The 57671-nt window shown below is 52.7% G+C and carries 38 protein-coding genes, 1 pseudogene and 1 riboswitch (2 of these 40 only partly in view); of the genes and pseudogenes, 35 read left to right on the top strand and 4 right to left on the bottom strand.

Going from position 1 to position 57671, the window contains the following annotated elements:
* The 6 genes from DQG23_RS06375 to aroF form a co-directional block, all read left to right on the top strand.
* Positions 1-414 carry the 3' end of a S1C family serine protease gene (locus tag DQG23_RS06375; RefSeq protein ID WP_113029964.1) on the top strand. The gene continues 1191 nt to the left of window position 1, outside the view, so only the last 414 of its 1605 coding nucleotides appear in the window; the start codon falls outside the window, past its left edge; the stop codon is at positions 412-414.
* 141 nt (positions 415-555) lie between these two features.
* Complete coding sequence (locus DQG23_RS06370; RefSeq protein WP_113029963.1) at positions 556-1245, top strand: response regulator transcription factor; 690 nt, start codon at positions 556-558, stop codon at positions 1243-1245.
* A 4-nt stretch (positions 1246-1249) separates the two neighbouring features.
* Positions 1250-2737, top strand: a complete 1488-nt coding sequence (locus DQG23_RS06365; RefSeq protein ID WP_113029962.1) for a sensor histidine kinase — start codon at positions 1250-1252, stop codon at positions 2735-2737.
* A gap of 81 nt (positions 2738-2818) precedes the next feature.
* Positions 2819-3763, top strand: coding sequence for a 4-hydroxy-3-methylbut-2-enyl diphosphate reductase (locus DQG23_RS06360; RefSeq protein WP_113029961.1), 945 nt, complete (start codon positions 2819-2821; stop codon positions 3761-3763).
* 89 nt (positions 3764-3852) lie between these two features.
* Complete coding sequence (locus tag DQG23_RS06355; protein ID WP_238177773.1) at positions 3853-4473, top strand: DUF2062 domain-containing protein; 621 nt, start codon at positions 3853-3855, stop codon at positions 4471-4473.
* 165 nt (positions 4474-4638) lie between these two features.
* The gene (aroF, locus tag DQG23_RS06350) at positions 4639-5697 is read left to right on the top strand and encodes a 3-deoxy-7-phosphoheptulonate synthase (protein ID WP_113029960.1); all 1059 of its coding nucleotides are present in this window, start codon (positions 4639-4641) and stop codon (positions 5695-5697) included.
* A gap of 246 nt (positions 5698-5943) precedes the next feature.
* Here the strand turns inward: aroF and DQG23_RS06345 are convergent, their stop codons facing one another.
* Entirely contained in the window at positions 5944-7458 is a 1515-nt protein-coding gene (locus tag DQG23_RS06345; protein WP_113029959.1) for a HEAT repeat domain-containing protein, read from the bottom strand.
* A 457-nt stretch (positions 7459-7915) separates the two neighbouring features.
* Here DQG23_RS06345 and glnA point away from each other — a divergent pair, with 457 nt between their 5' ends.
* The 3 genes from glnA to DQG23_RS06330 all read left to right on the top strand — a co-directional run bounded on the left by glnA (position 7916) and on the right by DQG23_RS06330 (position 10208).
* Positions 7916-9340 carry a type I glutamate--ammonia ligase gene (gene glnA / locus DQG23_RS06340; RefSeq protein WP_113029958.1) on the top strand — a complete coding sequence of 475 codons (1425 nt, stop codon included), beginning with the start codon at positions 7916-7918 and terminating at the stop codon, positions 9338-9340.
* A gap of 245 nt (positions 9341-9585) precedes the next feature.
* Entirely contained in the window at positions 9586-9852 is a 267-nt protein-coding gene (locus DQG23_RS06335; RefSeq protein WP_113029957.1) for a helix-turn-helix domain-containing protein, read from the top strand.
* 173 nt (positions 9853-10025) lie between these two features.
* Positions 10026-10208 carry a hypothetical protein gene (locus DQG23_RS06330; RefSeq protein ID WP_113029956.1) on the top strand — a complete coding sequence of 61 codons (183 nt, stop codon included), beginning with the start codon at positions 10026-10028 and terminating at the stop codon, positions 10206-10208.
* Here the strand turns inward: DQG23_RS06330 and thpR are convergent.
* Positions 10187-10813, bottom strand: coding sequence for an RNA 2',3'-cyclic phosphodiesterase (gene thpR, locus DQG23_RS06325; RefSeq protein ID WP_113029955.1), 627 nt, complete (start codon positions 10811-10813; stop codon positions 10187-10189). The two genes, DQG23_RS06330 and thpR, sit on opposite strands and share 22 nt — an antisense overlap.
* 193 nt (positions 10814-11006) lie before the next feature.
* On the opposite strand from thpR, the gene serC reads away from it, so the two are divergent.
* Positions 11007-12095 (top strand): 3-phosphoserine/phosphohydroxythreonine transaminase, encoded by a 1089-nt coding sequence (gene serC / locus DQG23_RS06320; protein WP_113029954.1) that lies wholly within the window; start codon positions 11007-11009, stop codon positions 12093-12095.
* A gap of 52 nt (positions 12096-12147) precedes the next feature.
* On the opposite strand, the gene DQG23_RS06315 is transcribed toward serC, so the two are convergent.
* Entirely contained in the window at positions 12148-13284 is a 1137-nt protein-coding gene (locus DQG23_RS06315) for an ROK family transcriptional regulator (RefSeq protein ID WP_113029953.1), read from the bottom strand.
* A 290-nt stretch (positions 13285-13574) separates the two neighbouring features.
* Here DQG23_RS06315 and DQG23_RS06310 point away from each other — a divergent pair, with 290 nt between their 5' ends.
* From DQG23_RS06310 to DQG23_RS06190, 23 genes and pseudogenes are all read left to right on the top strand, one after another.
* Positions 13575-15338 (top strand): glycoside hydrolase family 2 protein, encoded by a 1764-nt coding sequence (locus DQG23_RS06310; protein ID WP_158560328.1) that lies wholly within the window; start codon positions 13575-13577, stop codon positions 15336-15338.
* Positions 15325-16071 carry an amidohydrolase family protein gene (locus tag DQG23_RS06305; protein ID WP_113029951.1) on the top strand — a complete coding sequence of 249 codons (747 nt, stop codon included), beginning with the start codon at positions 15325-15327 and terminating at the stop codon, positions 16069-16071. Before DQG23_RS06310 ends, DQG23_RS06305 begins: the two co-directional genes overlap by 14 nt.
* Position 16072: 1 nt before the next feature.
* A complete protein-coding gene (locus DQG23_RS06300; protein ID WP_113029950.1) occupies positions 16073-16882 on the top strand; it encodes an amidohydrolase family protein in 810 nt (269 codons plus the stop codon).
* A gap of 144 nt (positions 16883-17026) precedes the next feature.
* Positions 17027-18493: an ABC transporter substrate-binding protein gene (locus DQG23_RS06295; RefSeq protein WP_113029949.1), complete on the top strand. Its 1467-nt coding sequence runs from the start codon at positions 17027-17029 to the stop codon at positions 18491-18493.
* A gap of 594 nt (positions 18494-19087) precedes the next feature.
* Complete coding sequence (locus DQG23_RS06290) at positions 19088-20032, top strand: carbohydrate ABC transporter permease (RefSeq protein WP_113029948.1); 945 nt, start codon at positions 19088-19090, stop codon at positions 20030-20032.
* 38 nt (positions 20033-20070) lie between these two features.
* The gene (locus DQG23_RS06285; RefSeq protein WP_113029947.1) at positions 20071-20907 is read left to right on the top strand and encodes a carbohydrate ABC transporter permease; all 837 of its coding nucleotides are present in this window, start codon (positions 20071-20073) and stop codon (positions 20905-20907) included.
* Between the two features lie 270 nt (positions 20908-21177).
* Entirely contained in the window at positions 21178-26811 is a 5634-nt protein-coding gene (locus tag DQG23_RS06275) for a DUF4838 domain-containing protein (RefSeq protein ID WP_113029945.1), read from the top strand.
* Positions 26812-27071: 260 nt separating this feature from the next.
* Complete coding sequence (locus DQG23_RS06270) at positions 27072-27596, top strand: Rpn family recombination-promoting nuclease/putative transposase (RefSeq protein ID WP_113029944.1); 525 nt, start codon at positions 27072-27074, stop codon at positions 27594-27596.
* Between the two features lie 218 nt (positions 27597-27814).
* Positions 27815-28402 (top strand): TetR/AcrR family transcriptional regulator, encoded by a 588-nt coding sequence (locus DQG23_RS06265; protein ID WP_113029943.1) that lies wholly within the window; start codon positions 27815-27817, stop codon positions 28400-28402.
* A 47-nt stretch (positions 28403-28449) separates the two neighbouring features.
* Complete coding sequence (locus tag DQG23_RS06260) at positions 28450-29139, top strand: alpha/beta fold hydrolase (protein WP_113029942.1); 690 nt, start codon at positions 28450-28452, stop codon at positions 29137-29139.
* Positions 29140-29439: 300 nt separating this feature from the next.
* Positions 29440-30498 (top strand): Gfo/Idh/MocA family protein, encoded by a 1059-nt coding sequence (locus DQG23_RS06255; protein ID WP_113029941.1) that lies wholly within the window; start codon positions 29440-29442, stop codon positions 30496-30498.
* The gene (locus DQG23_RS06250; RefSeq protein ID WP_113029940.1) at positions 30495-31352 is read left to right on the top strand and encodes a sugar phosphate isomerase/epimerase family protein; all 858 of its coding nucleotides are present in this window, start codon (positions 30495-30497) and stop codon (positions 31350-31352) included. The genes DQG23_RS06255 and DQG23_RS06250 overlap by 4 nt, the downstream gene beginning before the upstream one ends.
* A gap of 334 nt (positions 31353-31686) precedes the next feature.
* Positions 31687-32505 carry an ABC transporter permease gene (locus DQG23_RS06245; protein ID WP_238177772.1) on the top strand — a complete coding sequence of 273 codons (819 nt, stop codon included), beginning with the start codon at positions 31687-31689 and terminating at the stop codon, positions 32503-32505.
* 11 nt (positions 32506-32516) lie between these two features.
* Entirely contained in the window at positions 32517-33422 is a 906-nt protein-coding gene (locus tag DQG23_RS06240) for a carbohydrate ABC transporter permease (protein ID WP_113029939.1), read from the top strand.
* 26 nt (positions 33423-33448) lie between these two features.
* Entirely contained in the window at positions 33449-35110 is a 1662-nt protein-coding gene (locus DQG23_RS06235) for a type 2 periplasmic-binding domain-containing protein (protein ID WP_113029938.1), read from the top strand.
* A gap of 39 nt (positions 35111-35149) precedes the next feature.
* Positions 35150-37372 (top strand): helix-turn-helix transcriptional regulator, encoded by a 2223-nt coding sequence (locus DQG23_RS06230; RefSeq protein WP_113029937.1) that lies wholly within the window; start codon positions 35150-35152, stop codon positions 37370-37372.
* A gap of 38 nt (positions 37373-37410) precedes the next feature.
* Entirely contained in the window at positions 37411-41466 is a 4056-nt protein-coding gene (locus tag DQG23_RS06225) for a DUF4838 domain-containing protein (RefSeq protein ID WP_113029936.1), read from the top strand.
* A gap of 425 nt (positions 41467-41891) precedes the next feature.
* Complete coding sequence (locus DQG23_RS06220; protein WP_113029935.1) at positions 41892-42410, top strand: DUF4432 family protein; 519 nt, start codon at positions 41892-41894, stop codon at positions 42408-42410.
* 630 nt (positions 42411-43040) lie between these two features.
* Positions 43041-43600: pseudogene (locus tag DQG23_RS06210) on the top strand (DNA-3-methyladenine glycosylase I).
* A 112-nt stretch (positions 43601-43712) separates the two neighbouring features.
* A riboswitch (cobalamin riboswitch) is annotated at positions 43713-43918 on the top strand.
* Between the two features lie 223 nt (positions 43919-44141).
* A complete protein-coding gene (gene metE / locus DQG23_RS06205) occupies positions 44142-46421 on the top strand; it encodes a 5-methyltetrahydropteroyltriglutamate--homocysteine S-methyltransferase (RefSeq protein WP_113029933.1) in 2280 nt (759 codons plus the stop codon).
* A gap of 564 nt (positions 46422-46985) precedes the next feature.
* The gene (locus DQG23_RS06200) at positions 46986-49268 is read left to right on the top strand and encodes a ribonucleoside-diphosphate reductase subunit alpha (protein WP_113029932.1); all 2283 of its coding nucleotides are present in this window, start codon (positions 46986-46988) and stop codon (positions 49266-49268) included.
* A 617-nt stretch (positions 49269-49885) separates the two neighbouring features.
* Complete coding sequence (locus DQG23_RS06195; protein ID WP_113029931.1) at positions 49886-50944, top strand: ribonucleotide-diphosphate reductase subunit beta; 1059 nt, start codon at positions 49886-49888, stop codon at positions 50942-50944.
* A gap of 534 nt (positions 50945-51478) precedes the next feature.
* The gene (locus DQG23_RS06190) at positions 51479-52828 is read left to right on the top strand and encodes a hypothetical protein (protein ID WP_113029930.1); all 1350 of its coding nucleotides are present in this window, start codon (positions 51479-51481) and stop codon (positions 52826-52828) included.
* Here the strand turns inward: DQG23_RS06190 and DQG23_RS06185 are convergent.
* Positions 52825-55110, bottom strand: coding sequence for a helix-turn-helix domain-containing protein (locus tag DQG23_RS06185; protein ID WP_113029929.1), 2286 nt, complete (start codon positions 55108-55110; stop codon positions 52825-52827). The two genes, DQG23_RS06190 and DQG23_RS06185, sit on opposite strands and share 4 nt — an antisense overlap.
* 266 nt (positions 55111-55376) lie before the next feature.
* Between DQG23_RS06185 and DQG23_RS06180 the strand changes: the two genes are divergently transcribed.
* Both DQG23_RS06180 and DQG23_RS06175 read left to right on the top strand, forming a co-directional pair.
* Positions 55377-57041 carry an extracellular solute-binding protein gene (locus DQG23_RS06180; protein WP_238177783.1) on the top strand — a complete coding sequence of 555 codons (1665 nt, stop codon included), beginning with the start codon at positions 55377-55379 and terminating at the stop codon, positions 57039-57041.
* Positions 57042-57058: 17 nt separating this feature from the next.
* A protein-coding gene (locus DQG23_RS06175) for a carbon-nitrogen hydrolase family protein (protein ID WP_113029927.1) crosses the window boundary here: on the top strand, positions 57059-57671 show its 5' portion. 335 nt of this gene lie beyond the right edge of the window; 613 of the gene's 948 nt are visible here — the first part of the coding sequence; its start codon is at positions 57059-57061; its stop codon lies beyond the right edge, outside the window.

Below are 57671 nucleotides of genomic sequence, written 5' to 3'. Positions count from 1 at the left end.
CAAGCGCAAGGCATCGGCTTCGCCATTCCTACGAAAACTGTGGAAGAAGTGCTCGACAAATTGATCAAAAACGTTGAAATTCCTAAGCAGCCCGATCCGTATGTCGGCATCACGATGGAACCTATCGACCAATCGTATTTGAAAGAGCTCAAAATCGATTCCACCGACGGCGTTCTCGTGGCGACGGTCGACTTCGGCGGACCGGCGTTCAAAGCGGGAGTTCGCAACTATGACGTCATTCAGTCGATCAACGGTGAGGCGGTTAAAAATCCGACCGAGCTGAAGGCGAAGGTGCAGTCGTTCAAGGTCGGCGATAAAATTACGATGGGTATCGTGCGCGACGGCAAAAAGCTCGATGTCGAAGTCACGATCGGCAACCGCAACGACGTTCAGCAGCAAAATCAACAGCAATAAGCCGGCTGCGATAAGCCGCTAACGAAGAAGCAGTCCGTGCGGCTGCTTCTTTCTTTGGTCTTCTTAGCGGTCATTTGACGAAATTTTTGGTAAAATATATAACAGGACAAGCTCTGCAACCCATAAGAAGGATGTGACCCGATGCGCGAAAAAATATTGGTGGTTGACGACGACGATAAAATAATTTCGATGCTGCGCCGCAGTCTCGCATTTGAAGGATATACCGTATTTACGGCGGATAACGGACAGGAAGGGCTCAGGCAGGTGCTCGAACAGGAGCCGGACTTGATCGTGCTCGACGTTATGATGCCGAAGGTCGACGGCTGGGAGGTCGTGCGGCGGCTTCGCGAGGGCGGCGCCGATACGCCGGTGCTTATGTTAACGGCTAAAGACGAAGTCGGCGATCGCGTAAAAGGGCTCGACCTGGGAGCCGACGATTATCTCGTAAAGCCATTCGCGCTCGAGGAGCTGCTTGCGCGTGTTCGCGTGCTCCTGCGCCGTAAAGCGCAGCGCACCGAGCAGGCTTCGAGCAACCGGGTGTATTACGAGGATGTCGTGATGGATCTCGATACGCGGGAGGTGTTTCGCAGCGAGAAGCGGGTTGATCTGACTACGAAGGAGTTCGAGCTGCTTCATCTGTTTCTGCAAAATCCGAAGCGGGTGTTGTCGCGCGATTTGATTATGGAAAAAATATGGGGCTACGATTACAGCGGAGAGTCTAACGTGCTCGAGGTCTATATAGCGCTCATCAGACAAAAAACGGAAGAGCATGGCGGCAAGCGGCTTATTCAGACGGTCCGCGGCGCGGGTTACGTATTGAGGGGAGAGTAGCGGCATGTCCATCAGGTTGCGCCTGACCCTGTGGTATTCGGGTCTCCTCGCGGTTACGATGCTTGTATTCGGCGTGGTGCTTTACGGGGCGCTTAACGTAATGCTTTACAGCAATCAGAAGAGTCAGATGGAGGAGATCAGCTCTGAGATTCGACAAAAAATAACTGTAACCAGGTGGGTCATTAATGGACAAACGCAGTACGCCGTCAACGGTTTAAACCGGCTCGATCAATTTCGATACCCCGGTTACTTCGTGCAGGTATCCGATCAATCCGGCTCGATTATTAAGAGTACGACGGATTATCCTTTTCCGACCGAAGGCGCTGTAGCGGCGGCAAAAAAAGACAAAAATATGGCTGAACGCTTCAAGGCACAGGGTAAATCTTTCTTTATGTACAATGTGCCGGTTAAGTTTGAAGACAGACAAAACGATGTCGATATATTCGTTGTGTTGCAAGTGGCTGCCATCGTAGACAGCATCGACAATCAAATGAGATTGCTAATGTACGTACTGGTTGTGCTCTTCCTAATCACACTCTTTATTGCAGCTACCTTCGGTTTGTTTCTCGCCCGGAAGGCGCTTAAGCCGATCGACAATATTGTCGCCGCCACAGCGCAGATCGAGAACGGCGCAGACCTTGACAAACGGATCGATTACATCGGCCCGCCGGACGAAATCGGCAAGCTGACTTCGACGATAAACAGCATGCTGGAGCGGATTCAGCTCATGTACGGCGAGCTTGAGGAGTCGAACCGGACGCAGCGCCGTTTCGTTTCCGACGCTTCGCACGAGCTTCGCACCCCGCTTACGACCATTCGCGGCAATGTCGACTTGCTCGAGAAAATGTGGCGTCAGCAGGAGAATGAAAATGAGAATGCACGAGCGCTCGACGATAAGGACAAAATGGAGCTGTCGCTGGAAGCGATGCAGGATATCGCCGGCGAAGCTTCGCGGATGAGCCGTCTCGTCAACGACCTATTGTCGCTGGCGCGGGCTGATACGGGCTTGCAAATTTCCAAAGAAGCGCTGCCAATGCTGCCGATTGTCGAAACGGTCGTCCGCAAAGCGGGCATGCTGCCGAAGTCTGTCGATTTTATCGTCGGCGATTTATCCGCGCTCGAAGGCGCTGTCGTCAGCGGCAGCCGGGATTACTTGCAGCAGCTGCTGTTTATTTTCATAGAAAATGCGTTCAAATATACCGATGAAGGTTATGTGCGGATCGACGCGTTGAAAGGCTCCGATCAGATCGGCGTTCGGATCAGCGATACGGGAATCGGCATGGACAAGGAAGAGGTGCCGCATATTTTCGAGCGCTTCTACCGTGCCGACAAATCCCGCGGACAAACGTCGGGAACCGGGCTCGGACTGTCCATCGCCAAATGGATAATAGACGAGCATGGCGGCTCGATCGAAGTCGCCACACGCAAAGACGAAGGCACGACATTTGTCGTCTGGCTTCCGACAAGCCGCTTCCCCGAGATTATGGAATAAGGTATAATGAGAAAACAGCTCTTATATGATGTATAATGATATAGGAAGCCGGTTTCTTATAAATGATGGGTGGGACAAACTATGGAAGTCATCAAAATATCGCCGCGGGGCTACTGCTATGGGGTAGTCGATGCGATGGCGTTAGCGATGCAGACGGCTAAGAACATAAACCTGCCTCGACCGATATATATTTTGGGCATGATTGTCCATAATGCGCATGTAACGCAGTTTTTCGAGGATGAAGGCATCGTTACGCTCGACGGGGAAAACCGTCTTGAAATTTTGGAACAGGTTGAGAAAGGAACCGTCATTTTTACGGCTCACGGGGTTTCGCCGGAGGTGCGCAAGCGCGCCCGGGACAAGGGCTTGACCGTCGTCGATGCGACTTGTCCGGACGTAACGAGAACGCATGACCTGATTCGCGAGAAGGTAGCGGACGGTTACCGCATCATCTATATCGGGAAGAAAGGGCATCCCGAGCCCGAAGGCGCGCTCGGCATTGCGCCGGATCATGTCCGGCTGATCGAGCGGATCGAGGAGATCGACGCTCTTGAACTCGATACGGAGCGGATCATTATAACGAACCAGACGACGATGAGCCAGTGGGATATCCGCCACATTATGAATGCGCTGATCGCCAAATTTCCGACGGCTGAAATTCATAATGAGATTTGCCTGGCTACGCAGGTGCGTCAGGAAGCGGTAGCGGAGCAGGGCAAGCAGGCGGATCTCGTGCTTGTGGCGGGCGACCCGCGCAGCAACAACTCGAATCGGCTTGCGCAGGTGTCCGAGCAAATTGCCGGCGTTAAGGCGTACAGGATCGGCGACATAAGCGAGCTTCAGCTGGAGTGGCTGCAGGGCGTCCGCAAAGTAGCCGTTACTTCCGGCGCTTCAACGCCAACTCCAATAACGAAAGAATTAATTACATTCTTGGAGCAGTATAACCCCGCAGACGAACAAACTTGGGAGATTAAGCGCACCATCAATATGAAGAAGCTGATCCCTTCCGTCAAAACGAAAAGTTGACCGAAGCCGTCCGTTTTCGCCCTCCCTCGTCGCAAGACGCCCGAAGGCAGACGAGGTATTCCCGTCGACACTACAGGAATGATTTTGCAATGATGCCAGGGGATGGGGTAAGCGACATGGAAAAGCAGGCGAATGATCGTGCCGGATTACCGGCGACGAACAGCGGCGGAGCATTGGTCGAGCCGACAGTGCGCAAGCAAAGAACCCTGCGTGTTCGTATGGCAGGAACTCGCCGCTGGGTGAAATATAAATATTTGATGCTGCTTCGCGCCAAAGGCGGTCCGGCTAAAGTAGCCAAAGGTTTCAGCATCGGCTTGTGGGCTGAGATGTTTACGCTGCCGACCGCGGGACTTGCCGCGTTATTGATTTTACCGGTCGTATATGTAATGCGGGCGAGTCTTCCCGGAGCCTTAATCGGTTTTTTGTTCGGTAAAATCATTTATATTCCGATGTCTTTTATCAATATGAAGGTAGGGAAAATGCTCGTCCCTAAACATTTCGGGGACTATCTGCATTTTCTGCCCGATAAAATAGAGAAGATTGTGAGGGGCGCGTTCCAGCTTATCGTGGGGGGAATGGTCGTCGGTGTCGTTCTTGGAATCGTCACTTACTTCCCGCTCAAATGGCTGCTTGAGGCCTTCGCATCCAAACGTAAAGAAAGACGCAAACGGCGTAAAGCGCAGCTAATGACGCCGGATAACCATTCATAGTGTTGAACGCCGGCCGAATGCAGCCGGCGTTTTTTCGTTCGGCCCCCTCTTGACGGGTCATAACTTTTCTTGTATAGTTGCTTTAACGATTAAAAGCGTATAAGCGTTGAAGCGAACAAGCGTATAAGCGTTGAAGCGTGAAATTACAGAATGGGAGAGATTAATATGATCGTAGTGACATCGAATAAAGTTTCCGAAGAACGGGTAGCGGAGATCGTTAAATATATCGAGAAGCACGGCGTGCAGGCTCACATTTCGCAGGGGGTCGACCGGACGGTAATCGGCATCATCGGCAAGTTCGATCCGACGCTCGCGGAGCATTTGCGCCAAATGAGCGGCGTTGAGCAGGTGCTGAAAATTTCGAAATCTTACAAGCTCGCCAGCCGCGACTTCCATCCGGACAATACGATCATCAAAATCAAAGATGTGGAAATCGGCGGGGATCAGCTGGTTATAATGGGCGGCCCTTGTGCGGTCGAATCTCCCGAGCAAATCGACGAGATCGCGCGTTTAGTCAAAAAAGCCGGCGGCCAAGTGCTTCGCGGCGGCGCCTTCAAACCGCGGACCGGTCCTTACAGCTTCCAAGGCATCGGCGTAGAGGGGCTCGCCATGATGGCGGAGGCCGGCAAAAAGCACGGCTTGCTTACGATTACAGAAGTCATGACGCCGGAATACGTGGATGTTTGCGCGGAGTATGCCGATATCCTGCAGGTCGGAACGCGGAATATGCAAAACTTTGACCTGTTACGCAAGCTCGGCACGATCCAGACGCCGGTGCTGCTCAAGAGAGGCTTTAGCGCGACATACGACGAATTCCTCAATGCGGCGGAGTACATTCTTGCAGGCGGCAACCCGAACGTTATGCTTTGCGAGCGCGGCATTCGCACCTTCGAAACCTACACCCGCAATACGCTGGACTTGGCGGCGATTCCGGTGCTTCAAGGCCTCAGCCACTTGCCGGTCATTTCGGATCCGAGCCATGGCACAGGCCGCCGCGAGCTGGTAGAGTCGATGTGCAAAGCATCCGTCGCTGCGGGAGCGAACGGTTTGATCGTCGAAATGCACACCGATCCCGACAATTCGATGACCGGCGACGGTGTCCAGTCGCTCTTCCCGGATCAGTTCGCAGGCTTGCTGGCCGATCTGGAGAAGCTCGCGCCGCTATGCGGCAAACGGTTCGATACGCCGAAGGAAGTCATCGAGCCGGGCTCCTGGAAGAAGTAAAGGAAAACGGTCGACCGACCGCCGTTATACAGCGAAACCCTTCGCGCCGATATGGTGCGGTAAGACAGCATAAAACCCATCTCCGAATATTCGGATGATGGGTTTTTGCTTTGGCAACTAGGGCACACGCCGGTCATACGACGATGCCATACAGCGGCGGAAAGACACGGGTGAAGGGTTCCGTGTGCCGGCCGCCCCTAGTTTAGACAAGCCATCAGGCCATTCCCTTTATACCTTTCGAGCTTCTTACGGATAAAACGTGCTTGCCGGCGTCGTGGTCGGGCACCAGCGGGAGGAGCGCAAGAAGTCGAGCAGCGCTGCCGATGCTTGCGGCGTACCGATATAGTATAGAGCTTCGGCTGCATGAGCGCGGACGTAACGATTTTCGTCCTCCATCGCCTCGATCAGCTCCGGCAGAGCCGCCTCGGCTTTGGCGCCCAGCTTGCAAAGGGAGAGGCCGGTCATGAAACGCACCTGTACGTCTTCATCCTTCAAGCTTTTGGCCAAGGCGACGACCGAATCGATACCGGGGTCCCCGATCGTGCCGAGCGCTTCCACTACGACTCGGCGAACGGCCTCTGACGAGCCGTTCAGCAGGCGAATGAGCGATGGCAGAGCGGAAGCCGCTTTATCTTGCAGCTCACCCAGAGCGAAGACGGCTAGCGCAACGGTTTCTTCGCGTTCGCTTTGCAGCGCCTCGGTCAAACCGTCCACCGCTTGCTCGCCGGCTGCGGTTAACCCGTAAGCCGCTGAACGGGCGACTTGCTTGCTCTCGTGACGCAGCGCCTGCAGCAGCGCTGAAACGCCGGCATCTCCCAATCGCGCCAAACCGTATGCTGCATTGATGGCCACCGGCTCGAACGGATCCTCGAGCGCTTGGGCCAGCGCAGGCACAGCGCCTGCGGCAGCGGTTTTGCCGCCGAGCAGCGCCAATTGATCGGCGGCGCGCACTCTGCCTTCTTCGCTGGAGCCGCGAAGCTGCTCAAGCAGCGTCACAATATCGCCGTCAGTCTCGGCATATCCCGCATCCTCCGGCGTGGAACGGCCTGACATCCAGTTCCATGTATCGCGCCAAAGCGCTTCATGAGGCAAAATAGGCGTGCTGAAAGCGGCAGGCGTAACCCACTCGGGGTTCCGGTTATCCCATGTCGGTGCGACCGGCGCCTGCGTGCGCATAAATTCGAACTTCAACATATAGCGGTCCAGTCCCGCCGTATTGGCAGTGGAACGATGCCATATATCGTAATGGATAAGAGCGAACGTACCCGCCGCGCCTTTGGCCGTCGCTTCTCCTGCACATTCGTCGGATTCGAACGTACGCGAACCGTAATATTGCGTGCCCGGCATGATGCCGGTCGGGCCGAGCTCGAGCGGCGTATCCTGCGGGAAGTACATGATCATCGCCCACCAAGGCCGGAGGTTGCGCGTGCGGTAATACCCCCAATAGCTGTCTTTATGCCAGCCTCCCGGCTTCGGCGAATTGTTGTAGTGGCCATGGCGATGCGCGTGCAGCATGAAATCGGGACCGAGTACGCTCGTCAGGGCGCCTTTGACTACCGGATGGTCAAACACTTTTTGCAATTCCCGTACTCTTGGGAGCAGGTTGTTGCCCGGATTGCCTTCGTTCTGATACACATGGTTCAGCTTTTCCAGCAGCTGATCGTGAAACGTTTTTGAGAAATCGGTATTAAGAATTAGAAAGCCTTCCGCAATGAACGTCCTCATTTGCTCATCCGTCAATAATCGAAGCGCGTTATCCATCGTAATCCCTCCATGAACTTGTTATAGCTGAGCTCGCTTATACTTCTTAATTATAGGGAGGGGCGGCGAAAGCGAAATGAAGGAAACTAAGGAACGTTTGCACAAAACTAATCTCTTTTTCGCGGCTTATTGATGTTGCCTGGTTGAGTTGATCGTTCGATCGGAGGACTGAATGCGTTGGAGGCCGCTATTTGTATTCCCAAAGGCCGGCTAGATGCATCCGCAGCATGGGATAAAGCTTCTTTTGTGCTCGCTTACAACGCCTATTCAGTTAATATTTTTAACAAAACCCAAATGATGGACATACAATGTTAACATACCTGACACAAGAATAAAAAATACCTGACATAAGTATTGACGCTTAATAACAGCCGAATTATAATAAACACAAGATAAACAAAACTTGAACAATGATCGTCAAGACAGTGGCGAATGTTCGGAATTAGGAGGAATTATCATGTCTGTACAAAACGTTTTGAGCTTAATTAAGGAAAAAAGCATCGAGTGGGTGGATTTCCGTTTTGTCGATTTGCTGGGCAAAGCGCATCATATTTCCGTACCGGCTGTCGAAGTCGACGAAAGCACGTTCGCAAATGGGGTAGCTTTCGACGGTTCATCGATCCAAGGGTTCAAAGGTATTGAAGAATCTGACATGGTAATGATGCCGGACACCGAATCGGCCTACATTGACGCTTTCACGCAGCATCCGACATTGATCATAATGTGCAACATTTTCACGCCGGACGGCGAACGCTACGACCGCGACCCGCGGGGCATCGCTCAGAAAGCGGAAGAGTACATGCAAAATGCAGGCGTAGGCACGGCGGCTTACTTCGCTCCTGAATCCGAGTTTTTCATCTTCGACGAAGTGCGTTACGAAACGGGCATCAACAAATCGTACTTCGAAGTCGATTCCGAAGAAGCGTTCTGGAACACGGGCCGCAAAGAAGAAGGCGGCAACCTCGGTTTCAAAGTCGGGCACAAGGGCGGTTATGTACCGGTTGCTCCGACTGACACGCAGCAAGATATCCGCAGCGAAATGTGCCGTCTTATGATGGAAGCGGGCCTGCGCATCGAGCGTCATCACCACGAAGTGGCGACTGCCGGCCAAGGCGAAATCAACTTCCGTTTCGACACGCTGACCAAAACAGCCGACAACTTGATGAAATATAAATATATCATCCACAACGTAGCTCGCCAGTGGGGCAAAGTGGCAACCTTCATGCCGAAGCCGCTGTTCGGCGACAACGGAAGCGGGATGCACGTTCACCAATCGATCTTTAACGGCGACACGCCTTTGTTCTATGAGAAAGGCGGCTACGCGAACCTGAGCGAAATGGCGCTGCACTACATCGGCGGTATTTTGTACCACGCTCCGGCACTGATCGCGATCACGAACCCGAGCACAAACTCGTTCAAACGTCTCGTACCTGGCTACGAAGCGCCGGTTAACCTTGTATTCTCCAAAGGCAACCGTTCCGCAGCCGTTCGTATTCCGGTTGCAGCGGTTACGCCGAAAGGCTGCCGCATCGAGTTCCGTACGCCGGACTCCACGGCTAACCCTTACCTTGCTTTCGCAGCAATGCTGATGGCAGGACTTGACGGCATCAAGAAACAAATCGATCCGAGCAAATTGGGCTACGGACCGTTCGACAAAAACATTTACGAGCTTTCCTCCGCCGAGCTTTCCGAAATCCGCAGCGTTCCTGCAAGCCTGGACGAGGCGCTTGACGCCCTGCAAGCGGACAGCGAGTTCTTGACTGAAGGCGGCGTATTCTCGCAAGACTTCATCAACAACTACATCGAGCTTAAGCGCTCCGAAGCTAAAGCGGTATCGATCCGTATTCATCCGCACGAGTATTCGCTCTACTTCGACTGTTAATTTGCGCCTCGCATCCAATGACGTATGCGAACCTCCAGGCCTTCCTGGAGGTTTTTTTTGAAACATTATGGCGTTTTCTTCAATAAAAGCGCATTTTTAGGAGAGCGTTTTTCCTCAAATCGCTTTTAGATTGGAATATCGATTCGATAGGTTGCCTGTTACTTGTCCGCACAGATATTTCAACGCGAAACGGATTCCTTAGGAAAGGACGGCTTAGCCGAATCCGGATTGGGAGGAGAAAAATAATGAACAATTGGAGTGAAGCAAGTTTAACGACCGATGAGAATGAGGAGATTACGTCGCAGCTGGCGGCCAAAATCGTAGCGCGCAGGCACGAGCTGGGCCTTACGCAAGCGCAGCTCGCGGAACGGGCGGGACTGAAGCAGGCTGCGATCGCCAGGCTGGAGAGAAGCGGCGTCATTCCGCGGATCGACACGCTGCATACGGTGGCGCAGGCGATGGGGCTCAAGTTAGATCTCGTAACGGATGATCCGACCGCTGCAGCGATGTAAGAAGGGGATTCCGGCCGTTCCGCTTGCAGCACGATAACCGGCTGGCGTTCGCAAAGTTTTCTTTTGTTTAACGGGCTGGAAACGGGTATAATCGTAATAGCTATTCGAAAAACTGTCGATCGGTTCGGCAGTTTTTTGTTGACATGGAAAGCCGGAAAGGAAACTGCCCCGTAATGAAAAGTAAAGTGGTTATCGTCATCATGTTCGTTTTGCTCGGAATCGCCATGATCTCTTATACGATTTCGATTATCCGGAACTACGGCAAAACGGAAAATCCGACTCCGCCGGCAGCTCAGGCTGCCGAATACGCCCTGAATTCCGCTGCGATGCAGCTCTATGTGCCTTTCAAAGGATAACGCTCGACGATTTCGTACATAGGAGACTGCCCCAAATGGCTGACGTACAGAACGCAAGCTTCCGCCTGCCATGAGAGCGGGCTCTTTGTCGTTTCCGTGGAAGGCCGCTCGTCCGATTGCGCTGCCGGAAGCGGCAGCCCGGCGGCTTCCGCATGGGAAGCAAGTGCCTCCCGTGCCAGCGGCTCTGTGCCCTTATAGCGGCGTGCTAGACTGATATGAGGCCTGTACGGCTGCTCTTCAGCCGCGTAGCCCGCTTTGGCCATGGCGCTTTCCACGGCTTGCTGCAAACGATGGAGCGCTGCAAGATCTCCTCGCACGCCGCCCCATAAAATGCGCGGAGCCGCATTGGGGCCGAAAATGCCCAGCGATTCGACGGCGAGCGGAAATCGGCCGACGGTTCGGGCGGCATCTCTCAAAGGCTCCGAAAGCTTGGCCGCCTGCTCCTGTGAAGTGTCGCCTAGAAACTTCAGCGTGATATGAAAGTCTTCGGGATGAACCCATTTTTGAAAAGGGAGCCGCTCCCGAAGCAAGCTGCATTTTTCACTCAAAGCGCTTTTAATCGCCGCCGGCATCGGCAGTGCGACGAAGAGACGAACATCGGACATTGGGCTGCCTCCTCAATTATTCAAGTAAACGATCATAATTTAGCATTCGTGTATGCAGGCTTATCCATTCACGATTGCGTCACACGTTTCTCCGATTTTTAGACAAAAGAGACAAAAAACGCTTTAATCGCTTGAAGCGTCGCAAGAATCTTGCTATCATATCGATATTACATTGAAGCGAAGGTGGATTACGATGACGAAACGAGCATACAATTTCAATGCGGGGCCGGCGGCGCTACCGCTTGAGGTACTGCAGCAGGCGCAGCAGGAATTCGTCGATTTCAAAGGAATCGGCATGTCGATTATGGAAATTTCCCACCGCAGCAAAGAATATGAGCAAGTTAACGGCGAAACGCAGCAGCTGCTGCTGGAGCTGCTCGGACTGCCTTCCGGCTATAAGGTGCTCTTCCTGCAAGGCGGAGCCAGCACGCAATTCGCGATGATTCCGATGAATCTGCTTACGGCGGACAAGGTCGGCGCTTATGTAATGACAGGCAGCTGGGCGGAGAAAGCCTACCAAGAGGCGCAGCTGTTCGGGGAAACGTTCCTTGCAGCCAGCTCGAACGAAAGCGGACCGTTGAACATTCCGGCGCTGAGCGATATCCGCGTACCGGACAATGCCGCATATCTGCACGTAACCTCGAATGAAACGATCGCGGGGACGCAGTTCCACGAATTCCCGGACACGGGCAGCGTGCCGCTGATCGGCGACATGTCGAGCGATATTTTGTCGCGTTCGTTCGACGCTTCGAAATTTGCGATGATTTATGCCGGCGCTCAGAAAAACCTGGGACCGTCCGGCGTAACGGTAGTCGTTGCACGCGAAGACTTCCTGAAGGACTCGCCTAAGCATGTGCCGACAATGCTGCGTTACAGCACGCATATCAAGAACGATTCCTTATACAATACGCCTCCGGCATATTCCGTATATATCGTTAACCTGGTTCTGAAATGGATCAAAGCGAACGGCGGTCTCTCCGTCATGGAGCAGCGCAACATCGAGAAGACCGCTCTCGTGTACGATACGATCGATAACAGCGGCGGCTTCTACGAGGGGCTAGCGACGAAGGACAGCCGCTCGATCATGAACATTACGTTCAAGCTGCAAAGCGAAGAGCTGGAGAAAGCGTTCATCAAGGAATCCGAAGCGAACGGCTTCGTCGGTTTGAAGGGCCACCGCAGCGTAGGACATCTGCGCGCGTCGACCTACAACGCCGTGCCGTACGAAAGCTGCAAAGCGCTCGCCGATTTTATGGCGGATTTTCAAAAACGGAACGGATAATCGAAAATAATCAAAGAGCAGCCGAAGCCGGCTGCTCTTTTGTTTTGAATGGCTAAGGATACAGCTGAATCAGCTTTGATTTTGCCAATATCAGAGCACCGTATATGCCTTCCAAATCGCCGAAAGAATTTTTGTCTATGCTCAGAACCACATTGGCAAATCGGTTGGCGCGCAGACGAACCGTTCGTTTGAGCTCGTCCAGCAATAGAGGCAGGCTGTCGAACAGCTGGCCGCCTAAATAGATGTACTGCGGATTGAATAAATTGACGACGTTGCTCAAGGCTATGCCTATGGCGTTGCCGGCTTCGATGCAAACGTTCAATGCTGCTTTGTTGTTCTGCTTGTAGGCTTCCGCAAGAGGGACGCCGGAGCTGTCCAAATCTTCGAATTTTTCTTCAATCATTTGATAAGGCCCGAACATTTCCAGACAGCCGTAGTTGCCGCACAAGCATTGCCGTCCTTTCTCGTCCACCGTCACATGCCCCAGGAGGCCCCCGACATTGCTGGCTCCTCTAATGATCTGGCCGTTGATCATCATGCCGGCGACGATCCCTTTTCCGATATGAACGACGATGAAATTATCCACGTCTTTCGCTTGCCCGATCAGTTTTTCGGCGAGCGCCATCGTTCGCCCGCCTTCCTCCAGATAGACAGGACAGCCAAAAGCCTGCTGCAGCCCGGAGACTGCCGGAAGGTCATCCCAGCCGGCTACGTTCGGAATGTTCAAAATCCGCGTTTGCTCCGCATTGATAATACCGGTAACGCCGATTCCGATGGCATCCAGCGATTGGGCGTCAACGCCATGCTCCTGCAGGAAATCGTTAAGCCGTCTTATTAAAGCCGCGAGCTTGTCCGGATCATTCTCAAACTCCGTTACGGGTGTGGATGATTGATGCAAAAGGTTCATATTATTGTCGGCTATCGCAAAACGAATCCAGTAGCCGCCGATGTCAATTCCGAGGAAGCGGAAACGGTCGGGATTGGAGTGCAGGAACACTTCCTTGCGGCCGGGGCCGCTGCTGGCTCTTTCTTTGCCTTCCAAGACGTATTTCTGATCGAGTAATTCCTTCGTAATATTCGTAACTGCAGCTTGGGAAAGCCCAGAACGAAAGGCAAGCTCCTTGCGGGATATTTCTCCGTGAAGGTTGATCAATTTTAAGATAGAAAGCTGCGTCTCGGTGAGATTCATAACGGCGTCCCTTCAATAATTGATTATTTTAATTAATTATACAACTTTATGCGGAATAAAGCCATTTATATGCCTAGAAAATCAGGTTTTTAAAAAAGGGTTTACAGAAATGGAGTTTGTTTTTATAATTGATTAAGTAAGAAAATCAATAAAATAATATTTAGTCGATTATTCAGGGGTTATTGTGAAGAATGAGGTATTTATCTTTATTTATACGTGTTAAAAATGCATTATCTAGTGAATCAATTGTTGTGAAAGAATCAATCGATTGCCGGAAAGAAGGGGACTGCTTGCAAAGACATACGGTAGAAATTCGGGACTGGCGTTATCAGATCGATCACGACGATCTGGGCGAGTCGAGAGGCTGGTTTCAGCCGGGCTTCGAGAAGTCGGGGTGGATGGCGGTCGAAGCCCCGAAGGCATGGGATTTGTATGGAGAATCGTTTTGGGGCTACGAAGGGATAGGCTGGTTCGCCGCAGAGATCGGGCCGGAGCTGATCCAATCGGATATTTTGCAGAAAATCGTATTCAACAGCGTAAGCGGCTATTCGAAGGTTTGGGTAAACGGCCGCTTGTTGGGAGACAATTACGGCGCTTATCTGCCGTTCGAGTTTGATCTGACCCCTTACATAAGGGAGGACGGCTGCAATGAAATCGTATTGCGTACGGATAACCGGCATCGGGAAGAGTGGCTTCCGGGCGGACCTGTCGTGGAATGGGTACAATACGGCGGCATCCTGCAGAAAGTAACGCTCGAGTCTCGCGGAAAGCGGCATCTGGCTTCGCTTCGCGTACATACCGCTATGGCATCTGGCGATAAAGCGCTTCTCGTCTGCCAAATGGAAATCGCCAATCGGACAGCCGAACCTTTTCATGGAACAATAATGCTGGAGCTGCCTGCAGAAAACCGGACGATCGCATCGGAGCATGCCGTATCGTGTCCGCCCGATGAGAGCGCGTTTTTCCGCTTTGAGATCGAGGTGGAAGGCGCCAAGCTGTGGAGCTTGGAAAGCCCTTCTCTGTATACGTTAAGAGCCAAGCTTTCGGACGGACTAACAATTCTCGACGAGCTCGGCCAAAGATTCGGCATCCGCACGATCGAGACGTCGGGGAAACGGATTTTGTTGAACGGCAAACCGATCATGCTGAAAGGCTTCAACCGTTACGACGAGTACGCGGGATACGGACCTACCGTTCCGGAAAGCGTCATCCGGGAGGATCTTCTGAACATTAAGCGTACCGGTGCCAACCTGATCCGGGTCCATTATCCGCAATCTCCGGCGCATCTGGATATTATGGACGAAATCGGGCTGCTGTATATGGGGGAAGTTCCCTTGAACTGGTGGCTGACGGAAGGGGCGGGCAGAACGTTCATTCCCGAAGTCGTCGATAAGGCGGAAAAGGTGCTTGAAGGAATGATCCGCCGTGACTGGAATCATCCGTGCATCATTTGCTGGAGCATGTCCAATGAGTCCGGAACGAACTCGGAAGACGGCATCGTCTCCGTGCGCAGGCTGCTGAGAAGGGCGAGGGAGCTGGATCCGAAGCGACTTTTGACCTTTGTAACGATCGGCTCACCGGGACATGCCGCGTTCGAGGAAGCCGATCTGGTCTGCATCAATCTTTACTATGGCTTGTTCCATCAGCAGGCGGCCGTGGATATCTCGGAGCTAGACGAGCTGGTGCGGGCCAAAACCGAAAAACATCTGATCGCAACGTCGGAGGAATATGCAGGAAAGCCTGTTGTCCTGACGGAGTTCGGCGCACCCGGTATTTACGGCATGGAGGGAAACAGCCGTTTTACGGAAACGTATCAGGTCGCCTATTTGGAGCACATATGGAAAGCCGTCGTCAATTCGGGCGTGCAGGGAGCCGTAGTTTGGAGCTGGGCGGACTATTACCACCGCTGGGATTTCATCGGGGCTTGGAAAGCGCCTTACGGTCCGTACGGCGTCGTAACGATCGACCGCAAAGAAAAGAAAGCGCTGCAAGCGATAACGCGTTTTTTTGCAGCCGAGAGCCTGCAAGGGGGCGACGAGAATGAAGTTGTATGATGCGAACGGCATGATCGGCGCTTATGTAAAGGAACGCGTGCCCATTGCGGATGAAGCGCAATTCATACGGCTGGCGGAAAGCGTCGGCATCGAAAAATCGGTCGTCTACCATGCGGATGCGCGTTCGCTTAATCCCGTGTTCGGCAACGAAAAGCTTATCGGCATTTGCCGGGACAATCCGCAAATCGAACCGTGCTTCGTGCTCTCGCCCCACTACAAGTACGAAAAAGGCTGGGCGCATATGGAACGGCTGCTGGCGGATAACGACGTCCGATTCGTCAGGCTGTTTCCAAAGGAACACGGCTATACGCTCGCATCCTTTCATACGGCGGAAATGCTGGAAATTGCCGGCAAGCTGAACCTTAACGTCATGCTGAATTACGGCTCGATTTACTCGGACCTTGGGGAAGATCCTTATTTTGAAGAGCTTTGCCGCAAGTACGGCCATATACGGTTTATTTTGACGGAAGCTCCGCACCTCCGAAACATGATGTGGTACGGCTACCTGGAGCAGCATTCGAACGTGCATATCGAAATGTCGATCAACGACAATTGGTTGACGTATGAACGCACCGTCGGCTTATTCGGCTCCGAACGGCTGCTGTGGGGCAGCAATATGCCGTTCAACCATCCCGGCCCTTCCATTACGATGCTGGCGTATGCCGATATTTCGGAAGCGGATAAAGCGAACATCTCCCATAAAAACTTGCAGCGTCTGATCGAGAGGGATTGAGATGAACATTTTGGATTTGGCGAGAAACGGGCTTCCTTTTGAAAATATTACGCTGATCGACATGCATTGTCATTTCGGCCCGTATAACAGCTGCTACATTCCTTGCTTGGACGAAAGCGAGCAGGCCGTACAATACAAGCGGACGATGGAGCGCATGGGCGTCAATTATTCGGCGGTCTCCATGCTGAGAGGGCTCGCGAGCGGGGAATTGGAGGCCACCCTGGATCTATACGGCTTTATGCAGAAGGATGAAAAGCTCCTGGGCTGGGTGACGTATATTCCTTCTTTGATTCCCGAGAGTCTGGATATGGCGGAGCGCTGCTTCCCTTTGACCAAAAGATTTATCGGCTTCAAGGTGCATCCGGAAATTAACCGTTATCCGATCACGGGCAAGGATTACATCCCGATGTGGGAATATGCCCACGAGAAGGGTTTGCTTGTGCTAGCGCACGCCTGGGGAGTGCATTCGGAGCCGTCCATGTTTCGGGAAATCGCAGCCAAATACCCGAACGCAAAAATTTTGCTGGGCCACTGCGGCGGCAGGGAGCCGGAAATTTCGGTCGCCATCGGGCTGGCTAACGAATTCGGCAACGTTTATCTCGATTTAAACGGCGCCTTCATTTATTCGAGGGTGTGGCTGGAAGCGATCGTACGGAAAGCGGATACCGCCAAAATTCTTTTTTCAAGCGATACGATTTTCAATAATATTTGCTGGGAAATCGGACATGTTGCGTTCGCCGACATTCCCGAATCGGTGAAGCTCGATATTTTGGGGCTGAACGCCAAGCGGCTGCTTGCGGGAATCGTTTGAGCGCGAAGGCTTTGCAAGAGAGACTTGAAAGAACGACTTGCACGATGACTTGCACGATGACTTGCACTATGACTTGCATGAATGACTTGACCGCACGATCGATCTTAAAACGCCAAAAATAATGATTTCAGGGGGAATACATAGATGAGAAATGTAAGCGTTATCTCTTTGTCGTTCATGATGGCTCTTTCGCTGTTGGCCGGATGTACGGATAGCTCCGGGGGAAAAACGGAAAGCTCCGGCTCGCCTGCACCGACAAACAGTGGAGGTACGAAAACCGAAGCGAACGTGTATCCGGAGAACGGACTGCCGAAGGATGAGAAGGTGGTTATCAAGGTCGGCTTCTGGGAAAGCGGGTCCGGTCGCGCATGGATGGATACGGCCGTCAAAAAATTTACCGAAAAATACCCGAACGTGAGCTTCGACATTACGGCTTCGCCTACGCTGTCGACGATACTCGAGCCGAAAATCGCCTCGGGCGACGATAAAGACATGTTCGATATGTTTACCCCGAGCTTCTCGGCGGGTGAACAATACGTCAGATTGACCAAAGCCGGCAAATTCGAGCCGCAGGACGACTTATGGGAGCGCGATGTACCGGGGGAAGCCGGCAAAAAGCTTCGTTCCGTCATTTCGGATGACGCTTACGATGCGGCGCTGTCTTTCGGCTATACGACAAAGGTGCCGCTTGGCGGTTATACGGCCGGCTTGTTCTTCGATCAAAACCTGTTCGATAAAAACGGCTGGAACAAGAGTCCGGCTACCTGGGACGAATTTGTGGCGCTGCTGGATCAAATTAAGGCCGCCGGCGTCATTCCGATTACGTTTCCGGGCGTTTACGCAGGTTATTTGACCGATTATGCGTTCAATATGATTCCGTTCGATTTAGCCAAAGCGAACGGTAAATTCGACGGTTACATCGCCAATTTCCGCGATTTCAAGGGACCGCAGTACACGACGGAAGAGAACAAAGAAGCATGGAAGCGGATGTACGAGTTCGGCAAAAAGGGTTATTTCCCGGAGGGAGTGGCGGCGCTCAACCACACGCAGTCGCAAATGCAGGTGCTGCAGCGTAAAGCCGCGCTCGTAGCTACGGGGGATTGGGTCGGCAACGAGATGAAGGAGCATACGCCGGCCGATTTCAAATGGGGCTATATGGCGATTCCGGCAACGAACGATGCGAACCAGACCGTTTTCATCAATTCGGGCGTGGCCGACGTCGGATTTGCCATCTGGAAGGCTAAACCAGACCTTACTAAAAAATGGGCCAAGGAATTTATTTTAAGCTTATATGATTTCAGTATTCAAGAAACGCTGGCGTCTGAGGCAGGGACATATCCGGGGAGGCTCGACTACGGCAAGGATGCCGCCCGTATCGCCAAGCTTCAGCCCGTACAGGCCGCTGTCATGGAGTATACGACAAAGCATAACGTGCAGTACGTCTCTTCGCGGCGCAACTTCTACCCGACCAGTCCGGAGGCGGGGCAGGCGGGAAAACTGGTCAGCGAGTTGATTACCGCCGTCGCGACCGGCAAGAAGGATCCCGTGCCGGTGCTGGAGGAAGCGGAAAAGCTGCTGCAAAAAGCGATCGAGAAAGACCGGCCGCAATAACGGGGAACAGCTCGCCGCTAGTCCGATGCCGAGTCGCTTAGTTCCGGCGGGTTGCGACGGGATAGGAGCGGTGGTGCGCTGTAGTCCGAAATCGCCCGCTTAGAGAGACGGGATAGGGGCGGTGGTGCGCTGTAGTCCGAAATCGCCCGCTTAGAGAGACGGGATAGGGGCGGTGGTGCGCTGTAGTCCGAAATCGCCCGATTAGAGAGACGGGATAGGGGCGGTGGTGCACTGTAGTCCGAAATCGCCCAATTGGAGAGGCTTTTTTCATGGAGAGTCGGTAAAAACCGCTCTGTAAGCGGGTATTTTCGGACTCGAGAGGCAGAAAAAGGCGCTACTCCTGCTCCAAGTGGGCAAATTCGAATTGCGCGAGCAGCGCAGCCATCCCGCGAGCAATGCTATCATCTGCGAACACCGCTGCTACCTGCACAGGCAGATGCTTTTTGCTTCAACAGCGTCATTCCCGCAACGAGCCGGCAGATCTTCCTGTCTTGCCGGCTCACAGGGAGCGTTCGGCATTGGATGACGGCGGTTAACCGCAAATTCGGGGAGGCCCGTTCCTCCCCTCCATTTTGCAAGTAAGGAGGAGACTCTTTGAACGCAGGCTTGGAAAGAAACGAAGCAGTCGTAAGGAAGCGATCCGGATCAACCAAAGCGAGCAGACAAAAATCCGTATTCCTGTTTATCGCGATCGCTCCGTCGCTGCTAGGCTATTTGTTGTTTACCCTGTATCCGAACCTGCTGTCCGTCTATTACTCGCTGCTTGATTGGGACGGACTGACCGAATCGAAATTTGTCGGGTTCGATAATTTTGTGCATATGGTCGGGGACAGGTTCGTTTGGCGCGCGCTGTATCATAATTTGCTGTTCATGCTTGTCGTTCCGGCATTGATCGTGCTGATTTCTTTGATTCTCGCTTATTTGCTGAACAATAAGTCATACAGGGAAAATCCTTTCTACAAGGTGCTTTACTTTTTTACGAACGTGCTGTCGACAGTCGTTATTGCGCTTTTGTGGGCGTTCATTTATGACGGCAGCTACGGGCTGCTTAACGGGATTTTGGGCATTTTCGGCGCGGACATGAACGGCTTTTACTGGCTTGGCGATTCGAGAACCGCCTTCTGGGCGCTGGTCGTCCCGATGGTTTGGGGCGGTGTCGGCCTATACGTCGTCATTTTCATCAATGCGATGAGCGCGATCCCTAAATCCTTGTACGAAGCGGCCGTTCTGGAGGGAGCCCGTCCGATGACGATGCTGTTCCGCATCACGATTCCGCTGATCAGAAGCGTCATACGCGTCTGCGTGGTGTTTGTCGTGCTCGGCACGATCAAGGGCTTCGAGCTGATTTTGATTTTGACTAACGGGGGGCCTGAAGGCTCGACGGACGTCATCGGCTTGTACATGTTCAATCTCGCCTTCGGCAAGGACTACCACAATTACGGATATGCATCGGCTATCGGCATGTTTTTGTTTGTCATTCTTGTGGCCGCCAAATTCATCATCGACAAATATTATCCGGAGGAAAACGTCGAGTTTTAGCTGGCCGGCTCGTTGTTGGATCAAGAGGGGGAGATGTTATGGAAGAGCGGCGGACGCTTATGGATTGGGTGTGGCGGCTCTTGCTTTTGTTGTGGGCTTTATCGATTATTTTTCCGGTCGTTTGGATTTTATTCCAGTCGCTGCGGACGAATGCGGAGTTTTTTCAGGACATTTGGGCGCTTCCTTCCAAGCTGCATTGGAGCAACTATACGAAAGCATGGATCGGCTATAATGTGGGCCAATCGTTGGTAAACACGTTTTATTACGTGGGAGTCAGCCTTGTTTTGGGGACGCTTTTGACGACGCTGAACGCTTATGCGCTGACGAGGATGCAGTTTCGCGGGAGAACGTTCATTTGGTCGCTCATTATGCTGTCTCTGTTTCTGCCGGGCATTAATGCGCTGGTGCCGCAGTACATTTTGATGAAAACGCTGAATTTAACGAACAGTCTGACAGGGCTGATCATTTTGGACAGCTTTGGGGAGAACGTATTTTTTCTCATGCTGCTCGGCGGGTTTATGTCGTCGCTTCCGAAGGATCTCGAGGAGAGCGGATTTATCGACGGGGCGTCGTTGTTCCAGGTGTTCTGGAGGATTATCGTTCCGTTATCGACGCCGGGCATCGTGACCGTTGCTATTTTTAAGTTTCTGGGGCTATACAACAATTTCTTGGGACCTTTGATTTATTTGAGCGATCCTTCCAAATATACGATCGGGGTCAACATGTATCAGGCGAATATGAAAATGCAGTACACCTCGGACTGGGTGACGATGTTTGCCGGAGTCGTTATCGTGATGGTTCCGTCGATCATTTTCTATATGTTGTTCCAGAAAAGAATTATGGCCGGTGCGACGATGGGCGCGACGAAAGGGTAACGGCTGTTCGGGAAAGCCGAGAGCAGGGCTTTCGGCCGTTTGGGAAAGGAGGGAAGGGATTGGGGAAAAGCTCCGAAAATCCGTCCGATGGGTGAAACGCAAAACAAACGCCCGCTCGTTGTTCAGCCTATTTGACACCGGGAAGTCGAACGAAGGAGAGGAGGAAGAAAAGGATGCCGGAGAACCTGCCGAAGCAAGGCTCTTTGCATCCGCTACTAATGTAAGCGTATTCATTTATTTTTCAAAACGAATTAAGGAGATGACAGCTGCATGAGCAGAAGATTGAAACGCGTTCTTTCTATAGTAATGTCTGTCTGCGTCATCGTTACGACGGTTTTTCAGGCCGGTTCGGCCGCCTACGCGGGGACGGCGGGCGTCGATTCCCGCCTCTCCGATCTTACGGGACACTGGTCCGAGTCCGTCATGAAGAAATGGATCGGGCTGCAACTGGTGGACGGCTATGAAGACGGCATGTATGGGCCGGATACGCTTGCAACCCGAGCGGAATTTGTCGCTTTTCTCGACCGGGTGTTTCATTTTGCCGAGAAGCCGGAGCACCCGTTCCAAGATGTAACCGCGGATTCCTGGTTTGCGGGTTCCGTCGCCGGGGCCTATGCCGCGGGGGTCGTTCAAGGGGTGGATGCTGACAGATTCGAGCCGAATCGGTACATCACCCGCGAAGATGCGGCGGTCATCGTCGCCAGAGCTTTTCAGATCGCCGCAAGCGGACGGGAAGAGGACGGATTTAGCGATGCCGATCAAATAGCGGGTTATGCGGCCGAAGCCGTCGCGGCTTTGCGTTCCGGAAGTTTTATTGAAGGGCGAGAAGGCGGAGCTTTCGTTCCCAAAGGCAATATTACGCGGGCGGAGGTCGTACAGCTGCTCGATAATGTGGCGGGAACGATGGTTCGGGAGAGCGGGACCATGACCGGCGACGTTTCCGGAAACCTGGTCGTTAGCGCATCCGGCGTTCAACTGCATAACCTCGTCGTTCCGGGCAATTTGTTCATTACGCAGGGCGTCGGGGAAGGGGACGTTACGCTCGACGGCGTTACGGTCAAAGGCCATACCTACGTATGGGGAGGCGGCGAGAACAGCATCTACATAAGGAATTCGTCGCTGGAAGGGAAATTATTCGTCCACAAACGGAACTCGAAAATTCGCATAGTGGCTTCCGGATCGACGCAAATACCGCAAACGGAAATGCTTTCCGGAGGAACGCTTGAGGAAGAAGGGCTTTCCGGGGCAGGCGGCGGGTTTACGGATATAGAAGTCAATATGCAGGGCGAAGCTCAAGGAGCTTCCGTAACGCTCAACGGTACCTTCGGGCAAATACGCAATCGTACGCAAGGCGCCGGCTTCAAGCTGGGACCGAACGCTGCGGTACGCACCATGATTTTCGATGCGGCGGCGAACGTTACGGGAGAAGGCGAAATCGAGCTGGCTGTTTTTAACGCAACCGGCGCGGTTTTGAGCAAGCGTCCGAAAAAGGCGTCGTTTGCAAAGCACACTTCCGCGACGATCGAGTCCAGGGCGGTTACTGACGCTGACGAACTGACAACTCCCGATCAGGCATCCGGGCAAACGGAAAGCGGGTCGACGCCGACATCGACACCAACAACGACGCCGGCATCGCCGACGCCTACACCGACAATAACACCGGCCCCGACTTCGACGACAACGCCTGAGCCAACGGCAACACCGACATCGACAATGACACCGGAGCCCACATCGACACCGGCATCGCCGACACCTACGGCAACAACATCGCCGGCTCCAACGCCGACATCGGCGCCGGAGGATCTGGCAATTGTCGAGAACGGCAGCCCAGCAGCCTCCGTTATTGTCTCCGCCGTTGCGGACGATTTGACGAAGAAAGCGGCCCGCAAGCTGATCGAATATGTGAAGAAATCGACGGGGGCGGAGCTGGCTTTGGTTGTGGACGATTCCACATCGGATAAAATAACGGCGGAGAACGGCGTCGTTCATTTTGAGTTTTACATTGAGCCTGCGACAATACCCGCCGCCGCGGATTTTTCCGTTACACCTATCGTAAACGGAGCCGCTGCCGCTGCTGCAATCCCTAGCTCCTTGTCGTGGGATGCAGCGACGAAAACGGCGACGCTTACGGTGCCCGCAGTAGCTGCGGCGGCAGTTCAGCAGAGCGTCTCCTACCGGGTTGCGTACCAAAACGGAGCCTCACTGGAGAGCGTCGACGTAATGATCGGGGCGGATGCCCAAGCGGCGTTGAACTTGAACTCCTCGTTCGAAATCGGATACGCGGGTGAAGAAGACGCCAAGCCGTGGAGGTATTGGTATAACAGCCGTACCTCAAGCACGGTGATGCTGCGAAGCGGCGAGCAGGCGAAAAGCGGCAGCCACAGCTTGAAGGCAAGCGGGATCGATCTGGCTTGGCTTAATCAGGATATTGCGTTGACGAGGCACGGCGATTTCGAATTTACCGGATACTATTATGCGCCGCCGGGTACTCAGACAGATGGTAAGGTTCGATTATACGTGTACGCCCTGGATGCGAACGGAAATTTATTCCCCGACGGGAACGGGTATTATTCGGGCATTTTCAAAAGCGAGTTTACAGACGCAGCTGAAAGCGGCGGCGCATGGAAGCCACTGCTGCTGGAAGGAAATCTCCCGGAAGAAATCAACGGGAAGCCGGTAAGCCGCGTGCAAATCGGATTGGAAATGATGGATTTCGCTCCGGGAGAAATTGTCTATATCGACGATGCGCGGTTTGTGCAGCAAAACGACATGGAGGGCGACGAAAGATCGCCGGTTGCGGGAAGCCTGCCGTCGACAGGGGCTGGGTTTGCGAACGGTTCCGCTTCCGGTCCGCAGACGCAAATCTATGTCGGCAAAGAGTGGCTGACGGAGCAGGAACAGTCGGAGCTGCTGCAGGGGTTGGCCGGGGAGGGCTTCGTCATTCATCGGAACGACAACCGGATTACGATCGCCGGTCCGACCCCACTCGGAACCGAATTCGGCGTCAGCGATTTTTTGGAGCGTTATGTCGGCGTACGCTGGCTGATGCCGGGTGAAGACTGGGAGGACGTGCCGCAGCATGCGGGCTTATACGTACCGGGCGGCGATCAGGTGCGCGACGAACCGGTATTTTATTCGCGAACGTTCGACGGATACATTTCGAATACGCCGGTAAGGGAAGAGTGGCGTAAAAACGCTCGTCTTGGCGACCGCCCCGAAATCAATCATAATATGACGGATTTATTTCCGCCGTCGAAATATAAGGACACCCATCCGGAATTTTATACGGCCGGAGCGAATCTGGACGATCCGCATAATCCGATTAACGGCTGGCAGCCGTGCTTCACGGCGCCGGGCATCGTCGACGAGGCGGTCCGAAACATTAAGGCGTATTTTGCCGCTCATCCTGAAGCAAGCTCTTATTCGCTCAGCATGAACGACACGGCCAACTTCTGCGAGGCAAAACCGTCTCATCCCGATTATCCGAATAAGCTTAACTCCATCGGCATGGTCGATATGTCCAATATTTATTTCAATTGGGTGAATCAAGTGGCGGCGGGCGTATTCGCGGAATATCCGGATAAAAAATTCGGGACGATCGCCTACTTCAATCTTTACGATCCGCCGACAGGTTTGCAGATCGACCCGCGAGTCGTCGTTTATATAACCGATGACCGAATGACCTGGAGCGACCCGGACATGCGCGACGAGGGACAGCAATTAACGGAAGACTGGGTGGCTACGGGAGCGACGATAGCTTTCTACGAGTATCTTTACGGCGGGATTTACATGGTGCCTCGCACGTATTTTCAGAACATGTCCGATGTGTATAAGTTTGCTGCAGAGAGCGGCGTGAAAGCTTTTTACAGCGAGTTCGTCATTAACTTCGCGGAAGGACCGAAGCCTTGGCTTGCCGGCCGGCTGCAGTGGAACCCGAATCAGGATGCCGATGCGCTGCTTGACGAATGGTACGAACGAGCGGTGGGAGCCTCTGCCGCACCGGATTTACGGGCGTATTACGAAATCTGGGAGCGTTTCTGGGAGCAAGACATTTTCCAAAGCGATTGGTACGGCAGATGGAAGGCTTCACAGCCGAGAACGAATTATTTGCCGTTATTCGATGACACATACTTGTCGGCCGTTTCCAAGGACGATATAGAAGAGAGCAGGCGATTGCTTGAATCGGTTGTGGCCAAAGCCCAAACGCAGGTTCAAAAGAAACGGGCGAACGACCTGCTCCTCATGTTCGAATATTACGAAGCGTCAACGCTCAGTTATCCCCGGAATACTGCAGTACCTGAGCCCGGCAATGAGACGGAGGCTTTAGCGCTTATTGATGCGGTAGTGGAGCAAATGACATTGGCGGATAAACGTCTGGAGCTGATTAAGCAATTTTCGGTCGATCCCGTCAAGCAGCATTCTTGGGGGCCGATTGCCTACGGCAATACATTTGGCGGGTTTGGCCGCGTATGGTCGGGCGTAACGAGCGAAGAGACGGATGCGATCGTCGCTTGGCTGAAGCGGGAGGGCGCCGGCGGGTCGGCTCACTTGCGGTTGGAGGATCTGGCCGAGCATGCAACGCTTGCCGATATTCGAAACAAGGCGCGGCTCATGCTAACCCTTGCCGACGGCAATCCGACGGGACCGAATATTATCCAAAACCCGGGGTTTGAAGAGGAGTTGAACGATTGGGACGTCTATTTCGGGAACACGATAGCGGAAGTAACCTACGATGCGTTTAGCGGCGGCAAGGCGCTTCGTGTCAACGTAAGCAGCCGCGAGCAGAATGTGACTTTACAGCCTGGAAAAACGTACGTATTGAAATTTTTCGGAAAAATCGCGGACTCGGCAGGGAAGAAAAATTTGATCGGCATCAATTACTGGGATGTGCCGGGCGTCGGATTAGCCGGCGACTATGTAACGGTCAACTCGACCGAGTACGAGCAATATGTCATTCACACCGTCGTTCCGGCTCAATATTCGCATGCGACGATCGTTATTTATAACGATCTTGGAACCGGCTGGGTATACGTTGACGATTTCGAGCTGAGGGAGCTGGGCTCTCCGCAAGGCGAGACCGCCGTTACAAGCGTGAGTGCAGTGAACGGAACGGTGCATGCGGTACTGAGCGATATTCCGAGCGTGGCGCCCGCCGCAGCAGATTTCAACGTTCGCCTGATCGTGAACGGTATTGCAACCGTCGACGTGCAGCCAAGCGCAGTGACGTGGAACGCTGATACGAAAACTGCGTCGTTAACGGTGCCGTCCATCCCGTCGGCAGCAGCGGAGCAGACCTTCGCTTACCGGATTTCTTACAAAAACCAAGCGCCGACGGACAGCGCCGGCATTATCGTCGCTGCGGATTCCGGCGCTCCCGTCAACACGAATCCGTCGTTCGAAGAGGGCTACGGCGCAGGCGAGCTGGCGTACCCGTGGGTATATACGGCGGAGCCGCAAGCACCGGGTTCGGTTATGGAGCGAAGCGGTGAACGGCATCGGACAGGGAGCTACAGCTTAAAAGCCGTAGGCATGAATCTGGCCTGGCCTCACATTACGGTTGGGCTATCGCAAAACGGACGCTACGAGTTTACAGCTTATATTTTGACGCCGGAGCAATCGCAGACGAACGGAACGGTTAAGCTGTATTTGTACAGCAAGGATGCGAACGGAAATTTAATCCCGGACGGGAACGGCTATTATTCCGGCATATTCTCGAGCGAAGTCGTGAGCGCTTCTACAAGCGGGGGAACGTGGAAACAGATCAAGTGGACTGGAGATATCCCGGAAGCTTATAATGGGACGCCGGTGCGGAATTTGGAGATCGGACTTGAGCTGATCGGTTTTGCGAGCGGAGAAGTCGTCTACATCGACGATGTACAGCTGGTCAAGGTAAACGAAAATTAGACGTTTAGCTCTTGCGCTGCGATTGCAGTGCAAGAGCTTTTTTTTAAATATCAGAATTTATTTGTTTCACAATTGCTTATGCCTGATATTTCACCGGTAAACGCGCCTGTCCTTAAAGGACGGCGAAGCCGTTTATCCTTGTTTTGCTAGGGGATTCCGTAATTTTTCTCTTAGTAAGAACGAGTGTTCTGCATAATGATTGCATACTCAGAACCATGCTTATAAATGCTATAATGAGGGGAGATCGGTAACTCGGGAAAATGTTTGTAGAATCCATCAAAGCAGGGGGCGCATACGGGGATCTTAAGAAAACCGTAACGATTAACATTCTCGATTTTACTTATTTAAACACGGCGCGGTTTCATAGCTCGTTTCATCTATATGAGGATTTTGACAAAACGGTAATGCTTACGGATGTCATAGAAATTCATTTCATTGAATACCCGAAGTTTAGACGCAGCCGGAAAGACTTTCATAATCCGCTGCATCGATGGCTGCTGTTTCTGGACGAAAAACTTCCGGAAAATCAATTGGAGGAGCTGATGAGCATGGATCCAGTCATTAAAAAAGCCGAAGAACGGCTTGAATGGCTTAGCGGCGATGAAGACACGCTGCGTTTGTACGAAGCGCGGGAATTTTCCAGATATGAACGAAACAGCATTATTGCGGATGCCAAGGAAGAAGGGAGAAAGGAAATTGCGCGCAAATTGCTTGCACTCGAGGTAGATCTCCAAAAGATCGCGGAAGCGACCGGATTATCGGAGGAAGAAATCAAAAAGCTTTGACTCCATAAAATCGGTAACGCCATCGCCCGAAAAGGCGGTGGTTTTTTGTGCTTTTTTCTATTGACTAAACGTTCATTCGATAATAAAATTAAAATGAAATTTCAGGAAAAATCGAGGATGGGTAGAGGTGGGCCTATTGATCCTAAGCGATCCTTGACGCGCTCTCACTCTTACGATTTGTAGTTGCCTATTACCGCTTTTACGGAGGAATGAGCTAAATGCCGCGAACAGCTGAAGAAAATGATCGGATTCGCCAGCTTTCCAAAGAAAAAATTTGTGCCGCTGCAATGGCGTTGTTTATTAAACAAGGGTATTATGCCACGTCAATTAACGATATAGCGGCGCAAGCGGGGATTTCGAAAGGACTGCTATACAACTATTACAGCGGGAAAGAAGAACTGCTTTCCGAAATGGTAAACACCCGAATGAAAGAAGTGGTCGAAGTAATGGAAGGAGCAGCTTCATTGGAGCTGCCCGGTCAACAGCTTGAACATATCGTGAAAGGCGCAATCGATAATATCCGTCAAAATCCGGAAGTTCACAGGTTTTATTTGCACCTGCAAACGCAGCCGGAGGCTGATAAAGAGCTGATTAAATACAGCAAGCTGCTTGTTGAAGAAAACGCAAGACTGTTCGAGCTGCAGTGCGAAATATTTGAAAAATTGGGAGTTAAGGAACCAAGGAAACGGTCCTTGTATTTCTCATCTGCGCTTCAAGGCATCATGCTAATGATAGCCACCTACCCTCAGAAGCTTCCGATAGAAGAAATAGAGCGGCAAATTATCGAGGAATTTTGCAAGCAGTGAAAATAAACGGGATTCGATCGGCGAACCCGCCTTAGGAGGCTGAACGGATGGAAACACGGGTAAATCAAATAGAGTTGAATGGACTCCCTTTTCAATACCGCGAGTACGGTGATCCTTCCGCACCGCCGTTGGTTATCCTTCACGCGCTGGGAAAAGATGCGGAATCATGGGATCAAGCGGTTGCCGCAATAGGAGAAAAATACCGCGTTTTGGCTCTGGATCAACGGGGGCATGGCGGAAGCGCCAGAACCGGCACGTACACGTTTGAATTGATGTGCAATGACTTGCTTCATTTTGCGGATGTTATGAATTTGGAACGCTTTACGCTACTCGGCCATTCAATGGGAGGTACGGTATCTTATCTTTTCGCGGAAACATATCCGTCGAGGCTGGAAAGGCTGGTCGTCGTAGACACGCCTCCACCTTTTTCGGGCACGCGGTTTGATTTGCCGCCCGAGCCTGCGGGTCCCTTGCCGTTCGATTGGCTGGCTTTGACTTCGATACTACAACAGCTGAATGAACCGGATCCCGAATGGTGGGCCCGTCTCACCGATATTACCGTACCGACTCTGATTATAGGCGGCGGCTCCAGCGAAATTCCCCAGAACAAATTGATGGAAGTTTCCGAGCTTGTTCCGAATTGCAAAATGGTGACGATAGACGGTGCCGGACATTTTGTGCATGATGATGACTTACCTGCATTCACAGCCGCCGTAAAAAGCTTTCTTTATTCTTGAGTTTACGGTCCTCAAAACAATAAGCGACAGTTATGCCACGCAATGCGTCTATCCGGCGCATTGTTTTTTTATTACCCGGGAATGGTTTCGGGATATATCAATGCCGTGAATTGTTCATTGTCATAAGCTGCGCAGGTTCATTCAGCTTGACCGCAGCCTTTGCCACGCGCCGAGAAAATATTGCGCAGCCGTTCAAATTATGTTTGTGGCCTCCGTTTCGGACGCTCCCTTATGATAGGCAATAGCTGTCCGGCTTCATGGGGAAGCAAGCAGCCATTAAAGATAAGGAGAGTGGGGAGTTTGAATCAGGTACGAGTGGGTGTGATCGGAACGGGTTCCATTTCGGCATGCCATCTGGACGCTTACCGGCAAAACATCCGCACAGTCATTGCGGCGGTCTGCGATTTGAACGAAGAGCGCGCCCGGAAAACCGCGGACAAATACGGAGCGGAGCGCGTATATACCGACTACCGCGAGCTGTTGGCCAATTCCGAGATCGACGCCGTCAGCATCTGCACTTGGAACGATACGCATGCGGAAATCGCGATCGCCGCGCTGCAAGCCGGCAAGCATGTGCTTGTGGAAAAGCCGATGTGCCGGACGGTAGAGGAGGCGCTGCGTTTGGAGGAAGCGGTTCGCAAGTCCGGCAGGCTGCTGCAGATCGGGTACGTGCGGCGGTTCGATCCGAACGCGCGCATGCTTAACGAGTTCGCCAGGAAGGGCGAATTCGGCGATCTCTACTATGCCAAAGCGACCTGCGTTCGCCGCTTGGGTAATCCCGGCGGATGGTTCGCGGACGTCGAGCGGTCCGGCGGCGGCCCGCTGATCGATATCGGCGTTCACATTATCGATTTGAGCTGGTATTTGATGGGCAAGCCCAAAGCGGTATCCGTCAGCGCCAATACGTACCGGAAGCTGGGCAACCGCGCGCATATCCGCAATCTTTCGTTCTATAAAGCTGCGGACTACGATGCCTCGAAGAATACGGTGGAAGATATGGCGAATGCGCTCATCCGGTTTGAGAACGGCGCTTCGCTGATGGTCGACGTCAGCTTCTCGCTCCATGCCAAGCAGGATGAGACGGTATTGAAGCTGTACGGAGACAAGGGGGGCTTGGAAGTCGAGCCCGGCGTCATGATCGTCACCGAGAAGCATGACACGATTTTGAATGTGCTCCCGCAAACCGATCACCCTGGTTTCCAGGGCGAAGCGGCGTTCCAGGGAGAGATCGATCACTTCATTTCCTGCGTAATCACGGGCGAGCAGCCGCTCAGTCCGGTGTCGGACGGTGTGGAAATGATGAAAATATTGTGCGGCATTTACGAATCCGCAACGAAGGGCGAGGAGGTTCGGTTATGAAGCTAGGGGTAAGCACCTACTGTTTCGCGCAAAACATGCAGACCGGAGCGATGAGCATTCTGGATGCGATCGATTGCATCGCGGATATCGGCGGCGAACACGTCGAAATTGTGTCTGGCGTCATCGAGCTGGCGAAGACGCCGGAGCTGATTGCTGCGATCAAGAAGCGGGCGTCCGATCGCGGTCTTCCGCTGTCCAATTATGCGATCGGCGCGCAGTTCGCCGGTCTTGACGACGAAGCGTTCGAGCGGGAAATCGCCCGCGTCAAACGGGAGGTGGACATCGCCGCCGATCTCGGCGTCAAACGGATGAGGCACGACGTCGCCTCTTCGGTGGACCTTTCGGACGGGCAATTCGCCGCCGATCTGCCGCGTCTTATTATCGCCTGCTGTGAGATCGCGGATTATGCGGCGCCGCTTGGCATTACGACGAGCGTAGAAAACCACGGCTACTATATACAGGCCAGCGCGCGCGTGCGCAAGCTTGTTCAGGAGGTCGGCCGGGACAATTTCCGGACGACGCTCGACATCGGCAACTTCGTCTGCGTAGACGAAGAGCCGGTTCAGGGCGTGCGGAACAACATTGCCCTTGCATCTATGGTGCATGTCAAAGACTTCTACCGCCGACCGGCGGACCTCGACCCCGGCGCAGGCTGGTTCCGCTCCGCGAATGGCACTTATTTGCGGGGCGCAATCGTCGGCCAAGGGGATCTCGATATTCGTGCCGCTCTGGCGACCGTAAAACATTCGGGGTATGACGGCGACTTGTCCATCGAGTTCGAGGGGCTGGAGCCTTGCGTGCAGGCAACGAAAATAGCGCTCGACAACGCGAGGCGATTTTGGGCGGAAGCTTGAGCTAACCCGCGTACCGTCAGCCGAACAATGATGCTGCCAAAGGCCCGCCGAAGGCGTAAATCAAGCGTTTACCGCGTGAAATCGCCGTAAATACCGGCGCGAAAATATTGCGAAGCCGAGCAAATTATGTTGCTTGCCCCGCTTTGCAAGGCTCCTATATGATTAGCATGCGGACCGGGCCCGGATAACCGCAATCGCCAAGTGAAAGGGGGAGATCGACATCGCAAGCAGTCAACCGAATAAGCCTTCGCTTTTTCGCTTTCGCGAGAACGTACAGCTTTACTTGATCATGCTTCCTGTTTTGCTGCACATCTTTATTTTTAGTTACATCCCGATGTACGGAGTTGTAATCGCTTTCCAGGATTATTACCCGGGAAAACCTTTTCTCGCATTTGATGGAAGCGTTCACTGGGTTGGCTTCAAGCATTTCGTCGATTTTTTCAACGGTCCGTATTTCGCGAGACTAATGCGCAACACGTTCATCCTAAGCTTCTACTTTTTTGCCTTCGGCTTTTGGGTGCCGATTCTGTTTGCGCTGCTTATGAACGAGCTGAAGAACGGTGTGTTTAAAAAGTTTGTGCAAACGGCAAGCTATTTGCCCCATTTTATATCAAACGTCGTCGTAGCGGGCATGCTGCTGTCCTTCATCAATATGGACGGGGTCGTGAATGCCATTATCGAGCTGTTCGGCGGAACGCCGATTTCGTTCACGACGGAGCCAGGCTATTTTCCGGCGATTTATACGATTACGAGCATATGGAAGTCGTTCGGCTGGAGCAGCATCCTGTATTTATCGGCGATGTCGGCGATCGACCCGAGCTTGTACGAAGCCGCCAAAATGGACGGCGCCAACCGGTTCAAGCAGATGCTCCATGTGACGCTGCCGTCGATTCGGCCGACGATCTTTATTCTTCTGATTTTTGCGGTAGGCAGCTTGCTTTCGACGAATAGCGAATTTATATTGCTGATTTACAATCCCGCGCTTTATGAGACGGCGGACGTCATCGGCACATACTTGTACCGCGACGGCTTGCTCGGCGGCAATTTCAGCTTCGGTACGGCGGTTGGTTTGCTGATCGCGGTAATCAATTTTACGCTGCTGTATATCGCGAACACGCTTAGCCGCAAATACGCCGATTACGCATTGTGGTAAGGAGGAAAAAAATGACCGCCGTGGTCAAAAACCGCATCAGCCAAGGCTCGACCGCAGTCGACGTCATCCTGTATGCGCTTGCGCTCGCGATTTGTATCATCACGCTTTATCCGTTCTATCTGGTTATCATCCTGTCCGTCAGCTCGCCGATGGAAGTGGCGGCTATGAACGTATTTTGGTATCCGAAGGGCTTTTTTCTCGGGTCATACGAGCTGATTGTGCAGGACGCCAAAATGTGGTGGGCATACTCCAATACGTTAATCTACGTAATCGTCGGGATGCTCCTGAATTGCCTGATGGCCGTATTGGGCGCCTATCCGCTTACCGTACGCAAGTTGAAGGGGCGCAAATGGGTGATCGCTTTCCTCTTGATCCCCATGTATTTCGGAGGCGGGTTAATCCCGAGTTACCTGCTTGTCAACAAGCTGGGACTATACAATACGATGCTCGCGATCATTATTCCCGGCGCGGTCAGCATCTGGAACATCATTCTGGTCAGAACCTATTTTACGACGATCCCGGAAGCGATCCGGGAATCGGCCAGCGTGGACGGAGCCTCTCATTGGCAGCTGCTTTTCCGGATCATCGTGCCCATTTCGAAGCCGATTCTTGCGGTTATCGCGATCTATACGGTCGTGGGCATTTGGAACAGCTGGTTTGACGCGCTCGTTTATTTGCCGAACGAGAAGCTGCATCCGCTGCAAATGTACTTGTACCGAGTCGTCGTTCAGCAGACGGTGGATTTAAAGACGGTCGTCACGATGGAAGACGCCAAAAACGCAGCTTACTCCATGCTGACGAACATTCAGTTGAAGTACGCGATCATCGTGTTTACGACGCTGCCGGTTATTTTTACGTATCCGTTCTTCCAGAAATATTTCATTAAGGGAGCGCTTATCGGTTCGTTGAAGGAATAATGCCCCAACTTGAGGAGGAAGTCCCTATGAAACAGTGGAAAAAATCGATTTTGCTCTCGCTCGCGACCGTAGTGCCGCTTGCCGCCGTTACGGCATGCAGCAGCGACAATACGGGCAAAAAAACAGAGCCTAGCGCAAGCGCGGCAGGCTCAAGCTCAAGCGCGCCGTCTCCGACCGTGCAGCCAAGCAAGCTGAAGCTTCTCGGTCCGGCGAACGGCAGAAAATTCATCAAATTCGAAGAACGCGAAAAATATCCGGTGTGGAAAGAGATCGACAAGCTGTTTGGCGGTGCGGGCCTGGCGTTTGATTTCGAGCTGGTTCCGCCTGAGCAGTACGACACGGTGATCAAGACGCGTATGGCTTCGGGCAGCAGCTTGCCCGATATCGTGAACATTTCCGCTCTCGACAATACAACGGTGCTGAATCTGGCCAAGCAGGGCGTTCTGCTCGACCTGAACCCGCTGATCGAGAAGTACAGCAACGGCAATATCAAGGCGATGTACAACAAGGAGTTTGCTTTCGCCAAACAAGCGACGACGACTCCCGACGGCAAAATGTACTGGTTCAGCAATCTCCACAAAAAAACGTATCAGGGAAAAGATCCGGCTCCCGTCGCTTTGACGATGGGGATTCGCAAGGACTGGCTCGACAAGCTGAAGCTGCCGGCGCCGACGACGGCCGAGGAATATTTCCAAACGCTGAAGACGATGCGGGACTCCGACGCGAACGGAAACGGCCAGAAGGACGAAGTGCTGGTTTATAGCCCTGGCGCCTTCAACGGTCCAATTGCCCAATGGTTCGGACTCGGCACGGATATTACGGCTGTCGATGTGGAAAACAATAAAATCGTTTCCCCGTGGTATCAGGAAGGGATTAAAGACTACTTCCGTTATTTGCAGCAGCTCGTGAAGGAAGGCATCCTTGATTCGAGCTTGATCGCCGCGAAGGATGAGCAGGTCCAGCAAAAAATTACGGATAACAAAGTAGCCTCCCTGAAGACCTATAATATGTCCGATTATTACGATAAGACGATCAAAAGCGGCGGCGAATTCCTTCCGCTTATGCCGCTTAAGGCCGTGAACGGCATTACCCCTGCCGCCCAATTGGAGCCGCCTTTCCTCGTATGGTCGAAGTACGCGATAACGAAAGACGCCAAAAACGTCGAAGCGGCGATCAAATTTTTTGATGTCGTTTATTCGCAGCAATACTCGGATCTGATGACTTGGGGCATAGAAGGCCAGACGTATAAAACCGAAGCAAACGGCGTGAAAGTAGCCATTAATAACGGCACGGAAGAGGAAATGGCGAAATCGGGGAAAGCGCCGGGAAATGCGCTGCTCGGCGATACGGTTTATCCGCGCGTGCAATTCGCCAACCTGGAGACCGAGATGGCATCCGCAGCGAAGTACAAGACGGACCACGAACTGAGCATGTTGACATATAAGCCGTATTTCGCCAATATGAATTTTATCTATTTGGCCATTCCGGACGAGAAGCAGCTCGAAGCGAAAACGAAAATTTTGACGAACTTGAACACGTATTCCGCTGAGCTTGCCACAAAGCTGGCATTAGGACAAAAATCGCTCGACGACTGGGATCAATACATCGCGGAGCTGAAAAAGCTCGGTCTCGATCAGCTTATCGAAATCGATCAGCAGTTGCTTGACCGTTATAACAGCATTAAGTAACCGGTATCCCGGAATCCCCAAGTGAAGGAAGGTGCGCATTTGCGAAACATAAGCTTCGGAAGCAGAACGTTTCGAAAAACGTTTCTTTCCTACACCGTCATCCTGCTGATCCCGATCATCGTGTTCAGCGTTCTGAACGTGCAGCGGAATGTGATGGAGCAGAAACGGAAGATGGTTGAGAAGTATCATGCGGATGCAAAACGGATTTCGGACATCGTGGACAACAAATTGAATGAGTTAAAAAGCTTGGGCAAAGCGCTCGGCGAAGAAGCGTGGGTAAGCAAGCAGATGTCGAATACGAATGTGTATGATCGGGAATTCGACTTCACCCGCATGCTCGAAATTCGCAAAAGCTTTCAAAATGCGATTGGCGGCGTGAGCATTCTTTCGTTCGGAGCCGTTATGTATCCGGAGAAAAAGCTTGTCTTTACGCCGTGGGGAGAATACGCGGAGGATGCATTTTTTACGTCCGTCGCTTCGTTCGACGAAGAGACGCGGCGGCATTTCGCCGAGGCTTTGCCGCAGTACGCCTACTATTCGGTCATGCGGCCGGTCGACATGAGGCTGTGGGATAATCCGACACGGGTTATCCCCGTCTTCCAAAGCCTTGAGGTCGTCAACAACCCGCGTGCGGTTCTCTTGCTGTTTATCGACATCACGTATTTTGCCGATTATTTGCAGCGCTTCAGCGGCGGCGATTACCGCGAGATCGTCATTTCGGATCGCGATGCGCCCGTTTACCGGTTGAAGCATCCGGCTGCAGGCGGAGTGAACGATCGGGACGATTCCGCCAAGACACTCACGATTTCCGTCCCGTCTCAGGCAAGCAATTGGCAGTACACGGTCACATACCCGGATAATACGGTGCTAGGCATGCAAAATTTGCTCGGCTCCCTGCTCGCCATTCTGATCTCCGTCCCGCTCGGCGCCGTTTCGGCGTTCTGGCTGGCCAAGATCAGTTATCGGCCGCTGGCGGCTTTGCTGCGCAGCCTCTCCGTAGCCGTGCGAAGCGACGATACGGGTTCGGAGTATAAGCTGATCGAGAAATCGTTCGACCGCTTGATGACGGAGAATCATATGCTCCAGCAAGCCGTCCGGGATTACGAAAGCGCTGCCAGATCGAATTTGCTGATGCGCTTGTTGAAGGGTTATTTTACGGATGTGCAGCATGGGAACGGATTGGATAAATTCGAACTTGGATACACGGAAGACATGTATTATTGCTCCATGCTGATCAGCTTTCATGCGCATCGCGACATGAACGATTTGGAAGCGATCCGCAAGATCGAGATCGTCACCATTATGGCCGCAGATAATGCGATGAAGCGCCATCGGCTCCGGCATGAGCTGTTTGAAGTGACGAACGCGGACAAAGCGCTGATTGTCTCGTCCATTCATCCTTTCGGCGACGGCGTCATAGAGCGTATCGTTTCCGAGATTGCCGAACAAATAGCGGAGGCGTGCGGCTTCCGGCCCGACATTTTCCATGGAGCGGTCGAAACGGGGCTGGTCGGCATCAGCAAATCGTATTATGCGGCCAATGAAAGCTTGCAGGTAGCGCTCTTCTCGCGCGGACACCTCCATGCGAGGGAGGAAGAAACGTATATTCCGGACGTGGATTATTATTATCCGACGGATTGGGAAGTGCAGATGATCAATAACCTGAAGATCGGCAATCTGGACACGCTGACGCATATTTTGGACGAAATCGGCGCGGAAAACCGGAGGCGGCAGCTTCCCGAGACGAGTATGGTGAAGCTGATCACCTTGCTTATGGAAACGATGCTGCGGGTGCTGCACGAGCTGAATATCGACGCGGGCATTTATGCCCGGCAGTTCGAGAGCAGGCTCAAAGCCGGAAACGTCGATGCGATGTGGGAATACATGGCCGAAGCGGGGACGCTGATCTGCGAACGGGTTCGTTACTCGAACACACCTTCGACAATGGAGGCCGGCGGCAAGCTGCTGCAATATGTGAACGAGAACTATACAAGCGCGGACGTTTCGCTGAAAAGGCTTGCGGAACTGTTTCACATGTCGGTTTCGGGCGTGTCGAAGTTGTTCAAAGAAGTGACGGGCATCAACTTTTATGACTATTTATGCAGGCTGCGCATGGAAACAGCGAAGGAGCTGCTCCGGGACAAAAACAGCGTCGACGACGTCGCGCGCCGCGTCGGTTACGAAAATGTGTACTCGTTCAAACGGGCTTTCGTCCGCTATGAAGGCATCAAGCCTGACGAGTATGCGCAGTTAGGGCAATAAGCGGTTACTTTTGAGGTTTCTATCGGGAGGGATAAGAGATGATAAGTAAGCGGTTGATGAGACAAGTAACGATGCTGGTGTTGGCATTGCTCATTATGCTTGGCGCTGTTCCTTTATACGCCGGCGCGAATGCGGCCGGAAACGACGCGAACCCCCAGGACTTTAGAGGACATTGGGCTGAACATACGGTGGAACGCTGGATAAATCAAAGTATGCTTGTCGGCTATGAGGACGGTGCGATGAAGCCAAATCGCCCGTTGACGCGCGGGGAGTTCATCGTTTTGTTGAACCGCGCGTTCGGCCTTGAGGAAATGGCTGACATTCATTTTGCGGATGTAACCGAATCAAGCTGGCTGTATAGAGAAGTCGCGATTGCCGTACAGGCAGGATACGTCAACGGCTATGCGAATGGGACAATCGGCGTTAACGATGCGATCACCAGACAAGAAGCCGCCGTGATGATCGCGCGTATAATGGGGCTTTCCGAACAGCCGGAAACGGAAGAGCCTGTTTATCAAGATGCAGGGCTGATTGCGGGCTGGAGCAGGGCGGCGATCGCGAAGCTGGAAAAGCTCGGCATTATGACGGGTTATCCGGACGGCGGCTTTCATCCGCTGCAAACGATGACCCGCGCAGAGGCAATCGTATCGATGGACCGTATGCTTGCTCAGCTTGAACAGGATTATACGATTGACAAACCGGGAGTATACGATTTTTCGGATATTCAGCATGCGCTCAAATGGAACATCATCGTTACGGTTTCGGGAGTGACGCTCAGAAATGTAACGATAGAAGGAAATATTGTTCTGGGCGGCGGGGTAAAGGAGAGCGATGTTACGCTGGAGCATGTCCAGTTTGGCGGTAAAATGATCAGCAAGGACCATACCGGAGCGCCTGAGTCGACGCCGACTTCAACGGCGGCACTTACATCGACACCGACGCCAACATCCACGAAGGAAACGACACCAACGCCGACTTCTACGTCGACACCTGCACCTACACCAACGAACACGCCTGGATCGACGCCGACATCAACGAACGATCCTTCGCCGACACCGACGGCAACAACTATACCGACGCCGACTCCCGGCGGAACCGCTCAGCCCGAGCCATTAATGCCGGTCGTTAACGGGGAAGCCAAAGCGATTGTCGTTACGGAAGCGTCAGCCTCTCAGCAGGTCATCGATGCGGCGAACACGCTGATTGACTATGTGCGCAAATCGACAGGAGCGACACTGCCTCGTATGAGTGCTGCGGAAGCCGAGTCGCAGACCGGCGATGACATTTTGATTTATGTCGGCTATATCGGGGCTTTTTCTGACAGCGCTTCCATTGATCAAGAATTGCTGAATTTGGATGATGACGGTTTCGTTATTTTTCCGGAGAAAGAGGCTAACGTCATTACGATAGCAGGTCCGACAGATTGGGGTACGGAATTTGGCGTTTATGAGTTTCTGGAGCGTTACGTAGGCGTATGGTGGCTTCTGCCGGGGGCCGATGGCGAAGATGTTCCGCTGCAATCCAGCTTATCCGTTAGCGGAGGAACGGTACGCGAAGAGCCTGCCTTCTTCTCGCGCGCATTTGATTCCAGTATCGAAAATACGACGGTAAGAAAAGCTTGGACAAGGCATAATCGCATGCATAAACGAGTGGATCATGATCACAGCTTCTGGAAAATACTTCACCCATCACAGTATCAATCCGTTTATCCTGACTTCTATCCAGCCAATAACGGATTGCTTACTACGAATGGAGGGTGGCAAATTTGCTTTTCCGTCCCGCAAACGGTTGGTGTCGTCAGTCAAATGATATTGGATTATTTTGAGCAAAATCCGCAAGCGACTTCCTTCTCCTTATCGGTCAATGATAACGGCGGCTTCTGCGAACAGAACCCGAACCATCCTTTATATCCGAATAAACTCAACTCGATCGGCTTTCAGGACATGTCCAACATTTATTTCGGATGGCTGAATGAGGTTGCAAACATTGTATTCGCGGAGTTCCCGGATAAATATATCGGTACGATTGCTTACCATGAGGTATATGATCCGCCTACGAATGTTACCTTGCCTCCAAATGTGATCGTGTATATTACCGATGAGCGTTTGTCATGGGGCGATGAGGGGATGGAAGCGGCGGGAAAAACCTTTTCCGAGAACTGGCTGTCAGTCGCTCCGGGAGTGGCCTTCTATGAATATTTGTACGGGTCGATCTATACGGTGCCTCGGACGGATTTGCACCAGATGGCGGACGTGTACAAGTATGCCTACGACGCTGGAGTCTCTGCCCACTTTGCCGAGCTGTATCCGAACTTTGGCGAAGGGCCTAAGCCATGGTTGTCCGCAAGGCTGCAATGGGACGCTGAGGCGGATGTCGATCAGTTGTTATATGAATGGTATGTGCGGGCTGTCGGCGAGGAGGCTGCGCCGTATTTGGCACAGTACTACAGCATATGGGAGAACTTCTGGGAAGCCGATATTTTTGAATCGTCCTGGTATCAATCATGGCAGCAGAAAAATCCAAGACCGAACTTTATGCCGCTTACCGATGCGACCTATTTGAAAGCTGTTTCGTTGGCAGACGTAGAGACAAGCCGGCATTTGATGGAAGCGGTTGTTGCGAACGCGCAGACGCAGCAGCAAAAGAAGCGGGCGGAAATTTTAATGCGCGCGTTCGAATACTATGAGGCGTCTATTCTAAGTTATCCGGGCAGCAAGCCTTATGAGCCGATTACGAATTCGGCGCAAGGGGTATCCGCCTTAAATCAGATGATGGTGAAGCTGAAGAAAGCCGATCAGCGTCTGAAGCTCGTGGACGAATTCGCCGGACATGAAATTCTGCAGCATCCCTTCACGCCTGCCGAGGGAGGTATGGCCTGGTCTGGCGTAAACAGCAACGATGTGATGGCATTGGTTGAGTGGATGAAAGATGAACCTTCGAACGGCGAAGTAAGGTCCTACGCGGTACAGCTAGCGGATGACGCCGAATTGGAGTATGCAAGGAATTATGTCAAGCTCCTGCTGGCATTGGCAGATCAAGCGGAGACATTGAATGAGAATGCTTCGCTGGAAACCGGTCTTGGCGGACAAGTGATGAATGACGCGCCGCCGTGGTGGTACTGGATGGAGTACGGACAAGATGAGAACAACATGCATCGTACGGACACCGTGGCCTATAGCGGCGTTTACAGCCTGGAGACGATCGGCCTCAAGCTTGGCGGCCCTGTTCAGGAGGTTGATGTGCAGCCGGGATATCACGGGATGTCGGTCTACTACTATACGCCGGCGGGAACAGATACGAACGGCAAAATTATCGTCGGCATGAATTTGCTTGATGCTAACAATCAGTGGTTGGGAAGCATGGGGACGGAAACGAAAGCCGTCAGCGACAGCGCCGGGAGATGGTCGATAGTCGAATGGGTCGGGAAGATCCCGCAGCAAATTCACGGCGTACCCGTGAGCAAGGCTCAAATTATCGTGCAAATACGGGATTTCACCGGAACGGAACCGTTATACTTGGACGATATCAATTTTTTCAGACTGGATGATCCTTATACGACAGAGCCGGTTGAAATAAGCGAGCTTAACTATAATACTTCCTTCGAAATCGGAAGCGCGGGCGTGGACGATGCTCAGCCGTGGTCCTACTGGGTGGACGGCGGAATGACGGCGACGAGAACGATGAGCCGGAGCGATACGTTTGCCAAAAGCGGGGATTACAGCTTGAAAATGTCCGAGATCGAATTCGGTTCAGTCGTGCAAAACTTGTCCAATCTCGTGCTGCCGCAGCAGCCGGGGACCTACAAGCTGCAGGCTTATTACTACGTGCCGGAAGGAACGCAAACGAATGAAACGATCAGCATCGGCATCAATTTAAAGGATAAGAATCACATTTACTTGGATGGCGTGACGAGCGCGACGATTAATGTCGGCGCCGATACCGGCAGCTGGCACTTGATCGAATGGGAAGGCGAAATTCCGTCCGAGATCAATGGGACGCCTGTTGAAGTCCTGCAAATTGGCGTGCTTGCCCGGGACTTTGCGGCAGGCGAAGCGATTTACCTCGATGATGTACGCTTGTTCAAGGCGGAATAATACGAGCAAGACAACTATGGGACTCTTGTCATGGCGACAGGAGTCCCATAGTTTATAACGAAGGGGATGGTGAAGGCCGGTGATCGGGTGCGGGATGTCCGATGTTTCACCTATTACGCAAAAAAACGAAAATGAAGGAGAGATTCGGAGAAAGGCTATTTTGACGGGCATCAATTTCTACGATTATTTGTGCCGGCTTGCCGCTCCTTGAACATGAGAGCAGCAGGCGTTTTTTCAATGCCGAAAATACCGCATTGCGCTGGATCATAAGAACTTTTTATCCTAATCTGCGAACGTATGACTGGTATTACAATAATACCGTCAACCGGCGTATGATTAAGTACTTGTCGCCGCCATCAGCTATGTGACATGATAGAGCATAGCAAGATCAATGCCAGAATCATACAAAGGGACGGGAGAGACGCATGGGAGAACAAAAACAGGCGGCAGGCTGCAAGCTTACACAGCATACGATGGAGGGGCATCGCGTGCTGACGCTCGAGAATGATCAAATCCGCGTCGGCATCGATCTGGATCACGGCGCCCATTTATTCGAAATGACGGACAAACGCACGAACATCGACGTCATGTACAAAGATCCGAAAGGGCTGAACTACGATGTCGGCGGCTGGTACGAGTTGTTCCCGAATGCCGGTGCAGGCTGCAGCTACAATGGGACGGACATTCCCGGTCATGGCGATGTGCAGCATTTGCCTTGGACGCTCAGGATCGACCGGGAAACCGAAGAGGAGATCCTCGTGCATCTGCGGACGGAGAGCAAGGTGCTGCCTTTTGCTCTGGAGAAAACCGTCGCCATCCGAAAAGGACAACCGACTTTGCATATCGCCGAAAAAATAACGAATTTGAGCGATGCGGCCGAGCCGTACCTGTGGGGGCATCATGTAACATTCGGAGCGCCGTTCATCGGACCANGCATCATGTAACATTCGGAGCGCCGTTCATCGGACCAAGCTGCCGGATCGATCTTCCCGAGTGCCGCGTTTTCGACCAAATTGATTACCATCCGGATAACAGCAGATTGCTTGCCGGAGGTTCGGGGACGCTCGATCGCCTGCCAGGCAAGCTTGGCGAATCGGTGGACAACACGTATTTTGCGGCTGAGCCTTTCAACGAAATGCTGTTTATCGACGAACTGCGGGAGCACTGGTACAACGTGTATAACGAAAAGGAGGAGCTCGGCTTCGCGCTCGCTTGGGACGGAGTCGTCTTTCCTTATTTATGGCTGTGGCAGGAGCATCACTCCGAGCAAGACGAGCCGTTTAACGGCCAGCTGTACGCCATGGCGCTGGAGCCGCAGGCATCCAACGCGCCGACTCTGCTTAATGCCGTGACGAAAAAGCAAGCGCCGGTTCTGGAAGCGGGCCAAAGCGCCGAAACCTGGCTCACGGTTGTTATACATGCGAACCCGAACCGGGTGAAGTACGTCGCACAAGACGGCGATGTGACCTTCGCGGGATAATGCAGGTGCTCCCGATGCGATGAAGCTTGCATATGGCATGACGGAAATGATAGGATGGAACATATGTTCGCAAATCGGTCGGGGGGATATGCAGATGACGAATAGATGCGGCTGGGTCAATGACGACCCGCTTTATATCGAATATCACGATAAGGAGTGGGGCGTGCCGGTTCATGACGACCGGAAGCTGTTCGAGATGATTACGCTTGAGGGCGCGCAGGCCGGTCTGAGCTGGTATACGGTGCTGAAAAAGCGGGAAACGTACCGGGAGGCGTTCGACGGCTTCGATTATACGAAAGTGGCCGCTTATGACGAGGTCAAAACGGCAGAGCTGCTGGCGAACGAAGGCATCATCCGCAACCGGCTGAAGGTCACCTCGACGATATCGGCAATGCGCAGGCGTTCATCCGCGTCCGAGAGGAATTCGGCAGCTTCGACCGGTACATTTGGGGCTTCGTCGGCGGACAGCCGATTTTGAACCGCTGGAAGGACTTGAAGGAAGTGCCGGCTCGTACGGATATATCCGATGCGATGAGCAAGGATTTGCAGAAGCGCGGCTTCAAGTTCGTCGGCAGCACGATCTGTTATGCGTTCATGCAAGCGGTCGGCATGGTGAACGACCATGTGGAGAGCTGCTTTTGCCATGGAAAATAGCGAGCGATCCGTATAAGTTGGGCGAAAGATGCTGCGAGGCGCACCCCTTTATCGGAAATAAAACCAAGTTGCTTAATCGGGAATTTCACGATATGATAAAAAGGTTAATTTCATAGTATTTGTGGGAACAAGGTGCCGCGAAACGTTTGGTAGCTTCGCAGGCTTAATAGGGAATCCGGTGCGACACCGGAGCGGTCCCGCCACTGTAACAGAGGAGTTTGCAGCCCGAGCGATTGCCACTGGTCGAAGAGACTGGGAAGGCAGGCTGCAAGACGTTGAATCTGGAGCCAGGAGACCTGCCTGTTCTGACGACACAAGAATACCTACGGGAGATAGGTGGTGTTGGAGACGAGTCCGGTAACGTGCAAATCCGAGGCTTCTTTTCCCCATTTCCTTTATTCGGACTGGGGTGGAGAAGCTTTTATTTCGTGGTCCTGTGCCCCCTGACGGCCAACTGCTAGATCGTTTGCGACAGCGAGAGTTGGCGGAAAGGCATGCATCAAACAGGCGGCGAAATAAAAAATCGGAAGAAGATATTCATATGAATAGTCACTTTGTCATCAGCAGTTTAGGGTATCCGCGCATCGGAGAGAACCGCGAGTGGAAAAAGCTGCTCGAATCGTTCTGGGCGGGCAAAACCGAGGAAGAGGGATTCGAAGCCGAAATGAAAAAGCTGCGCCTGCAGCGGCTGCAAAAACAGCGGGAGCTCGGCGTCGAGCTTATTCCGGTCGGCGATTTTACGCTTTACGATCACGTCCTCGATACGTCGGCGATGTTCGGTCTCGTCCCTTCGCGCTACGGCTATGCCGGCGGTCCCGTATCGCTCGCGACGTATTTCGCGATGGCCCGCGGCAGCAAGGAAGCGCCTGCGTGCGAAATGACCAAATGGTTTAATACGAATTATCACTATATCGTGCCCGAGCTTGGCGAAGCGGAGCCTCGGCTAGTCGGGAACAGGCCTCTCGCCGCTTATTTGGAGGCGAAGAACGAGCTTGGGATTGACGGCAAGCCGGTCCTTGTCGGACCGTTTACGTTCGTCAAGCTGGCGAAGGGTTATAAGCAAGAGCGCTTTGCCGAGCTTGTCGAGCAGCTGGTGCCGCTATACGCGCAGGTGCTGCGCGAGCTGGAACAGGCCGGAGCGCGCTGGGTGCAGATCGACGAGCCGTCGCTTGTGACCGACTTGACGGCTGCCGAGCTCGCCGTGCTGAAGAGCGCCTATAAGCAGCTTTCGTCTGCGGCTCCGGGGCTGAACGTCATCCTGCAAACGTATTTTGAAGCGGTATCGGCTTATCAAACCGTGATCGAGCTGCCCGTCAAAGCGATCGGACTCGATTTCGTCCACGGCCGCGAGGGCAATTTGCGCGCGCTGCGCGAGTTCGGCTTCCCTGCCGGCAAGACGCTGGCAGCCGGAATTATCGACGGCCGCAATATTTGGCGCTCCGATCTTGGCGGGAAGCGGCAGCTTCTCGAGGAGCTGGCCGCGATCGTGCCGGGCGAGCGGCTGATCGTGCAGCCGTCGTGCAGCCTGCTGCACGTGCCGGTCAGCCTCGCGCGCGAGGAGAAGCTCGACGCGACGCTTCTCGGCGCGCTCGCTTTCGCCGGCGAGAAGCTCGGCGAGCTGGCCGTGCTTGCGCAAGCGGCTCGCGGCGACGGCGGCGAAGCTGCGGCCGAGGCGATCGCGGCAAGCACGCGCGCGGTTGCCGCGCTGAATGCGTCGCCGGCGCGCAGCGGCGCGGCCGCTGATGTTGCCGCGGCCAAGTCGAGCCGAGCGCTGCCGTTTGCGGAGCGCCAGCAGCTGCAGGAGACGCGCTGGCAGCTTCCTTTGCTGCCGACGACGACGATCGGCAGCTTCCCGCAGACGGCCGAGGTGCGCAAAGCGCGGCAGCTGTGGCGGAAGGGCGAATGGACGGAAGCGCAATACGATGCGTTCGTGCAGGAGCAAATCCGCGTGTGGATCGGCCTGCAGGAGGATATCGGACTTGACGTGCTGGTACATGGCGAGTTCGAGCGTACGGATATGGTCGAATTTTTCGGCGAGAAGCTGGACGGCTTTGCGTTCACGCAAAACGGCTGGGTACAGTCGTACGGCTCGCGCTGCGTCAAGCCGCCGGTCATTTATGGAGACGTCCGCTTCAGCGGTCCGATGACGGTCAAGGAAACCGTATTTGCGCAGTCGCTGACGGCCAAACCGGTGAAGGGCATGCTTACCGGTCCGGTTACGATTCTGAATTGGTCGTTCGTCCGCGACGATATTTCGCGCAAGGATGTAACGTACCAGATTGCGCTTGCTCTCCGCGAGGAGGTCGATTCGCTGGAGGCTGCCGGAATCGGCATGATTCAGGTCGACGAGCCGGCGCTGCGCGAAGGCTTGCCGCTCAAGAACGCCGACCGCCAAACCTATTTGGATTGGGGCGTGGAGTCTTTCCGGCTCGCTACTTCAACCGTGCGGGATACGACGCAAATCCATACGCATATGTGTTATTGCGAATTCCATGACATGATCGACGCGATTTCGGCGCTTGACGCAGACGTCATTTCGATCGAAACGTCGCGCAGCCACGGCGAGCTCATTTCCGCTTTCGAGACGGAAACATACGACAAAGGAATCGGTCTCGGCGTTTACGACATTCACAGCCCGCGCGTGCCGGACAAAAACGAGATGCTCTCGATGATCGGCCGCGCGCTGCGCGTACTGCCCGGGCGACTGTTCTGGATCAATCCGGATTGCGGCCTGAAGACGCGCGGTCAGGCGGAAACCGTCGCGGCGCTGCGGAACATGGTGGCGGCTGCGAGCGAAGCGAGATTGGAATTGCAAAAATAAAAGTTGACAAAATTATTTTGCTAGCAATAAATATTATTTTTTCTAGTTTCATCAAAATAGATCCTCCGCTGCTTGTTCGGCTTCCGGTAAACGCTCCTGTCATTCGGGTATGCTTCCGAAGCCGCTTTCTCCGAAAGCGTTTAGGACGGCGTAGCTTCTATCCTTGGTGTTAGGAAGTACAGCATAGAAGAGGTTTGGCAAACGCCCCGCTTCAAAAACGCCGGCAGCCGTATATGCTTGGTGGACCGTTCAGTTGTCAAGTACGCCCCGTAAAGCCGAGGAGCCCTTCATGGCCTGTTCCCGGAGCTTTGCGGGGTTCCTTTCATTGCTTATTTATTCGGGCTTGCGCTTGACGATACGCGGTTGCCGGATATGCTTTCAGCGCCGCCTTATCATCGATATTCAACGATTGCGATACGGCGCTCCGGCAGAACAAACTCCAAAAAAACCAAGAAGTCAAGCCTTGACTTGTACTACATGTTGATATAAATTTTAATAACGGCATCAAGATGTAGTGGAAAATGTTGTTTCATGGAGTGGAAAAGCGGTTAAGGGGAGATACTCGTGCAAGTAATTAAACGTAACGGACAAGCAGCCGAGATGGAATTCAGCAAGTTCAAAAAAGTTATCGATTTCGCTATAGAAGGCATAGGACTCAACTCGCTTGAGCTCGAGCAGGCGCTTCTGCCGCAGCTGAAGGACGGCATGCGCACGAAGGAAATTCAGCGCATTTTGATACAAACGGCAGTGGAGAAAGTAACGATTCAAGAGCCGAATTGGGATAAGGTCGCAGCGAAGCTCTACATATATGATTTGTACAAGGAAGCGGGCATTAACCGCGACTACAGCAAAAAGAGTTTCGGGTACGGCAGCTTCTACAAGCTGCTCAAGATGTTGACGGACGAAGGGCTTTACGGGGACTATATTTTGAAGGGCTACAAGAAGAAAGAAGTCGACGAGCTGGGCGACTACATCAAACCGGAACGCGATTACCTGCTGACATATGTCGGCGTTAAAACGTTAGCCGAGCGTTATTGCGTGAAAGGCTACAATAAAGAAGTGTACGAGCTGCCTCAGGAAGCTTTCATGGGCGTGGCAATGGCGATTGCGCTGGCCGAAAAGCCGGAGGATCGCGTGCACTGGGCGAAGCAGTTCTACGACGTCATGTCGCTGCTGCAAATGACTGAAGCGACGCCGACGATGTCGAATGCGCGCAAGCCGTTCAATCAGCTGTCCAGCTGTTTCATCGGAACGATGGACGATTCCCTGGAGTCGATCTTCCATATCGTCGATCTGTTCAGCCAAGTGAGCAAGTACGGCGGCGGCATGGGCATCTACATCGGCAAGGTGCGGGCGACGAACTCCGACATCCGCGGCTTTAAAGGAACAAGCGGCGGCGTCATCCCGTGGATCCGGATCATCAACGATACGGCGATCGCGTGCAATCAGCTTGGCGTTCGTAACGGTGCGGTCAGCGTAACGCTCGACATTTGGCACCGCGACATTTGGGAGTTCCTGAACCTGAAGACGAATAACGGCGACGAGCGCCGGAAAGCGCATGACATTTTCCCGGCGGTTTCGATTCCGGACGTATTCATGCGTCAGCTGAAGAAAGAAACGCGCGTCCGCGACGGCAAGTTTTACCTGATGTGTCCGCATGAAATTCGCCGCGTGATGGGCTGGAGCCTGGAGGATTCGTTCGACGAGGCGGAAGGCGAAGAGGGCGAATTTTCGAAGCGCTACTGGGCTTGCGTCGACCATCCGGACATTCCGAAGGAAGAAGTGAACGCGATCGACCTGCTTAAGGCGATCATCAAGTCGGATACGGAAACCGGCACGCCGTTCCAATTTTTCCGCGACACGGTTAACCGGATGAACCCGAACAAACACGCGGGACGCATCTACTCCAGCAACCTGTGCATGGAGATCAACCAGAACATGTCCGTAAGCGGCGAGGTCACGCGCAAAACGATGAAGGACAAGGACGGCAACGAGTACGTCGTGGAAACACGCGAGTCCGGAGATTTCGTCGTCTGCAACCTGGGGTCGCTGAACCTGGGCCGCACGAACACGGAGGAAACGATCGCGCAGGTCGTACCGGTCGTCGTACGGATGCTCGACAATGTCATCACGATCAACAATTTGCCGGTTAAGGAAGCGGAAATCACGAACGCGAAATACCGGGCGATCGGCCTCGGCAGCTTCGGTTACCATCATATGCTCGCGATTAACGGCGTAAAATGGGAATCGGACGAGCACTTGGAAATGGCCGACCGGATTTACGAGCTTGTCAACTATCATGCGATTAAAGCAAGCTGCGAGCTCGCAAAGGAAAAAGGCTCCTACGCTTTCTTCGAAGGCTCGGAGTGGCAGACGGGCGAATATTTCAAGCGCCGCGACTATACGAGCGCCGAGTGGCAGGCATTGGCTGCGGAAGTTTCCGCAAACGGCCTTCGCAACGGTTATCTGATGGCCGTCGCGCCGAACGGCTCGAGCTCGCAGTACGGCGGTTCGACGCAAAGCATCGACCCGATTTACTCGAAGTTCTATATGGACGAGAAGAAAAATCAGGTCATTCCGATCATCGCGCCGGATTTGAATCCTCAGACGTTCTGGCTGTATAAGGAAGCGCACAAAATCGATCAAACGTGGAGCATCAAAGCTTGCGCGGCGCGTCAGCGCCATATCGACCAGTCGCAAAGCTTCAACTTGTACATTACGCCGGAGACGAAAGCGACCGAAATCGCTCAGATGTATATTTTGGCATGGACGCTTGGCGTCAAAACACTGTATTATACGAGAAGCCGGAGCGCCGAAGTAGAAGAGTGCGCAGCTTGCTCGGCGTAACGATCGGTTTGTTGGGGGTGGCGGGAGACGGCGGTGTGATGCAAAACATTTGATCAGCATAAGTTACTGCGCTCCAAGTGTAAAGGTACTCCCCTCCCCCTCAAACATCTTGTTTTGGATTCCTTTCTATTAGAAGCCCTGCGGGGCACGGTAGGAATCCAAAGCCAAAACTCGCCGGGGACCACCTTTACACTTTCCGCTCCGTGCGCAAACTGATCGAAATGCATCACATACACTCCGCCAGTTAACGCCCACCCGCGCAACAAATGAGGTCGAACGCCGGAGCAAGAGAAATAAAGAAGTAAAAAAGCAGGGAAACCTGCTTTTTTGCCGCGTCAAGGACGCGGCGCTGTAAATCGCGGCAACCAAGAGCGTGTCCCTCCCTTTGCCTCGAGCTAAGGGAGGGACGACAAGCGGCTCGCCGCACATAGTCCCATCAAGGAGTCGGCCTTCCGCCACACCGCGTGTTTGCTTGCGGGTGGCCGGAGGGCGGCAGCCCTTCGGGGTCCTCCCCTAGCGCTTCGATACGAAGAATGCATTTTTCGTATCGAAGCGCTGTGGAAGGGGATGATTTAGGTGGGGATCGAAATTATTAATGTCGAAAGAAGGAATTCTAAGTGTCTTCACTAACGCAAAAACCGTTATTTAATCCGACTGCCGATACGAGCTACGAGAAACGGATGCTGATCGGCGGTGAAACGACGAACCTTATGATGCTGAGCAACAACAAGTACAAATGGTCGTACCCGCTTTACAAAACGATGATGCAAAACTTCTGGATCCCTGAAGAAATTTCGCTGGGCCAAGACAAGATGCACTACGAGCGGCTTGAGCACGACGAGCGCGAAACGTTCAACAAAGTCATTTCGTTCCTCGTGTTTCTTGATTCCCTGCAAACGGTCAACCTGCCGAACATCAACGACTATGTAACGCTGCCGGAAGTGAACCTGCTGCTGAACATCCAAACGTACCAAGAGGCGCTTCACTCGCAAAGCTACGGTTACATTTTGGAAAGCATCGTCGGTGCGGAGAAGCAGCAAGAAATTTATGACATCGCCATCAAAGATCCGTTCCTGTTGAAACGGAATAAATATATCGCCGACTGTTACCAGGAGTTCATCGACCACCAAACCGAGGAAGGCTTTGCCAAGGTGATGATGGCGAACTACATTCTGGAAGGCATCTACTTCTACGCCGGCTTCAGCTTCTTCTACAACCTGGCCCGTTTCGGCAAAATGACCGGCGTCGGCACCGAGATCAAATACATTAACCGCGACGAGCTGACGCATCTTGCGCTGTTCCAGAACATGTTCCGCGAGCTGAAAAAAGAGCGTCCGCATATTTTCACCAAAGCGCTTGAAGAAGAGCTCCGCGAAATGATGCGTCAGGCCGTTGAGCACGAAGTGGAATGGGGCGCGTATGCGGTAGGCGATCGGATTCAAGGGCTGAGCGCCAGCTTGATCGACCAGTACATCCGTTACCTGTCGAACTTCCGTCTCGATGCGATCGGACTCGATCCGCTCTATCCGGAAATTACGGAAGATCCGCTTCCGTTCATCAAGCAGTTCACGAACTTCAACCAAACGAAAACCGATTTCTTCGAAGAGAAAGTGATCAACTACGCCAAAGGCGGCTCCGACCTCGATCTCGACGGTTTGGACGATTTGGATCTGTAATCGGATAAGTCTCTCAAGGGGGCTGTCCCAAAGAATAAAAACAAAGCTTCCAAAACCATTGCAAAGTGGGGTTGGAAGCTTATTTGTTCACTCAACTAGTAGAGCATGATAATAAGAAAATGACTTTCGGGACAACTCCGTTCATGCGGATGCCTTGGTCTTGATGGAAAACCTGCAGTTAATTTAGCTTAAAAGCTGAAAAAATGGCATTTATATGGGAAAACTACAGTTGATTTTCTTGTTTTCTTCAATAATGGCCGAATCGAGTAAGATTACCTGCATATTTTCCATCTATTTGCTTCAAAAGCCGTGATTACAGGAAAATAGATGTAGGTTCTCCAGTTACATTACCGCGTGATGAGGAGCCTTTTGGGACGGGCGTTTTTGCGATGTGTTTAAGGAAACGCAGGCATATTGTTTACTACTAGGCAAAGGACATCCGGTATTTTATAGTAGAGTTAGCAGTAGTTGTATTGGATTTTCACGGGCGTTCCAGCCCCGCAATAAATTTGCAATGCTTGGAGGTGGATGAGTTTGCATGATCATCCTTCTAAACGTTTGATCAAATCGCATGGGACAACCTCGCGGATGCAAACGGAGAAAGATGTACAGCAGCGAGGTAACGAACAATCGCTGCAGAGGGCGCTCGGATACGGTCATCCGCTTACTTCCGCACATATCTTGCAGCTTCAGAGAAGTGTCGGGAACGCAGCCGCCGCACAATTGGTGAAATCCCAGCGATCTTACGCCCCGCAGGACAGCGAAGGAGGGGCACTGCAGCGGAAGATCGCCGCCGCAAGCCATGCGGTACCTCCGGTTCAAAGAGCGGAATCCGAAGAGGAGCGGGAAGGCGAGGAAGCGGAGCAAGAGGCTGACTCGATGGCTCCGGGTGGAACGGACGCGATGTCTCCCGAAGAAGCTTACGCTCCGGAAGGAGCGGACTCCCTGACACCGGAAGAAGCGGATACGTTCGAAACGGTCATGAGCGAGCTATCCGACGAAGAGCTTGAAACGGCCCTCGATGCGGAGTTCGCCGAAGGGGAGACGCCGGAAGAAGAAGCTCCAGCGCAGATGAAGCCGGAGTCCGCCGGATCCGCCGTCGTTCAAATGGCCAGAACAACCCTGTCCATATCGTCCGAAAAATCGCCCAATTTGCCGTTTGCAAGCAAACTTGAGAAGAATAAGTCCAAAAAACCGCGTTTGGTTCCTAAAAAACGCTGGCATCAAATTAGGGACAAGCATAAGAAGAGAGGCTTCCGCAAGTATGCGGCCATTCTTCATCAGAACCTGCAGGACGATTTGGGTAAGCAAGATCTCGTTCTGCTGCTCCGCGTCCGCCGCAAAATAAAGATCGGAGACGCCTTGGATTTGCACTACAGCGAGATCGAAAAAAAAGCGGCGAAGAAAAGGCAGACCGCCCAGACGCGGACGGAGCTGCTGGGCGAGGCGGTAACGACGATTCGCATGGAAGGTTATGCGGGCGGCGATTGCGAACTGATCATCGGATATGCTTCCGGGGCGGGGATCGATCAGCTATGGCGCAGTCCCTCCAAAAAAACGTATTACGTTGTAGAAGCCAAAGGGCCGGGTGCCAAGCTGAAGGCGGATCCGTTCGCCGTACGCGGAGCGGCGAACGGCAGTACGCTCGTCCAAATGTCGCAGGAGTGGATCGAAGACAGAATCCCGCGTTTGAAGACGAGTTATCCCACTCAGCTTCAGAAGCTTTTGGACGATTGCGGTCTCAAAGTGAATCAAGGCAAGCTCGAAAAAGACGCGGCCAAGAACGCTACTTACGGCCTCGAAGGACTCGTCATTACGGCCAAATGGGATGAAGCCGGTGCGGATATCGGGTCGGGAATGTCGAAGCGAAATTATACGTTCTAATCCGACTCCTCCTCCATACTATGCATACGGCGATACTCGCCCGGAGGGAAGCCCGTCACTTTTTTGAAGAGACGAATGAAGGAATTGGCGTTTGGAACGCCTACTTGCGTGCCGATATCGAGCATTTTCATATTTGTGCTCAGCAGCAGCTCCTTCGCTTTCGTTATCCTCAGCTCGTTCAAATATTGAACGAAGTTCGTTCCCGTTTTTTCTTTAAAGTAGATGGATAAATAACCGCTCGATAAATTGAATCTGCCCGCTATGGATTCCAGCGAAACCTCTTCGCCGAAGTGCCTGCTCAAATATTCCAGAATGGAGTCTTTGAGCGGGTCTTGCCCCGATTTTTTCTCGTGAATCAGCGCGATCGATTGTTTGAGAAAATCCCCGAAAAATTGAGCGTACTCGTCAACGGTCGCACATTCCTTCAGCTTCTGATAAGGCGATTCCGTTCCCAGCAAGCCGCTGATGTCCGCATTGGCCGCGCTTAGCGTCTTGATCGTCCTCGAAACCGTCTCGCGCGAAAACTGGGTGAACTGATAAACGTTCGCATTGTTTTTGTCCAGCAAAAGCAGCATCCGTTTCATGTGATCCATAACCGTCGATTCATTGCCTGCCTGCAAATGAACGTAAAATTCCTGCTCAAGCGATACGGGGATGAGCGGGTGAAAGCTTTCCGGCATCGGCTTGGTGATGATCTGCGTATCCGCATTCAATTCTCTCTGCTGGAGCATTTCAAGCGTTTCCTCATAAGCGGTAGTAAATTCCGAGGAGCTGCGCAGCACCGGATGAACGGCAATCGTCAAGAAGCAGTATGCCCGGTCGCGGTCAAAAATGGTTCGTAGCTGTTCCAATGCGCCTGTCAGCTTCGTTTGCTGCTGCTCGGTATCGGAGAAAATCAGCGATAAAATCATCTGCTTCTCAATCTGCATCGTGACCGGATCATCGAAGCTTTTTGAAAACTGCAGCTGAATAAACTCCGAAATATAAAGCGAAGCCTTCTTCTGATCGGCATCCGGCAATTGTTGGAATGCCTTCGTGAAGGAAAGCGAAAAAATAATCAGGTAAAACGGCTTGTCCATCTCAAGCAAATCTTCATGCACATCGTGCTGACTTGAATAAATGTTTTTCAGCTTGTTGATATAGCCGTAATTTTTCAGAAGCGAATCCTTCTTGCGCAGGTCGGTGGAAGTATGCTGTGCGGTTTGAATCATGCTGCCGATTGTATCCCCGATGATCGTAAATTCGCGTATGCCCGCCGGTACCGGGTTGTTGGGATTTCGCTTCTGAATGGATTCGACGATTTTACGGATCGGGCTGTTGAATTTTGCGCTAAGCACAATCGAAATGACAATACTGATCAGAACGACGAACCCCAAAATAAGAAGCAGCTCCGTATTCATGCGCCGCACCTGAGCCGTTATGTTTTCATTTGGAATGACGTTGATATAAGTAAGACCGGACTCGCTGCCCTTCTTGTAAAAAAAGTAGTCGTTGTTTTTGCTGCTGTTTCCTTCTCCGGCTGCGGCGAATGCAAGCAGATCCGCGTGCTCCGGCTGCTTTGCGGGATTATTGGCATAAACGGTATTCCCTTGCCCGTCGACGATATAGAAGTTTTCGTTGATCGAATGGTGAAAAGCGGCAAATGCTTTGTCGGCATTCAAAAAAGCGATCAAGTATACCTGATTGTTCACGCTGTTCTTGAAGACGATCGGAAACAGCTTTCCGCGGGGAACGACTTTTTGATCCGTACTGAGCATGCGGAATTCAGCGGCAGGGAAAATACGGTAACGATAGCTTTGGCGAAACTGTTCCTGCCAGAATGCTTGATTATAATCCATGCTGATATAAGCGTTGTTGAAGGTTTCGGCTGCGATGCCTCCGCCGTCTTTATCCACCGTTATCGAGGAATCGTTGAAATAGATCACGATATTTTCCAAATTCAGCATCGGATTGGAGGTCATCCGCAGCAGATCCTGGCTGAACTGATTGACGGACATGAAGTTTTTCGCCGAATTGTCCTTTTGCAGAACCGTCATTTTATCGTCGAAGTACAGACCTACTATCAAATTTTCGATCAGCTGAAATTGCTTCTCGTAGCTTTCCACCGTGTTGTTCAGGTTCAGGCTGTTGTATTTGACGATTTCGTCGCGAATGCCGGTTTTGAAATAGCTGAACGAGAGGAAGTTGAAAGAAACCTGCAAAATGATAATGAGCAGGAAACTCAGCATAAGACGGTGGAACAGTGAATTGTTTTTGAGAAAGGTATAGGGACGCTTCCACATCAGTTAATGTCCTCCCGTGTTGTTGTCGCCGTCTACATTATAATGGATATAACGGTTTAATGTAATTGCGCATATGCAATTTGCGAGTATTCAAATCATCAGATCGTATTCAAATTTTTATGAGCTTTGGATTTGCCACCGTTCTTTAAAATGGAGCCTGTATTTTTTGCGGTACTAACGATACAGTATAGCTAACGCCGAAGACGCCCTGCGGCTTACGGCGAACATAAAGCATAAAGAGTAGGAGCGTTTAACTGGTGAAACGAATGATGGCCATCGTTCTTAGCACAGTGCCGGTATTGTCGATTATGCTGTCGGGCTGCGAGTCTTCGGCGGTAAAGGAAGACGGAAGCGCGAAAACCGGAAATCCTGCACTCGTGCAGTCTCCTTCAGGCAGCAAGCAAACATCCCCCGATAAGTATGATCAGCTTGTCGAGTTGTCGACGGTATCGCTCTTCAATCCGCTGTTGAAGTTCGAGAATGGAGATGATCTAAACAACAACGTATGGACGCGGCATTTTGAGCAAAACTTCAACATCTCCGTCAAACGCTTATGGGCGGCGACCTCGGATGACGAATATATCCAAAGACTGAACTTGCTGATCGCCGCGGGAAATATACCGGATTTTTTTCAGGCTACCCCCGAACAGTTCAAACAGTTGTATTCGGCAGGCTTGATCGAGGACTTGACCGATGTGTATGAGCGAGACGCGCCTCAGGTCGTTAAGCAACTGATGGAGGAAGCCGGCGAGGATGTCAGGAAGGCCGCAACGATCGACGGCAAATTGATGGCGATTCCGTGGACGGGCCTGGAACGCGAAAGCGTTCCGATGGTATGGATCCGCAAAGATTGGATGAACAAGCTGCAGCTGCCCGAGCCCGAGACGTTGGACGATCTGATGCAAATCGCGGTCGCATTCGCCGACCGGGATCCGGACGGCAATGGCAAGAAGGATACGTTCGGCTTCGGAATCGACAGGGATTTGTCTGCAATCAAAGGGTTTATGAACGCCTATCATGCATATTCCAACATCTGGATCGAGAAGGAGCAAGGCAAGCTGGCATTCGGCAGCATCCAGCCGGAGATGAAGCCGGCGCTCGCGAAGCTGCAAGAGCTGTATAAGGAAGGAATCATCGATCCTGATTTCGCGGTCAAAAACATGCAGAAAGTGATGAATTCCGTTGCCGCCAACAAGATAGGCATCCATTTCGGCGATTGGGGCTCGGCGGGATGGCCGCTTGCGACAAGCACGCCCGGTATCGAATGGCAATCGTATCCTTTTCCGTCGAGCGACGATAAACCGGTCAAGCTCCAGCACGATTTGAACATTTACGGCTATGTTTTCGTCGTCAAGAAAGGCATTAAAAATCCGGAGGCCGTGTTTAAGCTGTTGGAGTTCTGGGTCAAGCAGTACTATTTCACACCGTCCGAGGAAGACTACGTCAAGTTCATATGGCCGAAGTCGCAAAATGTTCCTGCGGTGTGGATGCTCGCGCCGATCAAAATGTACCGATCCTTTAACAATTTGGAAAATTACCGGGTGACCAACGAGGTGCTCAAGGGAAAAAAAGAGTTGAGCGAGCTCTCGCCGGAGCAAAGGAATGCGTACAACAACGTAATGAGATACAAAAACGGCGAAAAAATGCTGTGGTGGGCGAACGCGCAAAGCGGCGAAAACGGATCGGGGCGCATTATCGAGAAATACTTGAGCAACGATCAGTTTATGCCGAACCGGTTTACGTCGTCACCGACGGACTCGATGCTTGAAAAGGGCGGCAACTTAGCCTCCGTCCAACAGGAAACGTTCATTAAAATCATAATGGGCTTGGAACCGCTCGGCGCATTCGATAAATTCGTATCGATCTGGAGTTTGCAGGGAGGCAGCCAGATTACGAAGGAAGTTAACGAGTGGTATGCCAAGCAAAAGTAAAGGAGGGTGGATTGTACATGGCCAGATACGCCAAAATCAGCTCGATAGGCTGCGACTACAAGGATGTCGATCCCGGTCTCGGCTTGAGCGATGCCTTACAGGTCGTTAAGGAACATTTGATGGAGAAAATACGTCAGGTGCTACCCGACCGGCCCGATCTTATCGTGCTTCCGGAGGTCTGCGATATGCCGCGGCATTATTCGCTCGAGAGGGCGAAGGAATTTTACGCGTTTCGCGGAGACTCCATTCTGACCATGCTTTCCGAAACGGCCAAGCGGCATAGCTGTTATATCGCTTATCCGCGCATGAGGCTGATGGAGGACGGCTCATGGCGGAATTCGGTCGAGCTGATCGATCGGAGCGGGGAAGTCATCGGGATCTATAACAAAAACCACCCGGTCGACATTGAGATTAGCGAGTACGGCGTATTAGGCGGCAAGGATGCCCCCGTGATGACATGCGACTTCGGCACGGTCGGATTCGTCATTTGCTTCGATCTGAACTTCGAACGGCTGCGGCGGATCTATGAACAGGCCAAACCGGATTTGCTCGTCTTCGTATCGATGTATCACGGAGGCCTCATGCAGCAATATTGGGCCTATTCCTGCGGGGCGCATTTCGTCAGCGCGA

Origin of the sequence: Paenibacillus contaminans, assembly GCF_003285015.1 — a bacterium.
GTDB classification, from domain to species: domain Bacteria; phylum Bacillota; class Bacilli; order Paenibacillales; family NBRC-103111; genus Paenibacillus_V; species Paenibacillus_V contaminans.
The sequence above is the reverse complement of the archived record's forward strand: the minus strand, read 5'-3'. Positions and strand labels throughout refer to the sequence as shown.

Bases quoted from the DNA above. Each gene is read 5' to 3' on its own strand.
- DQG23_RS06370 (WP_113029963.1), top strand. From the start codon at position 556: ATGCGCGAAAAAATATTGGTGGTTGACGACGACGATAAAATAATTTCG.
- DQG23_RS06365 (WP_113029962.1), top strand. From the start codon at position 1,250: ATGTCCATCAGGTTGCGCCTGACCCTGTGGTATTCGGGTCTCCTCGCG.
- DQG23_RS06360 (WP_113029961.1), top strand. From the start codon at position 2,819: ATGGAAGTCATCAAAATATCGCCGCGGGGCTACTGCTATGGGGTAGTC.
- DQG23_RS06355 (WP_238177773.1), top strand. From the start codon at position 3,853: ATGATGCCAGGGGATGGGGTAAGCGACATGGAAAAGCAGGCGAATGAT.
- aroF (WP_113029960.1), top strand. From the start codon at position 4,639: ATGATCGTAGTGACATCGAATAAAGTTTCCGAAGAACGGGTAGCGGAG.
- DQG23_RS06345 (WP_113029959.1), bottom strand. From the start codon at position 7,458: ATGGATAACGCGCTTCGATTATTGACGGATGAGCAAATGAGGACGTTC.
- glnA (WP_113029958.1), top strand. From the start codon at position 7,916: ATGTCTGTACAAAACGTTTTGAGCTTAATTAAGGAAAAAAGCATCGAG.
- DQG23_RS06335 (WP_113029957.1), top strand. From the start codon at position 9,586: ATGAACAATTGGAGTGAAGCAAGTTTAACGACCGATGAGAATGAGGAG.
- DQG23_RS06330 (WP_113029956.1), top strand. From the start codon at position 10,026: ATGAAAAGTAAAGTGGTTATCGTCATCATGTTCGTTTTGCTCGGAATC.
- thpR (WP_113029955.1), bottom strand. From the start codon at position 10,813: ATGTCCGATGTTCGTCTCTTCGTCGCACTGCCGATGCCGGCGGCGATT.
- serC (WP_113029954.1), top strand. From the start codon at position 11,007: ATGACGAAACGAGCATACAATTTCAATGCGGGGCCGGCGGCGCTACCG.
- DQG23_RS06315 (WP_113029953.1), bottom strand. From the start codon at position 13,284: ATGAATCTCACCGAGACGCAGCTTTCTATCTTAAAATTGATCAACCTT.
- DQG23_RS06305 (WP_113029951.1), top strand. From the start codon at position 15,325: ATGAAGTTGTATGATGCGAACGGCATGATCGGCGCTTATGTAAAGGAA.
- DQG23_RS06300 (WP_113029950.1), top strand. From the start codon at position 16,073: ATGAACATTTTGGATTTGGCGAGAAACGGGCTTCCTTTTGAAAATATT.
- DQG23_RS06295 (WP_113029949.1), top strand. From the start codon at position 17,027: ATGAGAAATGTAAGCGTTATCTCTTTGTCGTTCATGATGGCTCTTTCG.
- DQG23_RS06285 (WP_113029947.1), top strand. From the start codon at position 20,071: ATGGAAGAGCGGCGGACGCTTATGGATTGGGTGTGGCGGCTCTTGCTT.
- DQG23_RS06275 (WP_113029945.1), top strand. From the start codon at position 21,178: ATGAGCAGAAGATTGAAACGCGTTCTTTCTATAGTAATGTCTGTCTGC.
- DQG23_RS06270 (WP_113029944.1), top strand. From the start codon at position 27,072: ATGTTTGTAGAATCCATCAAAGCAGGGGGCGCATACGGGGATCTTAAG.
- DQG23_RS06265 (WP_113029943.1), top strand. From the start codon at position 27,815: ATGCCGCGAACAGCTGAAGAAAATGATCGGATTCGCCAGCTTTCCAAA.
- DQG23_RS06260 (WP_113029942.1), top strand. From the start codon at position 28,450: ATGGAAACACGGGTAAATCAAATAGAGTTGAATGGACTCCCTTTTCAA.
- DQG23_RS06250 (WP_113029940.1), top strand. From the start codon at position 30,495: ATGAAGCTAGGGGTAAGCACCTACTGTTTCGCGCAAAACATGCAGACC.
- DQG23_RS06245 (WP_238177772.1), top strand. From the start codon at position 31,687: ATGTACGGAGTTGTAATCGCTTTCCAGGATTATTACCCGGGAAAACCT.
- DQG23_RS06240 (WP_113029939.1), top strand. From the start codon at position 32,517: ATGACCGCCGTGGTCAAAAACCGCATCAGCCAAGGCTCGACCGCAGTC.
- DQG23_RS06235 (WP_113029938.1), top strand. From the start codon at position 33,449: ATGAAACAGTGGAAAAAATCGATTTTGCTCTCGCTCGCGACCGTAGTG.
- DQG23_RS06225 (WP_113029936.1), top strand. From the start codon at position 37,411: ATGATAAGTAAGCGGTTGATGAGACAAGTAACGATGCTGGTGTTGGCA.
- metE (WP_113029933.1), top strand. From the start codon at position 44,142: ATGAATAGTCACTTTGTCATCAGCAGTTTAGGGTATCCGCGCATCGGA.
- DQG23_RS06185 (WP_113029929.1), bottom strand. From the start codon at position 55,110: ATGTGGAAGCGTCCCTATACCTTTCTCAAAAACAATTCACTGTTCCAC.
- DQG23_RS06180 (WP_238177783.1), top strand. From the start codon at position 55,377: ATGATGGCCATCGTTCTTAGCACAGTGCCGGTATTGTCGATTATGCTG.